Annotated in this window: 43 protein-coding genes (1 of these 43 running past the window's edge); 22 read left to right on the top strand and 21 right to left on the bottom strand. The window is 41.8% G+C overall.

Going from position 1 to position 57,671, the window contains the following annotated elements; genetic code table 11:
- The first annotated feature begins 246 nt into the window (after positions 1-246).
- Together BMW86_RS17845 and BMW86_RS17840 are read left to right on the top strand one after the other, a co-directional pair.
- The gene (locus BMW86_RS17845; protein WP_089783074.1) at positions 247-1,560 is read left to right on the top strand and encodes a glycosyltransferase; all 1,314 of its coding nucleotides are present in this window, start codon (positions 247-249) and stop codon (positions 1,558-1,560) included.
- 329 nt (positions 1,561-1,889) lie between these two features.
- Complete coding sequence (locus BMW86_RS17840) at positions 1,890-2,747, top strand: alpha/beta hydrolase (protein WP_089783073.1); 858 nt, start codon at positions 1,890-1,892, stop codon at positions 2,745-2,747.
- Positions 2,748-2,808: 61 nt separating this feature from the next.
- Here BMW86_RS17840 and BMW86_RS17835 read toward each other — a convergent pair whose 3' ends face one another.
- Positions 2,809-3,018 (bottom strand): hypothetical protein, encoded by a 210-nt coding sequence (locus tag BMW86_RS17835; RefSeq protein WP_089783072.1) that lies wholly within the window; start codon positions 3,016-3,018, stop codon positions 2,809-2,811.
- A gap of 149 nt (positions 3,019-3,167) precedes the next feature.
- On the opposite strand from BMW86_RS17835, the gene BMW86_RS33195 reads away from it, so the two are divergent.
- From BMW86_RS33195 to BMW86_RS17810, 6 genes are all read left to right on the top strand, one after another.
- Complete coding sequence (locus BMW86_RS33195; protein WP_255372942.1) at positions 3,168-3,299, top strand: hypothetical protein; 132 nt, start codon at positions 3,168-3,170, stop codon at positions 3,297-3,299.
- Positions 3,300-3,796: 497 nt separating this feature from the next.
- Entirely contained in the window at positions 3,797-6,913 is a 3,117-nt protein-coding gene (locus BMW86_RS17825) for a SusC/RagA family TonB-linked outer membrane protein (protein WP_089783070.1), read from the top strand.
- An 11-nt stretch (positions 6,914-6,924) separates the two neighbouring features.
- A complete protein-coding gene (locus tag BMW86_RS17820) occupies positions 6,925-8,373 on the top strand; it encodes a RagB/SusD family nutrient uptake outer membrane protein (protein WP_089783069.1) in 1,449 nt (482 codons plus the stop codon).
- 31 nt (positions 8,374-8,404) lie between these two features.
- On the top strand, positions 8,405-10,246 hold the full coding sequence (locus tag BMW86_RS17815; protein ID WP_089783068.1) for a sulfatase-like hydrolase/transferase: 1,842 nt from the start codon (positions 8,405-8,407) through the stop codon (positions 10,244-10,246).
- Between the two features lie 141 nt (positions 10,247-10,387).
- Complete coding sequence (locus BMW86_RS32860; RefSeq protein WP_177189294.1) at positions 10,388-10,549, top strand: hypothetical protein; 162 nt, start codon at positions 10,388-10,390, stop codon at positions 10,547-10,549.
- Between the two features lie 10 nt (positions 10,550-10,559).
- Positions 10,560-11,480, top strand: a complete 921-nt coding sequence (locus tag BMW86_RS17810; RefSeq protein WP_089783067.1) for a sterol desaturase family protein — start codon at positions 10,560-10,562, stop codon at positions 11,478-11,480.
- Between the two features lie 217 nt (positions 11,481-11,697).
- Here the strand turns inward: BMW86_RS17810 and recB are convergent, their stop codons facing one another.
- The 5 genes from recB to BMW86_RS17785 form a co-directional block, all read right to left on the bottom strand.
- Positions 11,698-15,099 (bottom strand): exodeoxyribonuclease V subunit beta, encoded by a 3,402-nt coding sequence (gene recB / locus BMW86_RS17805; RefSeq protein ID WP_089783066.1) that lies wholly within the window; start codon positions 15,097-15,099, stop codon positions 11,698-11,700.
- A gap of 9 nt (positions 15,100-15,108) precedes the next feature.
- Entirely contained in the window at positions 15,109-18,288 is a 3,180-nt protein-coding gene (gene recC, locus BMW86_RS17800; protein ID WP_089783065.1) for an exodeoxyribonuclease V subunit gamma, read from the bottom strand.
- A 10-nt stretch (positions 18,289-18,298) separates the two neighbouring features.
- Positions 18,299-20,077 (bottom strand): exodeoxyribonuclease V subunit alpha, encoded by a 1,779-nt coding sequence (recD, locus tag BMW86_RS17795; protein WP_089783064.1) that lies wholly within the window; start codon positions 20,075-20,077, stop codon positions 18,299-18,301.
- 479 nt (positions 20,078-20,556) lie between these two features.
- Positions 20,557-22,083 carry a glucose-6-phosphate dehydrogenase gene (gene zwf, locus BMW86_RS17790; RefSeq protein WP_089783063.1) on the bottom strand — a complete coding sequence of 509 codons (1,527 nt, stop codon included), beginning with the start codon at positions 22,081-22,083 and terminating at the stop codon, positions 20,557-20,559.
- A gap of 68 nt (positions 22,084-22,151) precedes the next feature.
- Positions 22,152-22,703, bottom strand: a complete 552-nt coding sequence (locus tag BMW86_RS17785; protein WP_089783062.1) for a Crp/Fnr family transcriptional regulator — start codon at positions 22,701-22,703, stop codon at positions 22,152-22,154.
- A gap of 51 nt (positions 22,704-22,754) precedes the next feature.
- Here BMW86_RS17785 and BMW86_RS17780 point away from each other — a divergent pair, with 51 nt between their 5' ends.
- Together BMW86_RS17780 and rpiA are read left to right on the top strand one after the other, a co-directional pair.
- Positions 22,755-23,714 carry an NAD-dependent epimerase/dehydratase family protein gene (locus BMW86_RS17780; protein WP_089783061.1) on the top strand — a complete coding sequence of 320 codons (960 nt, stop codon included), beginning with the start codon at positions 22,755-22,757 and terminating at the stop codon, positions 23,712-23,714.
- 26 nt (positions 23,715-23,740) lie between these two features.
- A complete protein-coding gene (gene rpiA, locus BMW86_RS17775) occupies positions 23,741-24,412 on the top strand; it encodes a ribose 5-phosphate isomerase A (RefSeq protein WP_089783060.1) in 672 nt (223 codons plus the stop codon).
- Here the strand turns inward: rpiA and BMW86_RS17770 are convergent.
- The 9 genes from BMW86_RS17770 to BMW86_RS17730 form a co-directional block, all read right to left on the bottom strand.
- Complete coding sequence (locus BMW86_RS17770; RefSeq protein WP_089783718.1) at positions 24,396-25,856, bottom strand: glycoside hydrolase family 28 protein; 1,461 nt, start codon at positions 25,854-25,856, stop codon at positions 24,396-24,398. The genes rpiA and BMW86_RS17770 overlap by 17 nt on opposite strands.
- A 7-nt stretch (positions 25,857-25,863) precedes the next feature.
- A complete protein-coding gene (locus BMW86_RS17765; RefSeq protein ID WP_255372941.1) occupies positions 25,864-28,134 on the bottom strand; it encodes a GH92 family glycosyl hydrolase in 2,271 nt (756 codons plus the stop codon).
- 18 nt (positions 28,135-28,152) lie between these two features.
- Positions 28,153-29,667 (bottom strand): glycoside hydrolase family 28 protein, encoded by a 1,515-nt coding sequence (locus BMW86_RS17760; RefSeq protein ID WP_089783058.1) that lies wholly within the window; start codon positions 29,665-29,667, stop codon positions 28,153-28,155.
- A 52-nt stretch (positions 29,668-29,719) separates the two neighbouring features.
- Positions 29,720-31,372, bottom strand: a complete 1,653-nt coding sequence (locus BMW86_RS17755; RefSeq protein WP_089783057.1) for a RagB/SusD family nutrient uptake outer membrane protein — start codon at positions 31,370-31,372, stop codon at positions 29,720-29,722.
- Between the two features lie 24 nt (positions 31,373-31,396).
- Entirely contained in the window at positions 31,397-34,789 is a 3,393-nt protein-coding gene (locus BMW86_RS17750) for a TonB-dependent receptor (RefSeq protein ID WP_089783056.1), read from the bottom strand.
- 145 nt (positions 34,790-34,934) lie between these two features.
- Complete coding sequence (locus BMW86_RS17745; protein WP_089783055.1) at positions 34,935-35,933, bottom strand: FecR family protein; 999 nt, start codon at positions 35,931-35,933, stop codon at positions 34,935-34,937.
- Positions 35,934-36,014: 81 nt separating this feature from the next.
- Positions 36,015-36,581: an RNA polymerase sigma-70 factor gene (locus BMW86_RS17740; protein ID WP_089783054.1), complete on the bottom strand. Its 567-nt coding sequence runs from the start codon at positions 36,579-36,581 to the stop codon at positions 36,015-36,017.
- Positions 36,582-36,812: 231 nt separating this feature from the next.
- Entirely contained in the window at positions 36,813-37,577 is a 765-nt protein-coding gene (locus tag BMW86_RS17735) for a M90 family metallopeptidase (protein ID WP_089783053.1), read from the bottom strand.
- A gap of 87 nt (positions 37,578-37,664) precedes the next feature.
- Complete coding sequence (locus tag BMW86_RS17730) at positions 37,665-38,072, bottom strand: fasciclin domain-containing protein (RefSeq protein ID WP_089783052.1); 408 nt, start codon at positions 38,070-38,072, stop codon at positions 37,665-37,667.
- 141 nt (positions 38,073-38,213) lie between these two features.
- Between BMW86_RS17730 and BMW86_RS17725 the strand changes: the two genes are divergently transcribed.
- The 8 genes from BMW86_RS17725 to BMW86_RS17690 all read left to right on the top strand — a co-directional run bounded on the left by BMW86_RS17725 (position 38,214) and on the right by BMW86_RS17690 (position 43,984).
- On the top strand, positions 38,214-38,687 hold the full coding sequence (locus tag BMW86_RS17725) for a hypothetical protein (RefSeq protein ID WP_089783051.1): 474 nt from the start codon (positions 38,214-38,216) through the stop codon (positions 38,685-38,687).
- A 24-nt stretch (positions 38,688-38,711) separates the two neighbouring features.
- Positions 38,712-39,041 carry a hypothetical protein gene (locus BMW86_RS17720; RefSeq protein WP_089783050.1) on the top strand — a complete coding sequence of 110 codons (330 nt, stop codon included), beginning with the start codon at positions 38,712-38,714 and terminating at the stop codon, positions 39,039-39,041.
- 22 nt (positions 39,042-39,063) lie between these two features.
- Positions 39,064-39,927, top strand: a complete 864-nt coding sequence (locus tag BMW86_RS17715; protein WP_089783049.1) for a hypothetical protein — start codon at positions 39,064-39,066, stop codon at positions 39,925-39,927.
- Between the two features lie 5 nt (positions 39,928-39,932).
- Positions 39,933-40,607, top strand: a complete 675-nt coding sequence (locus BMW86_RS17710; protein ID WP_089783048.1) for a response regulator transcription factor — start codon at positions 39,933-39,935, stop codon at positions 40,605-40,607.
- Between the two features lie 2 nt (positions 40,608-40,609).
- Positions 40,610-41,935, top strand: coding sequence for a sensor histidine kinase (locus BMW86_RS17705; protein ID WP_089783047.1), 1,326 nt, complete (start codon positions 40,610-40,612; stop codon positions 41,933-41,935).
- Between the two features lie 199 nt (positions 41,936-42,134).
- Entirely contained in the window at positions 42,135-42,791 is a 657-nt protein-coding gene (locus BMW86_RS17700) for a DUF1361 domain-containing protein (RefSeq protein ID WP_089783046.1), read from the top strand.
- Positions 42,778-43,245 carry a hypothetical protein gene (locus tag BMW86_RS17695; RefSeq protein ID WP_089783045.1) on the top strand — a complete coding sequence of 156 codons (468 nt, stop codon included), beginning with the start codon at positions 42,778-42,780 and terminating at the stop codon, positions 43,243-43,245. Before BMW86_RS17700 ends, BMW86_RS17695 begins: the two co-directional genes overlap by 14 nt.
- Positions 43,226-43,984: an oxygenase MpaB family protein gene (locus tag BMW86_RS17690; RefSeq protein WP_089783044.1), complete on the top strand. Its 759-nt coding sequence runs from the start codon at positions 43,226-43,228 to the stop codon at positions 43,982-43,984. Before BMW86_RS17695 ends, BMW86_RS17690 begins: the two co-directional genes overlap by 20 nt.
- 33 nt (positions 43,985-44,017) lie before the next feature.
- Here the strand turns inward: BMW86_RS17690 and BMW86_RS17685 are convergent, their stop codons facing one another.
- From BMW86_RS17685 to BMW86_RS32555, 6 genes are all read right to left on the bottom strand, one after another.
- Positions 44,018-45,328, bottom strand: a complete 1,311-nt coding sequence (locus tag BMW86_RS17685; RefSeq protein ID WP_255372940.1) for a vanadium-dependent haloperoxidase — start codon at positions 45,326-45,328, stop codon at positions 44,018-44,020.
- Positions 45,329-45,529: 201 nt separating this feature from the next.
- Positions 45,530-46,642 carry a TFIIB-type zinc ribbon-containing protein gene (locus BMW86_RS17680; protein WP_089783042.1) on the bottom strand — a complete coding sequence of 371 codons (1,113 nt, stop codon included), beginning with the start codon at positions 46,640-46,642 and terminating at the stop codon, positions 45,530-45,532.
- 3 nt (positions 46,643-46,645) lie between these two features.
- A complete protein-coding gene (locus BMW86_RS17675) occupies positions 46,646-47,761 on the bottom strand; it encodes an SPFH domain-containing protein (RefSeq protein WP_089783041.1) in 1,116 nt (371 codons plus the stop codon).
- 126 nt (positions 47,762-47,887) lie between these two features.
- Positions 47,888-51,490, bottom strand: a complete 3,603-nt coding sequence (locus tag BMW86_RS17670; protein WP_177189293.1) for a TraB/GumN family protein — start codon at positions 51,488-51,490, stop codon at positions 47,888-47,890.
- 107 nt (positions 51,491-51,597) lie between these two features.
- Positions 51,598-53,064, bottom strand: coding sequence for an RICIN domain-containing protein (locus BMW86_RS17665; RefSeq protein WP_089783039.1), 1,467 nt, complete (start codon positions 53,062-53,064; stop codon positions 51,598-51,600).
- Positions 53,065-53,095: 31 nt separating this feature from the next.
- Positions 53,096-53,275 carry a hypothetical protein gene (locus tag BMW86_RS32555; protein ID WP_143056607.1) on the bottom strand — a complete coding sequence of 60 codons (180 nt, stop codon included), beginning with the start codon at positions 53,273-53,275 and terminating at the stop codon, positions 53,096-53,098.
- 77 nt (positions 53,276-53,352) lie between these two features.
- Between BMW86_RS32555 and BMW86_RS17660 the strand changes: the two genes are divergently transcribed.
- The 4 genes in view from BMW86_RS17660 to BMW86_RS17645 are tightly spaced (at most 11 nt apart) and all read left to right on the top strand, a layout consistent with a single transcriptional unit that may run on beyond the window.
- Entirely contained in the window at positions 53,353-53,940 is a 588-nt protein-coding gene (locus tag BMW86_RS17660; protein WP_089783038.1) for a (2Fe-2S)-binding protein, read from the top strand.
- A complete protein-coding gene (locus BMW86_RS17655; protein WP_089783037.1) occupies positions 53,937-54,914 on the top strand; it encodes an FAD binding domain-containing protein in 978 nt (325 codons plus the stop codon). The genes BMW86_RS17660 and BMW86_RS17655 overlap by 4 nt, the downstream gene beginning before the upstream one ends.
- A 9-nt stretch (positions 54,915-54,923) precedes the next feature.
- Positions 54,924-57,131, top strand: coding sequence for a xanthine dehydrogenase family protein molybdopterin-binding subunit (locus tag BMW86_RS17650; protein WP_089783036.1), 2,208 nt, complete (start codon positions 54,924-54,926; stop codon positions 57,129-57,131).
- 11 nt (positions 57,132-57,142) lie between these two features.
- Positions 57,143-57,671 carry the 5' end (the start) of a cysteine desulfurase family protein gene (locus tag BMW86_RS17645; RefSeq protein ID WP_089783035.1) on the top strand. Its footprint extends 617 nt past the window's final position, so only the first 529 of its 1,146 coding nucleotides appear in the window; its start codon is at positions 57,143-57,145; its stop codon lies beyond the right edge, outside the window.

Below are 57,671 nucleotides of genomic sequence, written 5' to 3'. Positions count from 1 at the left end.
GCCACCACAACCTGTAACAAAATGGGAAGATGATCGTTGTCTATTTTTTATAATAGTGCTTGCTTTTTAAAAAGGAATTGCTTTAAATTTGTTGTAACGAACCGATCCATACAAAAGCCGAATATGAGATAAAAGTCAATTCCCCCCTTCCATTGACTTATTTCAACAAACACTTGTGGTACAAATTTGCCTAACCCGCATACGGGAATGTCATGCCCGGAAGTATGCATTTACATCAACATTATTATGATTACAAACAAACGCCTTGCAGGCAGGAAGATCCTGTTTGCCACTGTACCCGGAGAAGGACATGTTAACCCACTTACCGGCCTCGCCAAACACCTGCAACAACAAGGATGCGAAGTAAGATGGTATACTTCAGAAAGGTTTGCGGAGAAGATCCGCCAGCTGGATATCCGGCATTACCCCTTTGTAAAAGCACTGGATGCCAATGCTGAAACCATAGGCCAGCTGTACCCCCAGAGAGCAAAGATTACCCGCCTTATTGAAAAGATCAACTTCGATATGATCCATATCTTTTCCCTGCGGTCCAAAGAGTACTATGAAGATTTACAGGAGATCTACAAATCGTTCCCTTTTGATCTGCTGGTAGCAGACAGCATGTTTACTGGGATTCCTTTTGTGAAAGAGAAAATGAAGATCCCCGCAGTGGCTATAGGTATCATACCTTTATCCGAGAAATCGAAAGACCTGGCCCCATACGGCCTTGGACTTACCCCTGCCAACGGTATGATTGAAAAGTTCAAACATGCTTTTCTCCGGTTTATGTCGGATAAAATACTCATGAAAAAATCAATTAAAGTATACAGTACTATTCTGAAGCAACACGGTATCAATAAAGAAGACGCGCCCCTGTTTGATTTCCTGCTGAAAAACGCAACCCTGGTGCTGCAGAGTGGCACTCCGGGTTTTGAGTATTACAGGAGTGATATCGGGAAAAACATACGTTTTATAGGCCCACTGCTGCCATATGCAGCAGACGATGATAATCAACCTGTATGGTTCGATGAAAGATTGAAGAACTATAAGAAGATAGTGCTGGTAACGCAGGGTACTGTGGAGAAAGACATCAACAAACTGCTGGTACCCGCGCTGGAAGCCTTTAAGGATACAGATGTGCTGGTAATTGCCACTACAGCGGGAAACAGTACTGGTGCATTAAGAGAAAAGTATCCTTTTGATAATATCATCATAGAAGACTTTATACCTTTTCCTGATGTGATGCCTTTTGCCGGTGCTTTTATTACCAATGGCGGATATGGTGGTGTATTGCTCAGTATCCAGCACAGACTGCCTATCGTTGCAGCCGGTGTACACGAAGGTAAAAACGAAATCTGCTCAAGGGTTGGCTTCTTTAAATATGGAATTAATCTAAATACGGAAACGCCTACTCCGGAACAAATTCGTGATGCCGTAACAGAAATACTCACAAAAGATATTTATGCAAGGAATGTAAAAAAACTGTCGAGAGAGTTTGAATTGTACAATCCGAATGAATTGACTGCAGGATATCTTGGGGAATTACTCAGTAAAAACTAACATAAAAAATAAGACCTCGCCAATATAAGCAAGGTCTGTTAATGGTTAATTTGGGGGGGACAATTTAATAAAGCTCGAATGTATGATAAATGCGTAGAAAATCGATCTGATTTTTTATAAAATGACAATAAACATGTTAAGCGTTATAACACAATTATTGCCGCTCCAGGCACATCTTTAGACACATAATTTATTATTTATCAACGCATGGTACTAAAATTTTACAACTACAATTACTACTTTAGACAACGTTTTATATCTTTTCCCAATAGATATTCCTTATATCGTTTCAGTAATAATTTATTAAGCAAATCTTAAACTGATCCCACATGCAATTCAGATTTCTTCTTTTTGCTTTCCTGTCATTGCCACTCATACAAGCCATGGCACAGGATTCCCCGACAGTGTACCACTTGTGGCCGAATGGTGCGCCAGGGTATGAAAAACGTAAGGATGAGCCTGAGATAGCAAAAGATTATTATGTAAAAAATATACACAACCCTTCTGTTACGGTATATCTTCCGCCAAAAGAGAAAGCGACCGGGGCCGCAGTTGTTATCTGTCCTGGCGGTGGTTTCAGGCTACTCGTCTATAATTCGGAAGGTGTGGAACCGGCGCGTTTTTTAAATAGTATAGGCGTTGCTGCTATTATTCTCAAGTACAGATTGTTCCGGGAAGACTCTACCTACAGCCTGGAAAAAGAAGTAAGACAGGATGGGTACAGGGCCATTCGTTTTGTTCGCAGTCGCGCTGCAGAATGGGGTATAGACCCTAACCGGATAGGCATATGGGGCTTCTCTGCAGGTGGAGAAGTAGTATCGCAGGTAGCATATGCATCAGGTGCAGGAGACCCTGCAGCAAAAGATCCTGTAGACAGATTAAATGGCAAACCTAACTTCCAGATACTGGTGTATCCGGGTCCACTAGGTGTACCGGAAGTGGTCCCTTCAGATGCGCCAAAAGCATTTTTAATAGCTGCAAATGATGATGAATGTTGCTCTGTTCCTATCGTAAATTTGTTGCAAAGATACAGACAGGCAAAAGTACCTGTGGAAGCACACATTTTTGCGAACGGGAATCACGCATTTAATATGGGATATAGATCCAATTTACAATCGATAAAGGCGTGGCCTGCACTGTTGACAAACTGGATGACCGACAGTAATATCCTGGTACCTAAAAAATAAAAAAGGGGAAATCTTACGATTTCTCCTTGGGGTGAAGAGATGAAGGATATGCTTATCCGGCTCAGTGGTGCGTCTGGGGATGAAGCAATTTGTACAGCTCCTTTTGCAAATCTTCGTTTTTGAGATTATTGAGTTGTTCCGTCCCTACTTCATACCAGCGTTTTTTACCGCCTAATGCACCAACAACATAAGTGTGTCCGGCCTGAACCGGCTCACTGGTCTCAGGATGTTTTTTCGAAAGGGTAACAACTACATCTTTATATTTTGACATTCAGTGAATATAACTAAAAATCGGCAGATTCAGATAAATTGGCCAATATCAAATGAATACCACAAACGTGGGAAATTGATTTTGTTAACCAGTCATTAACCAATGAAAGAATTTGATTCTGTAAACTTGTTGTATCAAATATTAATAACATGACATGGCCCAAACCCACATCAACCGAAGCTGAAACCCCCGTTGTTCAAAAACGATTCAGGCTGACATACATCGCAGCTGTTGTCTCTTTCATGGCAGCTACCCTGGTAGCCTATACAATGTTCCTCTAAACGCAAATAAGCGGAAAACAGCAAAATCTACTTTTTTACTATTTATTAGTACATTAATTTGGTGGACTAATAAATAGTTTCTATTTTTGACCCAGATAGAGATAGTCAACTTATCATCATCCCCTGTAATAACAGATTCAATGACTAAAAAAGCATCAACCATTAATCAAGTACAATACGGCTGTAAAACTACAGCAGACAGTTGTTGTTGCTGTTAATACGGACGCTTTTTCCCGGGATCATTACATTCCCTCTTCCACATCAAAACTTAATCAGCAGATTGTTTTCAATATAATTATTGATAAACCAGACGTATGTTATCAGAAAAAAGAAATGTGAATAATCGCGGCGCTCCCTAAGCAATTAGAGAGTGCAAAAAAAAGATGGCCGGAGCTGCGGGAACAGTTCCGGCCGGACTAAAACAAGCTTGGAAATGCTAATCAGCGAAATAAATCGCCGAAGGGCATCTTATTGTCTAATCACTAACTACAAATTTAATGAAAAAAGTTCTCTTGCTAGTCGCCTGGTTATCAGGGATAGCACCTGCAACGCTTTTGGCACAATCCGTTTCAGAGCCTGTAATCAATTCAACACTTACCGGTACCGTCATTGACAGCAAAACAAAAACCTCGCTCATAGGGGCTTTGGTAAGAATTAAAGGGACAACCAACCAGGTACTTACAGATACAAAAGGCAAATTCTTTTTCAAAACCGGCCAGAAATTACCCTACATACTCGAAGCTGTTTATATAGGATATAAGAAACAGGAAATAGAAGCTTCCAGCTCTCCCCTCCAGATATCACTGGTGGAAAATGAAAGTCAGCTGAACGAAGTAGTCGTAGTAGGATACGGTACCCAGCGTAAAAGCGACATCACCGGCTCTGTGTCCAGCATCCCCAAAACCTTACTGGCACAGCCTGCTGCTTCTTTTGATAACCTGCTGCAGGGGACTGTCCCCGGTATAGCAGTGACGCAAAGCTCCGGACAACCCGGCAGCACTGCTACTATCAGGGTACGCGGCGGTAACTCCATCAGCTTCGGAAACGCTCCGCTGTATGTGATAGATGGCTTTATCATCTATAATAACAACGATTATGCAAATACAGGCGCTTCCAACGGCGGTGGTGTAAATGCGCTCTCTACCATCAACCCAAGCGATATAGAGTCTATAGAGGTATTAAAAGATGCTTCCGCAACAGCCATTTATGGCTCCAGGGGAGCAAACGGGGTGATCATCATCACCACCAAAAGAGGCCGGAGAGGACATGATGAGGTAAGCTACAGCATGTATGCAGGTAGCCAGCAGGTAAGCAAAACGCTTGAATTACTCAATGCTTCCCAGTGGGGTGCTCTCATCAATGATATCAATACCAGCACCGGTAGCGCCAAAACCTACAGCGATTCCGCACTGGCGGCACTGGGACAGGGGTCCGACTGGCAAAACGCTGCTATCCGTAAAGGAGCGATACAGAACCATGAATTATCTTTTTCAGGGGGAGATGAGAAATCAAGATACCTCGTTTCCGGTAACTACTTTAACCAGGACGGGATCATTTTAAACACCGGTTTTAAGAGATATTCAGCCAGGGTAAATTATGAGAGAAGTGTTTCTGAACGCTTAAAAATCTCCACCAACGTTTTTGGTAGTCAGTCTATAGAAGATAAGCTGTATGGTAATTCCTACAACAGTATCAACTTCCAGAATACAGCCTTCGCCAACCTCTTACAGGTATCCCCGGTAGCTAAAATATGGAATGCGGATGGCTCCTATAATACCACCAGCCCCTACTCTGCCAATCCTACCAATCCCATACAGGATATCGTTTCTACCATCAACCGTACTTATTTAAGAAGGATTCTGGGCAATGCTTCCCTGGAGTATAAAATACTCAAAGAGCTTACTTTAAAAGTAACCGGCGGGGCAGACTTAATCAATACAAAACAGAATTATTATTCGCCCAGTTATGCAGGTTCTCCCGGTGGCAGTGGTACCGGTTATTCTGCCGGTGGATATGCATCAGTGGGTAATTTAACAGCTACAACATGGATCAATGAGAATACCCTTACTTATGATCATACGTTTGAGAACAAACATTTTTTAAACCTGCTGGCAGGTTATACCATGCAGCATCAGAAAGATGAATCGGCGGTAGCCAGTGCGCAGAAATTCCCTAATGACCTTACCTCTTTCAATAACCTGAATTATGCGGGTACAGCGGTGTTATCTGTTTCAGACGCACATCAGTCTTCGTTAAATTCTTACCTGGCAAGAGCAAACTACTCCTATCTGCATAAGTACAATGTTACATTATCTGTACGTGCGGACGGTTCTTCCAAACTGGGTGCCAACAACCGCTGGGGCTATTTCCCTTCCCTGGGTGTGTCCTGGAATGCAGGTAAAGAAGACTTTGCCAGACAATGGGGAACTACCGTTACCGATCTTAAATTAAGATTATCTGCAGGCAGAACCGGTAATTCGGAAGTACCTCCTTATAGTTCATTAGCGGCTTTATCTCCTACCAACTATTATTTCAACAACACACTGGTAACGGGTATTGCGCCTACACAAATCGCCAATCCCGACCTGAAATGGGAAACTACTACGCAATACAATGCAGGGGTGGATTTCGGTGTACTGAACAGTCGTATCAATGTAGTGTTTGATGCTTATTATAAAAAGACAACAGACCTTCTGCTCAATGTACCTTTCCCTCTTTATACCGGTTATTCCAGCGTATTGCAGAATGTGGGTAGTGTAGAAAATAAAGGAATTGAACTGAGTATTACTTCGGATAATATCAAAAACGATCAACTTACCTGGAAAACTACACTCACTTTCGCAGCTAACAGGAATAAAATCCTGAGCCTTGGTGCAGGCACAGATTATTACTTCCCATTAGCGCCTACCGGTTATGTATCTCCCGTGATCGTAAAAGTAGGATTACCTGTAGGAAGTTTCTGGGGATATAATACCAACGGATTACTGACCAGCGCAGATGTTTCCAAAGGTGTACCTACTTTAACCGGTGTATCTCAACAGGTGGGAGATACAAAGTATGTAGATACTAATGGGGATGGCGTTATCTCCACTGCCGACAAACACAACCTCGGCACAGCACAACCTAAATTTACCTTCGGTTTGTCCAATACTATTAACTATAAAGGCTTTGACCTTACTTTCCTTTTCCAGGGTTCTTACGGGAATAAAATATTCAACTTCCTGCAACAGAAACTGGAAATCCCTACCCTTTCTCTGAATGCTTCTGCTACTTTGTTAGACAGGTACAGCGCTACCAATCCTAATGGTAAAGTAGCAAAGGCTACCAATGCGCCTGTGGCACAGGTAACAGACAGGTATATAGAAGATGGCTCTTATGTAAAGCTAAAAAACATTTCACTGGGTTATACATTTTCCAGAGGTGTGCTTGAAAAATTACATATCAAACAACTGCGCTTATATGCAACTGCGCAGAATATTCTTACCTGGACGAAATACACAGGCTTAGATCCTGAAGTGAATTTCTTTGACAGTGATAATACCAAACAGGGTATAGACTATGGCGCTTATCCAAGCACTAAAACCCTCCTGGCTGGCTTAAACATCACTTTCTAAAACTTAGTACGATGAAAAAATTATCGATATTATTATTACTGTTCGTATCCTGCAATAAACTGGATGAGAATCCTGATTCTATTATTACAGTCTCTCAGTTTTATAAAACACAAGCTGATGCTATCTCTGCGGTAGCAGCCGTTTATAGTACGCTGAATACAGATGCTGCCGCGGATTTCCCTCTGTACGGCAGGAACATGAACCTGCTTACCGGTAATGGCAGTGATGATCAGATCTTCAGTCCTTCGAATACCAACACAGACGTAAGAGCACTGGGTACAGCTACCTATGTACCGGCTAATGACAGGATCAAGAAGAACTGGCAACAGCTTTACTTTGGTATCAGCAGGGCCAATGTAGCCATAGACAATATACCGAATATCAATTTTGACACAACGCTTCGCAGTCGCCTGATACGTGAATCTAAATTTATAAGGGCCTTACTGTATTTTAATATTGTACGGTTCTGGGGAGATGCGCCTTTAATATTACATGATCCTACCAGCATTGATGTAAGTAAACAGAAAGTAACAAGGGCATCTAAAGACAGTGTCTATGCACAAATCATATCTGACCTGACAGATGCCACTTTATTACCTGCCACCTATTCCGGCGCTAATATAGGCAGGGCTACCAGTGGTGCTGCTCATGCACTTTTAGCAAAGGTATATGTAACGAGAAGGGAATGGTCCAAAGCATTGATAGAACTAAACACAGTGATCAATGGCGGATATGGTTATGACCTGTTCAGTAATTATTTAGATGCGTTTCAGCAGGCTACCAAAAACGGTAAAGAACATATTTTCTCCGTGCAGTTTGGTACTAACCTGGGTGCTAAGAACAGTACACAGTTTTTAAGCAGTGGTGATTTCTCCTCTTTTAATACTGCGGTATACCCGGGAGATCTGCCTGCTGATTCTACCCTGTATCAGCTGTTTGCAGCAAGTGATACCCGCAGGAGTGTCACCTTCTTTACAAGCCTTTACAATGCAGCTACAGGTAAATATGTAACGTTTACACCTGCACGGTTTGCCAAGTTCATTGATTACACCATGTCACCACTTACCAACCAGTCACAAAGCGGTATCAACTTCCCTGTAATAAGGTACGCTGATATTTTATTACTGGATGCAGAGGTGCTGAATGAAATCAATGGCGCTCCTACAGCAGATGCTTATGCCGCTATTAACAAGGTAAGAACCCGTGCCGGTATTGCTGACTTAACAACCGGTTTAAACCAGGCAGATTTCCGCGACTCCGTATTCCTGGAAAGAAGGAAAGAGTTTATACAGGAAGGAATGCGCTGGTTTGATTTATCCCGCAGAGGTGGTACTTACTTATATGATGCACTGAAAAAGTTCCCTGATAAAACAGGTGCTGCGGTGAAAGATACACTGTACCCTATTCCTCAATCTGAAAGGGACCTCAATAGTCTGCTCACACAAAATCCAGGCTGGTAATAATTCTCAATCATTTATATAAAACACTCTAATGAAACGTTCGATTTTTATATCCATTCTATTAGCAGGCAGCATCGCCACGTATGCACAAGAGCCTTACCAGGGCAAAGTAGGCAGGACCTTTGCCGAATCCAAAGAATGGTGGCCGGCGCCTCCTACCCCGCCTAAAAATGCACCTAACGTCATCTGGATTTTAATAGATGATGTAGGCTTTGGCGCTAGCAGTACCTTTGGTGGTATCATCCCCACGCCAACGTTCGACAGCCTGGCTAACAATGGTCTTCGCTTCACCAATTTCCACACAACAGCCATCTGCGCACCTACCCGTGCAGCGTTGTTAACCGGAAGAAATCAGCACTCCGTGCATATGGGTGGTTTTGCACACGACTTCTCATCTGCCGGTTTCCCCGGATATGATGGACGTATCCCTTCCAGTAAAGGCACCATCGCAGAGATCCTGCAGGCAGATGGCTACAACACCTTTGCGGTAGGTAAATATGGTATCACTCCGGATGAGGACAGCACAGATGCTGGTCCGTTCGACCGCTGGCCTTCCGGTAAGGGATTCGAACACTTCTTCGGGTTCCTGGGTTCTGAAACAGATCAGTACAGACCTGCTCTTGTTGAAGATAATGCACATGTTACACCGGATGGCAGACACCTGAGTGAACAAATCACAGATAAAGCCATCAGTTATATAGACAGACAAAAAAAGGCGGCTCCTGATAAACCTTTCTTCCTCTATTATGCACCCGGCGCTACACATGCTCCTCACCAGGTACCTGATCAATGGAGAGACCTTTACAAAGGACAATTCGATGATGGCTGGGATGCCTTCAGAGAAAAAGTATTTGCCAATCAGAAAAAGTTGGGGATCATTCCTACCTATGCAAAACTGCCGGAACGTAATCCTAAGATAGCTGCATGGAATACACTTACTCCCGGTCAGAAGAAATTATATGCCCGTTTCTTTGAGGTATATGCAGCTTACCTGACTTACACAGATTACCAGGTGAGCAGAGTGGTAAATCACCTGAAAGAAATCAATCAGCTGGACAATACCCTGATCTTTGTTGTGATTGGTGATAATGGCGCCAGCAAAGAAGGAACCCAGGAAGGGGTAATAGAATATAAATATTCTCCAAGAAGGAATAGAACGCTCACCCGTGCACAGGCAGAAAAATACAATGAAGAACATCTGGAAGAAATAGGTACGCCAGCTTCTGATGCTAACTATCCGATAGGTTGGGCTCAGGCAGCTAACACTCCTTTCAAATACTGGAAACAGGATGCTAACTCAGAAGGTGGTACACACAATCCTTTAATCGTTTTTTATCCTAAAGGCATTAAAGATAAAGGTGGTATCCGTAATCAATACGGCCATGTTATCGACCTCCTGCCTACTACTCTGGAATTCATTGGTATTCCTTTCCCTGAAACTATCAAAGGGATTAAACAGGATAGCTTACAGGGTACTTCACTGGTATATGCCTTTGATAATGCCAATGCACCTTCCCGTCATACACAACAGTACTACTATATCTTCGGTTCAAGAGCCATTTATAAAGATGGCTGGAAAGCAGGCGCTGCACATCACCCGGATTATTTTGATCTGAATGATTACGCAGACTCTACCAGACCAGCTATTACAAGAGATTTCGATAAAGACGAATGGGAATTATATAACCTGAATGAAGACTTTAACGAACGTGTAAACCTGGCGAAGAAATACCCGGAAAAACTGGCAGAATTAAAACAACTATTTGAGGAGGATGCGAAGAAATATAACATCTATCCTTTCATAGACTGGGAAGATTTATTTAAAGCACGGACCATCAATTCCAGGAAATCATTTCTCCTAAGATCTAAATAATCTGATCATGGTACTACAGGATATTCTATTGCTGATAAGAAAAATTATACTCGGCATTATCATTTTCCTTGTTCCGCTATTTATTATCGGCGGAGCATTATGGCTGGTTGAAAAATTCTTTTTACAATAAAAACCTTTTGTATGAAAACAGATAAAGTCACTCAACAAAAGATTATCAGGGATGTCCTGATCAGTTTAGTATTATATGCACTGCCTGTAATATTAATGCTGTTATCTTTTAAAATAACAGGACAGCGGCCCTGGAAAAAAACCGCTACTACAACCGTAAATAAAAACGCTTAAACCCGATTGTATGATACAGTATATTGAACAGATTTTCACGCATCTCAATACCTGGGGATTACCGGTAATCATGCTGTTGATAGGCATCGCAGAATTTGCATTCGGCCTGTATGAAAATCAATGGACCAAGAACGAACGCATACTGGATATCGTTTGTTTTGTTGTTCCTAAAGTTGTGGTAAGACCATTTATTGCTTACGTAGGGCTACTACTGTTCCCTGTCTTTTTACCCAATGCTAAAAATATTTTTGCATGGGTTCCTTTCTGGTGGGGTTTTGCTATCATTGCCGTAGGCGATGACCTTACGCAGTACTGGTATCACCGCTTACATCACCAGTTACCCTGGTTGTGGCGTTTCCACCGTACCCATCACTCTGCTCCTTATATGGGTATGGCGATGGCCAGCAGGCAGAATATCATCTATACCATTTTCTTTTCTCAGATTTATTTAACTACTACATTGGTATATCTTGGGTTAGGTTATCCGGTGTTATTTGTAACAGGTATAAAAGCCCTGATTACTACCGGTGCACATTCCAGTATTAAATGGGATAAGCCTTTTTATACAATTAAGTGGTTAAAGCCGATCGGATGGGTATTGGAAAGATTCATTTCTACACCGGCCACACACCATGCGCATCATGCAGATAGTGATGATGATGGTGTAGGACATTACAAAGGTAACTTTGGTAATATGTTTTTCTTATGGGATGTTATTTTCGGGACAGGCATCATTACCCGTCAATATCCCAGCGGATATGGTATCAAACATTACAAACAGGAAGAGTGGTATGCACAGTTCCTCTGGCCTATCTTTAAATCCAGGAAAGAAGGAAGTGAGCTGGCTCCGAATGGGCCTATGGTAGGTGATGCAGTACCTTTGGAAAAAGAAGTAATAAACAGGGGACTCCTAACGGAGTCTATTGTGTAGAGATTATAAACACGAGCTACAAACACGGGGCTCCTAGCGGAGCCTATTGTGTAGAAGATTTATGTCTTGTTAATACTACGGGGCTTCTAATGGAGATCTTATTGTGTAGAAGATTATATTTTCCACATAATAGGCTCCGCTAGGAGCCCCGTGTTTGTAGAAACATCATAATAAACAACAAAAACCGACTCCGCTAGGAGTCCCCTGTTTGTAACTCTTAATCCAGATCTGATAAAATATTTTCTAAGTGTCGTATTTTAGATAAGGGAGGTTTACAGGTAAAGATACCGGTATCACTATCGTTGCGCATTCCTCTTACAAAAAGATAGATAACCCCACCAAATTGTTTCTCGTAATTGAAGTTAGGCAAACGTGTTTGCAGGTATTTCTTCGCAGCTACCGTATAAATAAGATATTGCAGATGATAATTGCTTTCATTCATCGCTCCGGTTAATACTTCCGGTGCATATTCCGGTAATGTATTCCCCAGGTAGTTGGATTTCCAGTCAAGGATATAATACTTTCCCCTGTGTTCAAAGAATAAGTCCATTTTCCCGTTCATAATCCCTTCCAGTTCATGCTCACTAAATCTCCTGGCCGCAATATCCATATCTGCATCCGATAAACTATTCAATACATCAGGAGAGAATAATCCTATAGGGAAATCAAATTCAAACTCCGCAATACATTTATACCAGGCCACAGCAGATAAAGGAAATTCATCTCCGTTCACCTGTATAGTAGTGTTAAATACATGTTGTAATAACTGCCGCAACATAGGTAAATACTGATCCTGCTGCCCTGGCAGAAAACGCCTGATCGCCTCATTCAACACTTTATCCCAGCGGGTATCATCAGAGAAGCTGATGTTCTCGAAGATATAATGCAGCAGATTACCTGTTTTAGCCCCGCGTTTAAGCGTATAGAAGATAAAGGTATCATAGACATCCTCCTGCTGTGTAGCACGCCCTAAAGGCAGCTTATCGTGTTTTGCAGCCAGCATGGTATAACTCATCTTGCGCCAGTTAGCCTGTAACAAGGTGAAGTTTACAGGAGCAGGCGCGACCATCGCAGGGATCTTCTCCCTCTTATATCCTTCCGGTGCAATTACAGGTGGTTCCTCTTCTATCTTTATCAATCCTGGTTCTGTGGTGTTCATCGCTCCTAAGAAAGTAGAGAGCGTAGACGCTTTGTTATAACCGGACGTATTTTTGAAGATATAACATTTATATACTGCACGGGTGATAGCTACGTATAATAAACGGCGGTTCTCCTGTTCCGTTTGTTGCCGCTGCACCACCAGTTGTTCTTCAGATAGGCGTATTCTTTCAGCACCCAGGTAATCACCGGTATCGGGATCACGGAAGCTGATGAACTCTATTGCCGTATTCTCGACGAAGTCGAGATAAGGCGCCATCACGATATTATATTCCAGTCCTTTGCTTTTATGGATGGTCACAATCTTTACCGCCTCTTCATCACTCTCCACACGTTGCTCATATTCATCTCCTTCTGTAGCCATACCATCAATACCACGCTTTACCCAGGAAATAAGTTCTGCCATAGAGAAGTTCTTCCGGCTCTGTACCTGGTGTACCAGTTCTATCAGCTGAAAGAAGTTGGAGATGATACGCTCTCCGTTTTCTGTATGCGCCTGTGATAAAACATTCCTGATGCCAAAGTCAGCAACGAAGTCCATCAGTGCAGTATAGATCCCGTCTTTCTGCCAGCGGTTCTTATAATTGGTAAAGAGTTGTAAGGTTGCTTCATCATCCAGTATCAGGATGGATTCCATGTTCAATCCTGTTAAGGAAGAAAGCATGGCACGGTTGATAGAAGAACGATCAGGAGCGGCCATTGCTTCCATGAGGTACAACAATTGCCTGGCCTGTTCTGATTGTAATACTTTGGAATCATCAATCGTCACAGCAGGAATACCTAATAATGATAACTGGGCTTTTACTTCCCTACCCTGTTGCCCTGTACGCACCAGGATACCAATATCGGAAGGAGAAACCTTTCTTTGTCCGGCTTTCTCTCCAATACTGTAAGTTTTGTTTTGTAAGAGATCTGCTATCTGTAAAGCAATGCCTTTACTCAGGTTTTTGTTATTGGAAAACTGGAAGATAGAGATAGGTACATCTGCCTCATTATCCTTAAAAAGAAATCCTTTGTTATTACTCTCCGGACTTTCTACATGAATATAATCAATGGCATTCTGCTCTCCGCCAAAGTGAAAAGTATCGAAGCCCTCACTGGGCAGGAAGAACCTGTTCATAGCACCGATGAAGGAAGAAGAAGAACGGTAGTTCTTATTCATGCTATATACATGTTCTACTTTTTTTCTTGCCTTGAAGTAAGTGAAGATATCTGCTTTACGCCAGGCGTAAATACTCTGTTTAGGATCGCCGATGTAAAACAGGATAGTGCTTTCACCAAAGGCTTTCTCAAAGATCTCGTATTGTAAGCGGTCTGTATCCTGGAACTCATCCACGAAAACAGCTTTGTATTTATTCTGTAAAGCGGCAGACAGTGCCGGATTGTCTTTTTTTACCAATGCTGCATGCAGGTTCACGATCATATCGTCGTAACTCAGCAGGTTATTACGCTTTTTAAATTCTTTTACACCGGCAGAGACTTCTTTTATAGCAAGACAATGCAGCCGACGATTAACAACTTCTGTTACCTTCCTGCTTTCTTCTGCTACCTGTTCTATTTCATCTAATCTGCCTAAGAGATCTTTATACACATCAGCAACAAATTTCGTATCTCTTTTTTCGGATATAAAATTGATGAACTTCTGCGGTGTAGGCAATAATGGAACCGCCTTTGTAAGGGCGTGTTTATTCTTCTGGCTATACGCCGTAATTTCAGCGGTGTTGTCTGTTACATACTGTACAAGAGCAGCCTTCATCTCTGTTTCCTGCTGCTGCAAAACATCCAGCTCCTGTTCCCATTTCGCCTGCTCAGCGGCCGTCATGGTATAGGTGCTATTCTCATCGTAGCCCAGGTATTTCTTACCACTTAAATGAACGTCCAGCGCCTCACTCATTTTCTCCATGCGTAAACCTTGTTCCCAGAGTTTCTTCAGGAGCTTTGTATGAATGGTAGTAACATGTTTTCTCCAGAATTTCTGTACTTCTTCCAATACCAGGGGTTTTACATCCTGGATCATTTCCGCACCAAACAGCTGATTGGTTTCAAAAGCAAACTCGTTAAGGGTCTGCTGGCAAAAGCTATGAATCGTTAATACAGAAGCTTCATCCAACAATAATACCGCATCTTTCAGTTGCTGACGTACGGTTGCTTTATCACTATTATCAATAGCCTGCTGTACCAGTTTTTTAATATTATCATCTTTGATATCTTTCCCTATACTGGCTTTATACGCATTGCGGATAAAGAGACGGATACGTTCCTGTAATTCCGCTACGGCAGCTTTGGTAAAAGTCACCATCAGAATTTCCTTTACAGACAACTTCTTTTCCAGTATCAGCCGTAGTAAAAGAATGGCGATGGAATAAGTTTTACCTGTACCGGCGCTGGCTTCGATGAGGTTACTGCTTTGCAGTTCCACCGTAGCAGCATTAAACTCGCGGTATTGATTCTTTTCCGTCATTGATTCTTTTTAGTCGTAATAACCTGGCAGTAATTCTTCCAGTGGCACTATCACCAATTCACAAATAGCTTTGTATGATTCCAGCACAGATTCATGGGCAAAGAACCCATTTTTATATTCCAGTGTGATGTATGGGTCTGGTTTTGCTGTGAGCTTACCTTCAACTGTTTTGGTAAACTTCTCAAAATCCAGCTCCGCCACTTTAGCCGGAGTGATATCAAAGTCGGGGTAAAAAGGTGCGATCCTTTCCATCCCGGCTTTATATGTTTTAACGATCTGTGTGAGCCGTTCTGTAGCAGTAGCCTGTGTCAGTGGCTTCGCTTCAAAAACAGCTTCCTTTTTGCTTGCGGAGATAAAGAACATTCCTTTCACAACCCCGGCGGCTACGCCTGCCAGATAACGAATATACGCCTCTATCAGGTATTTTGTTTCTGATTTTGACCAGGAGATCTGTACGAGCTTATCATTAAACACGGAACCGATCACTCCCTTTATCACACTACCATCTATTGTCAATTCTATGGGAACGATCTGTTCTTCAGCACCTTGTACCACACTTTCGTAAAGGTCCCGCACGGGTTCTATCATTTCTTCTACCAGGGTCAGCGATACGTCTGCCATGTTTTTCAGGGGCAGACTACCCGTTTTAAGCAGCTTTGTTTTTAGATCCCTGATATCTTCGGGGTTCATGGGCAGCAGACGGTTTTTCAATGCCCATTGCTGCAGGCTGTTAAGATCGAAGATCTCAGTGTCTCTTAAGAGTACCTGGGCATCATTGTAATAAATCCCCAATACCTTGTTGTAATATGTTTTAAAAGGGTTTCTGAAAAAACGGGGCAGATCATCCAGTACTATTTCTTCAAATCCAAAAGGTTCTACCACTTTTTCTTTTTGCGTTACCTTCTTTCTTTCGGCGATAGAAGTATTCAGATAGTTATACAGGTGCGCATTGCCCTTGCTGTATTTCATACTGAATCCCTGCAAAGGATGTAACGTCACTAACTTCTGCCGCACACTTTCAGGATCATCTGTACCGGATTCTATATAATCTATCAGTTCATCTACCAGTGCTGATGGTGGTATACCGGTATTATCCTTGGCGCTCTGACCCACATAACTGATGTACAGGTATTCCCTGGCAGACAGGATCGTTTCCAGGAAAAGGTGTTTATCATTCTCCTTTACATTTCTATCTCCTCTTTGTTTATCCCTTTCCATCAGGTTGAACCCTGTGGTATGTTCCCTACGCGGGAATTTATCGTAATTCAGTCCCAGCATAGCTACTACCTTAAACGGAATACTACGCATGGGGATGAGAGAACAAAAAGTAATGCCCCCGTTTACGAACAGGCCGGAACGTGTATTCCCTGTAAGTGTTTCCAGGAAGCTATGTCCGAATACATCAAAGCCCACGGTATCACTCATATATTCATTGAGCAGGTTGTAATCAGACAACTGCTGCATCAGCGTATTATAATCTTCGTCTGTATCTTCTTCCGGCTCGTATACCATGTTATGCAGTACACTTTCTATATAGGTCACCCATTCTGTGATGGAGCGTTCACGCTTTTGCTCTTCCACTACCTGCATCAGCATCTGCACAAAATGACAGAAACGGATTACTTCCTGGCCGGTACTACCTTCCAGGATATCCAGCGGGAAGAAGCTGTTCTCTCCTTCTCCATACTCTTCTCCCCCACTCATACAGATACCATACATAATACGTTTGATCCCATATTTCCAGCTTACCAGGAAGGTTTCATCTTCTTTATCGCCTTCCATACCAAAGCGGATATTGGCAGCATCTACAACTCTGCGTATCAGCGGAACATCATTGATGTTAAAACGTTCCCGGATATATGAAAAATCCAGTAATTGTAATACCTCTTCTGCTTTGAAATTATCTTCATTCATGTGCAGTACAGCATGCAGTGCATTGAAGAGGTTATCACTGTCTGCATAACTTTCATCTGCTATGGTATAACGGAATTTATAAGGAGCATTATTAAATACTGCTTTGATATAAGGAGCATAGGCATCTATATCACTTACCATCACTACAATGTCACGCGGAGAAAGATGTTCTTTCTTTTTATCGATCAGGTATACGAGGTAGTTGTATAATACTTCTACTTCTCTTGCTACGGTATAACAGGCATTGATAGTAACAGAACCATCGCTCAGATCTGCGGCGCTGATTTTATTACGGTTACTGGTAGCGCTGTTAAACACATCATCCTGAATCTTGTGCAGCAGCGTATCGGCTTCAGGTGGTATCAGTTCACTATCATCGTAGGCATTGATAAATTCATCGTGTTTGAAGAATAATCCGAAAGTATCCTGTACTACTCTTCCCCAACCTGCTACCAGTGGATTACCCGTTACCTGTGCATCAATGTCTTTTCCTTTTTGTCTCCAGCGAGCCAGCTGTTTCTCACTCCTGTCTTCGAACCAGAACGTAGCAGGGGAAGGATTGATGATGTGAAAATAAACGTCTACATATTCTGAAAGATCGTAGAGGATCTTTACGTGATAAGCGGTGATGATGGATATACCAAAGAGATGAATCGCTTTGATCCTGTTGGATAAAGCATCCCGCTGATCAGGATTCTTTAATGCTTCCAGGATATGCTGACCGATTATTGTTTTATCAGGCAGACTATTATCAGAAACAATTTTAGCTTTTATCCACAGGTATTCCTGCCAGTCGTCTTTCCCTACTTCTTTTAATGTTTTCGTATTCCATTCGCGGATCATTTCCGGGCGGTACACCTGGTACTGGTCAAACAAATCCGCCGCCTTTTTTGCAAGGCCCATTCTCTTCAGGTCTTTATCAGATTGATTATTCAGATAGTAATCTGCGGTGTCCGGAAATTTCTCAGTAAAATCACTTTCTCCCAGCAGTTTAAACAACAGCCAGGTAAGGTTCTGTGCGGAGAGTATTTCTGTATAACGTCCTCCCAGCAGGTAATACAGCTGATGAATGAGATCATTTGGTTTAAGGAAACGGCAATTGGCGGCAATACCCAGGTGTGAAGCTATCTGTAGCTTCAGCCAGTTGTTCATCCCTTCTGTTTGTGTCACTATCAGGTGCGGTTCGAATACGCTGTTCTGCGATTCGTGCAGACTTAGTGATAAGCCCTGCGACAAACTCTCCAGTGAATTCGAAACCTTTAAAAATAATGCCATAATGGATATATCAATCTTCTACAAAACGATTAGCGATACCGGAAGCTCTTTCTACAGAATGCTCCACGGCCTGTAATAATACTTCTTCGGATGATTGTACGTATACCATCGTCCTCGCCCTGGTAACGGCTGTATACAACAGTTCGCGGGTGAGTAGTGCTACATTGGTGACCGCAGGCAGCACAACCAGTACTTTATTAAATTCAGAACCCTGACTTTTATGAATAGTCATGGCAAATACTGTTTCTGCTTCCGTTAAATAACCAGGCAGTACTGCTCTTAAATCGCCGGTACCATCTTCGAACCAGGCCATCAGTACCCCGTTTTCATCGGGGCGGATAATACCTGTATCTCCATTGAACAAGTTATGTTCATAGTAGTTACGGGTGAGTATGATGGGCCTGTTCTCGTAAAACTCAGCATTGATCTTAATCAGTTTTTTATCATGCAGATATTTTTCAATCATTTTATTGATGGCGTATAATCCCTGTTCACCTTCTCTCACCGCACACAGTACCCGTAAACCATTCATTTTATGTAAGGCTTCCTGTTTATCGTTCTCTTTGATAAACGCTTCATAACCTGATACAAACTGTTCAAACAGCTCCCTGGAGTAAGAAGGGTCAATGATTACCTGTTCATCATTATTTGCATGTAGGAATTCTTTTAATGCAACCTGATCATTCCTGATAATCGCCTTACTGAATTTACCTATTCCTTTATGCCCTGTGAAACGATGACTGCGACGCAATTCTACCAGGTGCTGGAATAAAGGGTGGCGATCCTCACTGATATGGCTATCCGGAATATTCTTCCTTTTATCCGTGATGAATGAATTGATCAGTGTTAATCTGTCCGCAGAAAACAGGTTGAGTATTTCCTGAGCCTGGCAGAGGTCCCCGAACAAACTACCAGCTTCCACAGATGCCAGCTGGTCTTTATCTCCCAATAAAATCAATCTTGTATCAGGGCCAATAGCATCTAATAGTTTTGCAAACAGCGCAATGTCTATCATCGAAGATTCATCTACTATTACTACATCATAGTTGAGCGGGTTCTCCGCGTTATGATGGAAATAGGGACTGTCCTTTTTAGATTTCAGCAGGCGGTGGATAGTACTCGGACTAAGGCTTTGCAGCTTCTCTGTTAAAGAAGGTGCTACCGGTAATTTAGTGTTGCGCAAACTTTCCGCCATACGTGCAGCGGCTTTCCCTGTGGGAGCAGCCAATGCTACTCTCAGCGAAGGCGCTATGTTATACAGGATGGCCAGTATTTTGGCAACGGTGGTTGTTTTACCCGTACCGGGGCCTCCTGTGATAATGGTGAAGTTATTTAACACACCGGTGATGGCAGCAGCCAGTTGCCAGTCGGTAGGTGTATTCTCATCTATAGGATCATCTGAAACAAACAGGCTGGTAACAAGTTCCCTATGTGTTTCGAGTACTTTTAACCGTTGTAGTAGCTGTTCCTTCTCTGTTTCCAGGAACTGGTGGATACGTTTCAGGAATGTTGTTTCGTAGCGGAAATAACGTTGCAGATACAGGCGGTCCTGGTAAAGTACAAAAGGCTGCTGATCATTGCCATTACGGGCAACAAGTGTAACAGCCTGTAAAGGCCCGCTGCCTGGTACCATATCACCGCAATAGGGCGGTAATTCGGTTAGTTTATCCAGGTGCAGACAGATATGCCCTTCGCTGATCTTTTTAGACAGCAGATATGCGTAAGGCTTTAACACTGGTATATCGAAATATTCAGCAAACTGCTGATGAACATCATTTATAGTATGCATGTGATGCAATAATTGCTGTTATAACAGGAATTTTCCTGAAGGGATAAACGGTACATGATCAATAATTTCCACTTAGCGGAAATTGTAGCGCTGGCGAGTTCTTCGGGACTTCTCTTTTCCCGGTTTTTCAGGTAGCATCCTCTGAAATTTCTTCCCGCATAAAAGTAAGTATAATCTAAGATTTGGCTACTCTAAAGAAATTAACATGAAGTGGAAAAAGGTACCAATCAGATAACTGAAGTTTAAATAATATATTTATAAAGCAAAATCAACCTATATATAAAGCATATCTCTGGAAGTATGGATTATATATGGTTCATATATGCTTTATATATGGATCATATATGGATTATATCTCTGATCACAAGCCTGTTAAGGCTTTACAGAGATTCTTCTGAAATCCGCTAAACTCGTTGTTATTTTAGCAATTCAAATGATAAGCCATAAAAAAAGCCGGTCTTTAAACCGGCTTCTGATTATTATAAGCTCTTAAGATTGGGAATCGCTTTCTCCGTTTTAGTAAAAGGTAATTCGTACCACTCTTTTGCAAAGGGTTTCAGCAAAGCACCGGAAGCCGTAGGCCCGCAACTACCTGCTTTATACATATGCAGCTCTTTTTCAGGGTATTTCTCCCATGCCTCTATAATAGGCATTACCACCTTCCAGGCAGCCTCTATCTGGTCTGCACGCATGAACAGGGTAGCATCACCATGCAGCACATCCAGCAAGAGGGCTTCATATGCTTCAGGGATCGTTTCTGTATAAGATTCCTTGTAGGTAAAGTCCATCTCTACCGGTTTCAGTTTCATCTGTAACCCAGGTACTTTACTTTCAAACAGCAAACTGATTTCCAGTTCCGGTTGTATACTGATGATCAAACGGTTAGGTACGATATCATCTTTAAAGATCTTATGAGGAGTATCCTTAAATTGTACCACGATTACAGAAGACTGTGCTGGCAGGGATTTACCGGTACGCATGAAGAAAGGTACCCCTTTCCAGCGTTCATTATCTATAAATAACTTAGCCGCCACAAAGGTTTCCGTATTGGAACCGGACTGCACCTGCTCTTCTTTGCGGTATGCGGGTCTTGGCATATTGTTAATGCTACCGGCAGTATATTGCCCGCGCACTACGTTCTTAAATACCTGCGGGGTGGTGTAAGCCTTTACGCTCTTCATCACCTTCGTTTTGGCATCCCTTATCACCTCAGATTTATATGCTTTCGGGCATTCCATCCCTACTATACATAATAACTGTAAGAGGTGATTCTGGATCATATCACGTAAAGCGCCACTGCTATCATAGTAACCACCACGTTTACCTACTCCCACCTGTTCTGTTACACTGATCTGGATATGATCTATGTATTTTCTGTTCCATAAAGGCTCAAATACATAGTTGGCAAAACGGAAGGCCATAATATTCTGTACGGCTTCTTTGCCCAGGTAATGATCTATCCTGTAAATCTGTTTTTCTGAGAATCGTTTACCTAAGAAACGATTGAGTTTTTTGGCTGACTCCAGATCGGTACCGAATGGTTTTTCTATTACGATACGATCCAGTCCGTCGCGGTTGCAAAGATTATTCTTGTATAATGCCTCTGAGATAATTTCGATAAAGCGGGGAGCAGTAGCGAAGTAAAAGATACGGGTGCTGTTCTGTTCGTTTTGCTTTTCGAAGGCTTTTAGTCTTTCATCCAGGGCGGTATAAGTTTCCTTTTTGAGGAAATCCCCCTGTACATAAAATAGTCTTGCGGCAAATTCATTCCACTTCACTTCTTCTGCTGTTCCGCTACGGCTGAATTCATTGATACCAGCCAACATGTCTTTTCTGAACTCATTCTCATCAACTTCCAGAAAATCAACACAATAGATATTGAATGCTGCTGGGAGATGATGATCTGTAAAGAGATTGTACAATGCAGGAATGAGCTTACGTTTCGTCAGATCCCCTTTGGCCCCGAAGATAGTGATAGCTGCGGGGTAGGCTTTTACTTGTTTCATAATTTAATGGTAATTAGTCCGTTCTGCCTTTAATTTAGACAAATTTAACCATTAATAGCGTTCACTTCTTAAGTAGTTTTCAATAAACGGTTGAGACTTCTGACTGATATCCCCAGATACTCCGACAGGTCCTGTTTGGTAAAGGTGATCTGCTGGGCGTTTAGTGCGGATAATAACTGCGGTAATATCTGGGATAAGGTATACAGCTGCTGCCTCGCACTTTTTACGGATGAATTGGATATCCGCGTAGCCATAAGCGCTATGACTATCGCATTGAAATCCGGCTTTGTTTTTAACAGCTGCATGAACTCTATGTTACTCATTATATAGATACTGACAGGTGTAACAGGTTCTATACTACAGATAGCAGGCTCTTTCCTGATAGCCTCTATCTCCCCCAATAACTCTCCTTCTCCTAAAAATTCAAGGATATAATCTTTATCATTATCTTCTGTAATAAAGCATTTTGCAATGCCTGACCTGATGATGTAAACATTTTTCCCTTCCTGCCCCTGTTGTATAATACGTTGCCCTACACTATAATTGCGTAGTGTAATAGCTTCCGTCTTTTCTGACAGGCTTTCTATGATATGCAGCAGTTGTAAATTTGTTCTGATCATGTTCCGGACAAATGTCCCGGGAAATTAATAAACCCCGGCTACATTTGCAGTATGAAAGTTTTAGTTACAGGAAGCGCCGGCCATCTTGGAGAGGCGCTGGTCCGCACGTTAAAAGGAGATGTAATTGGCGTGGATATTACGGCCTCACCCTTTACTACTCATCAGGGATCTATTACCGACAGGGCTTTTGTTAAGCGTTGCCTTGCAGGGGTGAAAACAGTGTATCATACCGCTACCCTGCACAAGCCTCATGTAGGTACGCATAGCCGTCAGCAGTTCATAGATACGAACATTACCGGTACGCTTAATCTACTGGAAGAAGCTGTGGCTGCCGGTGTGGAGTCTTTCATCTTCACCAGTACCACCAGTGTATTTGGCGATGCCCTCATTCCGCCTGCGGGCTCCCCTGCTGCCTGGATTACTGAGGACGTGACTCCTGTTCCCAAGAACATCTATGGTGTCACCAAGGCCGCTGCTGAGGACCTTTGCCAGTTGTTCCACCGCAACCAGGGACTGGCATGTATTGTATTACGCACATCAAGGTTTTTCCCTGAGGAAGATGATCATAAAGGAGCCCGGGATAGTTATACAGATGAGAACTTAAAAACGAATGAATACCTTTCCAGGCGGGTGGAGATACAGGATGTAGTGAATGCACATATACTCGCGGCGGAACGTGCTGCGGCCATTGGTTTTGGTAAGTATATTATCAGCGCTACCACCCCGTTTACCTTAAATGATATGGCAGCTTTACGGGTTGATACGCCTGCTGTTTTATGCAGACTTTTCCCTGACTATGAGGCTATCTATGCCAGTAAAGGCTGGCTGATGTTCCCCGTTATGGACAGGGTATATGTGAATGAACGTGCCCGCACAGATCTTGGCTGGAAACCTCTTTATGATTTCAGATATGTACTTGATAATGGACTGCGCAGCCCGCTTTCATTATTGATAGGCTCCAAGGGATATCATCCTGAGATATTTGCAGAGGGACCTTATCCGGTGGAATAGCGTACCTTTTTATTAAAATATAAAATATGGCCGATTATAAAATGGAAGCTGCTATTGCAGCATCAAAGATAGTTTCCAATGGCCAGATTATTGGTTTAGGAGCCGGTACTACTATTGCACATCTGGTGAAGATGATTGATAAGGATTGTAAGTTTACCTCTTCATCCTTTAATACTATTAATTTACTGAGAGAGCACAACTTAACAGTGTTATCACCCTCTTCTTTGAAGAAAGTAGATATTTATTTTGATGGCTGTGATCAGTTCGATAGTGAATTAAACGCACTGAAGAGCGGTGGTGGCATTCATACTACAGAGAAGATACTGGCTTCCATGGCTGATGAATTTATTTTACTGGGTGATGCAGGGAAATTTGTTCCTCAATTAAATTATCCATTAGTGATAGAGATCTTACCACAGGCGCTGCAGGTTGTACTGAAGCGCCTGTCTGTAGATTTCCCGGATGCATTACTGGTATTGCGAATGAGTAATCAGAAAGATGGTGCTGTGATTTCTGATAATGGTAACTTTTTGTTAGATGTTACATTTACAAAGCTACCTGCTCTTGCCAGTTTGAATACACATATTAAAATGATTCCGGGAGTAGTTGATCATTCTTTGTTTTACAGAATGGCAACGAAGGCGATCATTGCCGGAGAAGATGGGATACAGGTTATCATGCCTATTTATCCTTCCTGACATCCCCTATTAACTGATCCTTTACCTTTCCAGGGAAAGCTGAATGTCCATCCAGCTGGTTGATTTTCAACCCTTCTATCTTGTAGGCTTCCAGCACATGTGTATAGTAAACAGGTGAGTTGCTACCCCACTTTACCGAACAATTGTGAATGCTGATATCCGTTGCCTGATCCAGGTAAAAAGCAGCAGTACTGCCTTCTACAAAAGGAGAAGCGTTACTTGGACGTCTGTCGTAACTGCCACCTGGTATGGTAGTAGTTTTAGTAATATTAACATCTATACTGTTAAAATGGATGTCACTTATTTTATCAGCTGATTCAGCACTTACATAAATGCCATTCTCGCTGCGACATTGTATATTGTTAAAGTAAATATTGCTTACCCTGCCTACTTTACCTTCTTTAACTCCTTTAGGTAAACGCCAGCCAGCATCTTTATTATTAGCTGTAGCACGGCGATATGCCGTTATATAAATAGGTTCTGCCTTGCCCCACCATACATCAGAGAATAAGTGTGAATCAACAATGATGTTTGAGAAAATCACATCCGTTACTGTACCCTCATCCCTGTTCTGAATACCAATACCACGATTTGCTTTGGTGATAATACAGTTATTAAATACTACACGGTGTATGCTGTCCATATTCTCCGATCCTATCTTAATAGCACATGAACGGGATGTCATCGTACAGTTACTTACTGCTATGTTTTCACAGGTACCATATTCTGCAAACTCCCGGCGGTTCTTCAGACAAATACAATCATCTCCTGATTCTATATAACTGTTACTGATGCGTACATTCTTACTGTGATCAACATCAATACCATCACTGTTCCGTACTTTCAGACTGTTTAATAAAGTAAGGTTATCAATAACCACATCATTGCATCCTATTAAATGGACCGTCCAGTAAGCAGAGTTACAGATATTGAGATCACGGATACGAATGTTTTTACCCCCGATGATAGTTAGTAAATGTGGACGTGGATCAATGATATTGAATGGTTTCAATTCATAGGAATCATCCAGTTCCTTACCCATAAATGAGATACCATTACCATCGATAGTACCCGCACCACAGATAGTTACGTTCTCCAGGTTTTGCCCGCTGATCCATAAAGTACCTTCTCCTTTGTTTTCTTTGAAAGCACTTTTGGTATATACCTGTTCATCCGGACTGGCTAATAGCTTAGCCCCGTTTTCCACTTCTAATGTGATGTATGATTTTAATTCAAATGGTCCGGTTAGAAATATTCCTGATGGAACTACTACTTTTCCACCACCAGCAGCGTTACATGCATCAATGGCTTTTTGAATAGCAATTGCATTATCTGTATGACCATCATTGACAGCGCCATAATCTGCAATATTAAAAACAGATGGCTTCTTTACCTGCGATACAGCAGTATTACACAAAAAAATCAGCAGCAGATACTTAAACATTCCCATATTATTTGGTCATTCCTTTTGGTTGATTGATAGGGTTGCTTCCCCATTTTTTATCAGGAGTATCCTGTAAATATAATTCCAGTTTACCACCACGCATGATGTTGCTGTAAGTAATAAAATTATCCGCCTGTAATACGCCGTTCCATTTAGCCCGATGAATATATTTAGCTGTTTTACTCGTCTTATGGCAAATAATCTCAAAAGTTTTGTCTTTCGGTAAACTAACCGTTACATGTGTGAATATAGGAGAACTCAGCAGATATTCACCTGCTATAGGATTCACCGGATAAAAGCCCATTGCAGCAAACATATACCAGGCAGACATCTGCCCTGCATCATCATTACCACCTAATCCTCCCGGCCCATTGCTATATTCTTCTGATAAGATTTTACGCACCTGCGCCTGTGTTTTCCAGGGAGCTGCGGTATAGTTGTACATAAAAGGTATCTGGTGTCCCGGCTCATTGCCATGCCAGTATTCCTTTTTAATAAACAAACTATCCAGTGAAGATTCCAGTTTTCGGGGTCCACCCATTAAGCTGCTCAATCCACTTACATCATGTGGTACGTAAAAGGTGTATTGCCTTGCTGTTCCCTCTGTGATATAACTTTCCCTTTCATCAGGATGGTAGGGGGTTATCCAGCTACCATCTGCATGACGGCCTCTCACCATACCTGTTTTCTTATCAAATACATTCGCGTAATAACCCGCCCTTGTGATGAGCAGCTGATAGTCGGTTGTTTTCTCCATCCCTTTGGCAAACTGTGCCAGCGCATAATCATCATAAGCATATTCCAGTGTACGACTTACCTGTTCCTGTTTATGAAAGGCATCCTTCACGCTATCTTCCAACGGAATGTAATGATACTTAAGGTAACTCTCCAGCGCCCTCCTGCCCTTTCCTTCTACATAATCCGTTTTACTGGCCGGAGTATTAAAAGCGTTATGTCTTAATATCTCATATGCTTCCTTCACATTATAATTACGTATCCCTTTCAGGTAAGCAGAGCTGATCACTGAAGTTGGGTGATCTCCTATCATCTCTGAAGTATAACTATTCCAGCAGGGGAATATGGGCATCCAGCCACCTTGTTTACCTTTAAGAATAAGTGATTGTACAAGGTTATTAATAAGCGGCGGGTTCAGTATTTCGAATAACGGTATCTGTGCCCGGTATATATCCCACATGGAGAAATCATCGTAATAATTCCCTTTTGTCAGCGTAGAATTCTGATAATCCGAAGAGAACATCGGATACAGGCCATCCACATCATTGAATAAACGTGGCTGCTGCATAGCATGGTAATAAGAAGTATAGAAGATTTGCTTATCCCGCTCATTATCTGTCTCTACCTTTATCTGGCTCAATGTCTTTTGCCAAACGCTTTTACAGTTAGCAAACGCCGTAACAAAGTCTATCGTTTCTGCTTCTTCACTAAGGTTTTTCCTGGCGCCTTCTATCCCTGTGAATGAGGTACCTATGCGGATGGTGAAATGTTCTCCTTTATCCATTTTAAATCCTACATAAGCGCCTATACCAGGTTGATTACCGATACTATCTGTGCTGAATATCTGACTCATGGCAAAGGTACCTTTGCTATCGATCCCTTTTTCAAAGCGGATCACAAAGTAACCGCTGAAGCCTGCCTGTTTGCCCCATCCCTGGTAAATACGGTGAACAGGGTTATAACCATATATCTCCCCTTTCTCCGCATCTATTTTAATAAAGCCTTCATGATAATCACTGTTGGGTGTTATCAGCAGGTACAAGCTATCTGCTTTATTCATTTTGAACTGCATAAGGCCACAGCGTGGAGTTGAGGTGACAGCAACCTCTACCTGTTCTTCCCTCAGATTGATGCGATATCCGTATGGGGTTGACTTTTCATCCGTATGTTTAAAGCGGACGCTATAATCAGTAGTTTTAAGGGTACCTGTTACCGGCATTATGGTAACACTGCCATAGTCCTGTGTACAGGAACCGCTCAGCCAGTGGGAGCCTCTTATGCCATTGAATAGCGTATCTCTGTAATAGTAAGGTGGGAGACATTTCTTTTCACTCATCTGGGTTTGCGGAGTCCATTGCGTCATACCGAAAGGCATTGTAACTGCCGGGATCGTATTGGCAAACAACTCACCGCCTGTCCCATGCTTTAATGCCGATTTAGTAGTAGCAGCGGCCGTTCCGGCCATTGGTTGAACGTAATGAGTGAGATCCTGGGCATTCGCCACCGTTCCTGCAAAAAATAGTAGAATAAATAGTTTGTACACCTGATGCTTAAGATTTGGTTACTGTTGCACTAATATACCCTTCTCAGCGCTTACAGGTAGCAGTATTTTTTCGAAAGCAGTATCATTGGTATTACGCAATACGATCAATGGCGGTTCCATCATAGATGGTATGGAGAGTGCGTTAATCTTTAAACCATTCACATCATCTGATACGATAGCCGGCCTGAAATCGTCCTGCAAATAAGATACTCTTACATTTTTCAGACTGATACCTTCCGCATGCCTGATGTATAACCCCCAGGCGGGTAATTCCCCAAACATAGTAAATTCCGGGTAACCTGCGGCATTTTCTGTTACACTACCCAGATTATTCAAGGGAACTTCCACTATTTGTTTCTGTGCACCTCCTCCATAACTTATTTCAATATTCTCTAATACTACATCCTTCACCGGATGCCCAGGCAAACCAGTAATAGAGGATGGTACAAGATTATGTGCGGCCACCTTTGGCGCCGGCCCTTCTACCGGGTAACCCATATCCGGCTTACCGGAGGGTATTTCAGCCTTTACATTCCCAATATAAACCCGTTGAATAGTGCTGTATTTATCTGTGGTATTGCGATGTCCTAAACGGATAAAAATAGCATTTCCGGTATTCCTGGCTGTCACGTTACGGATATCTATATCTTCGATCACTCCGCCGTCCACACTTTCCAAAGCAATCGCAGAGCGGTAGGTGTTGTAGACAGTCAGGTTATTTACCCTGATCTTTTTAAACCCGCCCACAGAACCGGTGCCCAGTTTAAACCCGCTGGCACTTGAGCGGACAATGCAGTTTTCTATTATAATATTCTCACAGCTTTTATTTGCATCTTCTGATTTTAAACAAATGCCATCATCTGCTGCATTGAAAAAGCTGTTAGTGATTTTTACATCTTTACAATCAACAATATCAATACCATCATTATTCCAATAAGCCATACTGATTACTGTCATATGGTCTATAACAACACCGGTACAACTATTATAACTTTGTACCCAGCCGGAGGCATCCTTAATGGTAACGTCCGTCACTTTTACATTTTTACAATCGGAGATGGATAGTATTAGCGGGCGGTTCTTTTCCCCCGGGCGTTTTAGTTTCCATTGGCTATCCTGTACTTTGCCATCTGTTAACAGCTGCAGCAGGTTGAGCACCAATTCCCTGCCCTGCCCGTTAATTGTTCCTTTTCCCGTGATGGTAATATCATGTTCATTACTGGCTAAAATTACAGCCATTTTATCATCTGTATAATCCAGTCGATCGGGACTTCCTAATAACACCGCATCATCTGCAAGATGTAATTCTACACCGCTTTTCAATATGACAGGCCCGGTAAGAAAGTTACCTGAAGGTATGATGACCCTTCCTTTTCCAGCTTTAGTGGCAGCATCAATAGCCTTTTGTATAGCTGCTGCATTATTAAATCCAGCTTTAGCTTTTGCTCCGTAATTTAAAATGTTATAATCTTTCTGTGCGAAGGCTGCCAGACTGTTATATAGTAAAAAGAAGCAGAATAGTGATCTCTTCATGATATTGAATTACGTTTAATTATCTTTCCGTGCCAGTTCCAATCAATATTAATTAATACCCTGTATTCTGTGGAAATGTTCCCTGATTCAGATCTATCAACGCCTGTGGTATCGGTCTTAATGTATGGAACGATTTCATTGTATTCACCGCTTTGGCTTCATCATTATCTGCCAGTGTACGGGTTAATAATGTACCTGTACGTTTCAGCTCAAACCACCTGAACTCTTCCCCTGTTAATTCTCTCAGTCTTTCATCCAGAATATCATCTATCGTTAAAGTTGATACCTGCATTTCTGTAGAGTAAGCAATGCCAGTAGCCGGATTATTCCCTTTTTTAGCAGCTCTTGTCCTGATAGCATTAAAATATTCCAGCGCCTTCGCCGTATTACCCAGTTTGAGATACGCTTCAGCTGCCATAAGATATGTTTCGGCTAAACGGAAAACGTAAGTATCTCTTGCACCACCACCATCGGTATAGGAAGTAACAAATGGATCGCGGAATTTCTTAAACTGAGGATAACTGCGTACTCCTGCTAAAAAAGGAGAAGTTCTATATTCATCAGGATTAATAACATAATACTTCTTAGCCGCTTTCTCTGCCGCCGTAAAAGGTATTGCCGGGTAATAAATCAATGTATCCCCAACAGCAAAACCAGATCCTGCTACCTGTGTATAAATCACATCATACATTGATGCCAGGTACCGGCTATCACGCGTTCTGTCGAACACATTAATATAATAAGGATCAAGCGCTACCAGGTTGTTAGCTCTTCCGTAAAAAATACTGCGGCCTAACTGTCCGGTTGCCTGTGTATCCCATAAAAAATACTGGTATAATGTACTACCTGTAATTGCACCGGTTGTATTGGTAGTTGTATTAGTACTGTACTGAACAGAAAATATCACCTCACTATTCACCTGGAAGTTTGTAACGGTAGGATCGAAAAGATCTGAATACGTAGCTTTAAGCGCATAAGGGCCAGCAATTACAGAATCCGCGTTGGAAGCGGCTAACTGAAAATCAGCATTCCCATCACCATAACTCTTATATCCTCTCGTTAAATATACTTTTGAAAGCAGATGCTGTGCACAGCCTTTTGTAACACGACCAAAATCAGCGGTTGTTACAGGCAATACTGCGATGGCATCATTCAGATCCTGGATGATCTGTGTGTAGATATCCTTTTCAGGTGTCCGTGTATAAGTTAATGTTACTGATGTACTGGCTGTTAATACCAATGGCATATCTCCAAAGGTTTCTACTAGCAGGTAATAGTAATAAGCACGTAAAGCCTTCGCCTCAGCAACACGGATATTAATGGTAGCGGCAGTACCACCTTCTACCTTTGTAGCCCAGTATATCGTATTATTAGCAACATTGATAGCTGCGTATAATGCTTTACTGTATGTATCAATATCCGTATTTAAAGAGTTAAGATTATTGTTGTACAGATTAAGTCCACTCTGATCCGTAATATTTGGCGTAGAAAAAGCATCCGTACCTAAGTAATAAAGGTTAGGTGTATTAACAATCACCCTTAGGTTAGGATAATTGGATTTGGCAAGATCTTCAAAACCTGCAGGTGTGTTATAATATGTTTCTGCTGTTCTTCCACCCGGATTATACTCTTCGAGAGATTTCTTACATCCTGTTGCTGTACCCAGTACAACTATGGTGAGAAATTTTATAAATGACTTTTTCATAACAGTATGATGTTAATAATGAAATTATAGGGTTACCTGTAAACCAAACATAAAAGTACGGGTACGGAAGTCCTGTGCTCCACCGGAGGTTAAGTCGGCCGTTTCAGGGTCCCATCCGATGAATTTGGTCCAGATGAAAGGATTATAAGCATCTGCATACACCCTTATATTTTTGAATGCGGTCTTACCTATAACTCTTTTAGGGAGTGTATATCCTAAAGTGATGTTGCTGATCTTTATATAAGAAGAGTTTGAATATTCAGCAGCCAGTCTTCTTGTACCATCTGTTTCAATGGCATTATTCGCCCACTTATTACTTGGGTTGGTGTAAGTCCAGTAACTGCGGTTATAAGCGTTAAACCTTGCACGGTTCTGATCTCCATCTAAAAACTGGTTTAAAAAGGTACTTTGCTGTAATGTTCCCTGGCGGGTGTATACGGTAGCGCTCAAATCAAAATTAGCATACTTGAATGTGTTCGTTATACCCCCGAACCAGTTAGGGATATCACTGCCAATTACCTGTCTGTCACTTGCATTAATCTTACCATCATTATTATGATCATCAATCTTATACTGACCCGGATACTGACCGAATGTTTTTGCGGCATCGGCTTCGTTAGTCTGCCATACACCTGTTATTTTGTAAGCATACACTACTCTGGATTTCTGACCAATAAACCGGCTATTAGCAATGTCATCTTTCCCTGTACCATATAACTCCAGGATCTTATTTTTATTAATCGCAAAGTTTATATTCGTACTCCATGTGAATTTTTCAGAATGGATATTAATCGTATTTAGTCCTACTTCAATACCACTATTCCTGATTGAACCTAAATTTGTAACGACTGTAGAAAAACCATTTTCATAAGGAATGGTTTCCTGTAAAATGGTCCCTTTGGCAGTTTTATTATAGTAATCAAGCGTTACAGCAATTCTTCCTTTAAACAGTTCCAGATCTATCCCTGCATTATATTCTGTTGTTTTTTCCCATGACAGGTTTTTATCTGCAAGAACGGAAGGTGCAAATCCATTGGCATTAGCGCCATTGAAATCATAGTACGTACCTGTAATGGAAGATTGTGTAATATACGGCCCCAGGTATGGCGTTGTTGATGAAGCGCCTGATATATTACCTGCCGGCACTGTAGCCACAGCAGCATTACCGGATTTACCCGCACTTAGGCGAAGTTTCAGTAAACTGATGGCGCTTATTTTCTTCATGAAATTTTCTTCGCTGACAATCCAGGCGAATGCACCCGAAGGGAAGAAACCCCATTGATGACCAGCTGCAAAAATGGAGTTACCATCACCACGACCGGTCACTGTAAACAGGTAGCGGTTTTTATAAGTGTAATTAGCTCTGAAAAAGTATGACTGTATATTTTGTCTGGTGTATCCGCTGGAAGCTGTTGTAGAAGGCTGCGTAACCACTCCTGTTGCAGGATTGGTATAAGCTGCCAGGTTACCCACATTATACCATAAAGAACGGTAAGGTAACCCAACTACAGAGATCTGGTTGTAATCGTATTGATGGTATTCTGATGAGCTACCTAATAAAGCATCAAAGCGATGTACGCCAATCTGTTTATTGTAACTCAGCACATTGTTCCAGGTATAATTAGTCCAGTGGTTTGATCCGTTAGTAGCAGAAGCTGGTTTAGTGCCTGCATTTGCTTTGGAGTAGGTATCATTATACGTACCGGTACGTTGGAAAGTAAGGTCCGGTGTAAAGGATGTTCTGAATTTAAAATCTTTCAGAAAACTCAGCTCTGCAAATATGTTAGGTAATAAGCGGATGTACTGCGCCCGGCGAATCTCATTATCAAACTCAAACAAAGGATTGGTAATCTGTGATTCGTTTTCTGATGGGAAGAAACGTAAGGAACCATCTGCATTATATGGGCTTCCGGTTGGGCGTAAGCGACCTGCACTTCTGAATACTTCCGCGCTGCCCGGATTAATATCAGCAAAAGTAGTGTAGATAGAAGCACCTACTTTAAATACATTATTGAAGGTACGGTCGAACCCTGTTTTCAGGTTATATTTCTTCGTGTTTTCAACCTGAACTGCACCATTATATAACTGGTAACCCGCAGATAAAAAATAGGTTGTTTTATCGTCTCCTCCTGTGATGGATAGATTGTGGTTGGTCTGCAATGCATTGTCCCTTCTGATTAACTTGTACCAGTCGGTATAAGTCCCGCTGGCAATGTTCGCCAGTTCTGTAGCGGAGAAGATCTTATCATCAGTAACCGGTGTATAAGTAGTACCGCCTACTAAAGCAGCCTGTTGTGCCTGGGTATTTATAAATTCCCGGTCGTAGGCAACAAATTCCGGTCCGTTCATCATGTCTGGTAAATTATACGCGTTCACTACGCCTACATATGCATCATAGTTTATTCTTAACGCACCTTTTATCCCTCTCTTAGTGGTAACAATCACCACACCATTAGCACCTCTTGATCCGAATATAGCAGTGGAAGATGCATCCTTTAAAACATCCATCCGTTCTATATCTGCCGGATTGATATCGTTTATATTACTAACCTGTATACCATCTACTACGTACAAAGGCTGTGTACCACCACTGATGGAATTTACACCACGTATTTCAATGGTGAAATCTGCACCCGGTCTTCCTGAGCTTCTCTTTACATCTACTCCTGGCATACGGCCCTGTAAAGCCTCCTGTGCATTTGGCGCTTTTGAATTGGCAATATCTTCACTGCTTAATGAGTTCACGGCTCCTGTGAGGTCTATTTTCTTTTTGCTGCCATATCCTATATTAACAATGTTTACTTCATTCAACGAGGTAGCCTCTTCTGTTAAGATGGCATTCACTACTGATTTCCCATCAACCGGAATCTCTTTTGTTGCGTATCCTATATATTTAAATACCAGTATGGCATCAGGATTATCAATTGTCAGTTTATAAGTCCCATTACTTGTTGTTGTAGTCCCTTTGTTTGTTCCTTTTTCGAATACACTTACCCCTATCAGTATTCCACCTTTGCCATCGGTTACTTTACCACTTACAACCAAACCAGCTGCTACTTTTTTCTGTAAAACAATGGCATCATGTATTACCTCATAACTGATATTGTTTTGCGTAAGTAGTTTATTTAAAACAGATCTTAGTTCTTCGTTAGTACTGGTTATAGAAACATTCAGTTCGGTGTTAACAGCATCTTTGCTGAATATAAATTTCACACCATTGGTTTTCTCTATCGTCTTTAATCCTTCAGCCAGACTTACATTACTGAACGACACATTAATTTTCTTTTCTAAAATGTCCTGCGCCCTCAATGATTCAGAGTATGAGAACCCTGTGATAGCAATTGTGATGAATATTTGAATAAAGGTAATTCTCAAAATCCGTGTCCAGGGGATGGAAATTTGTGGATAAAACTTCATAACGTTTAATTGAATTTCTTTTGTAAAATTTGAAGCATAAAAATCCCTTCACCAACGACGGTGTTCAAAAAATGGGATGTAATAATTGATTATTTTAGTTCAGACAGGGATGATCTAAGTAATGAATGTCATCATAGTATTAAGATTAATTTCCAATAACCTGATCGGTTAGATATATTGTATTGCCACTGATTACGTAATTTACCCCGAGTGATTTTTTAAAGACTTCTAATATCTCTGGCAGGTTGAAATCAGCCAGATCGGCACTAAGCACGTTATCATTCAGTTTTTCATTGTCCACTTTAATATCTACTGAAAACTTTTTATTAAGTATGCTGATAATATTCCTCAGTGATGTATTTTCAAAAGATAATTTAGTTTTATACCACATCCTCACACTAGCCTCATCTGTTTCCTTACCGGCTACCAGTTGATGTTTAGTATAAATAAAGCTGGCTTTTTGTGCAGGATATAACATCACTTCCTGTGTACCTGATTCAGCTGCTGCCGACTGACGGTTATTGATGCTTACTGAAACCTTACCGGTTATTACAGAGACTTCAGCTTTATGTGTATTATCAAAATCCCGAACGCGGAAGCTTGTCCCCAAGACTTTGGTAATGATGCTTCCGCTATTAATAATAAACGGATGTGCTATATCTTTAGTGACTTCAAAAAAGCATTCCCCTTTCATGTGGACCAGCCTTGATGGTCCGCTGAAGTTATTGGGGTACAGCAGTGTTGCACCCGGGCTTAACCAGACGATACTACCATCAGGCAGGATCTGTTTATAAATAGATCTTGTCCTATTAATTAATGAGATCTGTGCTTCGCTATGCGGTACTCTTTTATTTACCACGAACAGGCCTGCGGCAATTAATATGGCCGCTGCGATAGCTGTTTTAAAATACACTGTTTTAATCCAGGCCAATTTAGTACTGTGTTTCTCCGGCTGAATATTGTTTAAAATATTACTCAGCATGAGAGATTCCAGTTTGGCCCGATCTTCTTCGTTTAATGCAGAGATATGATCATCGTCATTTTCAAAAGACGCATACCACTCTTTTACAAGCAACGCTTCTTCATCAGTACATTCGCCATCGATGTATTTTTTTAACAATTCAGTAGAAATGTCGTTACTCATGTAAAGAAGGTTTTAATGCTGGCTTATATAGATATGTCGTGTGGGAGGATAGGTATCCCCTAGTCTATCCAAAAAAAATTATTACAGGAAATATAACATAAAATGGCTGAGGCTTAAGCGTAGTTGTTTAAGCGCCTTGGTGAGATGGTTTTCTACTGTTTTTTCAGATATGGCGAGGTAAGAGGCTATTTCTTTATTGGTTTTATACTGATTACGGCTCAGTTCATATACCGACCGGCATTTTACGGGTAGCTGGCTAACTTCGTAATCGATGACCTTTTTAAGATCATTTGTGGAGAGAGTATTTTCTGTGGAGTGATCTATTTCCGTTGCGTTGAGTTTGAACAGGGCTTTGTGCCTGTTCCTTACCTCTTCCTTGCGGTATTGATCTATAATCTGGTAACTTATTGCTTTATACAAATAGTTGGCCAGCAGCGTATCTATTTTAAGCTGACCGCGCTTTATCCAGAAAGCAGTAAAAAAGTCCTGCACAACTTCCTGCGCTGTTTCATTATCTTTTAAGCGCTGATAGGCGGCAGCGTATAGCTTTTTCCAGTAACGTTTGTATATTTCTTTAAACGCGTTAAGTTCGTCCTTTTGTAATAAGGCTACAAGTTCTTCATCAGTTAGCTCAACATAACTATTCATAACTAAGCAGATAACGCCCGGAATCTAATAAGTGCTATTCAATCACATGATATCAACATGAAGATCTAAAAAAATATTGTTATAAACAATAGCACGGCAGTTAGTTATTTTGAGGTCGAAAATCAACTAATATATTGATTTACAGCATTTTAAATTCATCATCAGATAAACAACAAAAAGCTTCTAAAAGAATTACAGATACTTTTATTGTTTAGCAGACACTTTACGGGCTTATTTTTCAGGTGTTTGCCCGAATATCCGGCTGAGTTGTTCGTAGATTTCGGGGTGATGCTGTTTTAATTCTCCCGGTTTCTGAAAGAAGTACTCTGAGGCTACTGCCAGAAATTCGGCTTCATTGGTTACAGCATATGGATTGATATCTGAATGCCCGGCTTCTATGCGTTGCATTTCATGGTGGATCATTTTAAGCCAGGGAATGGTGTATTCATGTTTCATCAGGTTTTGGGGTATACCATCTGTTGCCCCGTCCGACATATCCAGTAAATGAACGAATTCATGGATGGCGGTATTCTCCGCACCTGATGATTTGGAAAAGCCTTTTACCAGTGCTGCTCTTGACAAAAGCATTTGTCCGTTCATATAACCGGAACCCACCATACCCAGGATATTCCTGTCTCCACCTTCAAACTGGTATTCATGGTTGAATGTATCAGGGTATAGTATCACATTCGTCAGGTTCCTGTATTTCCAGCTGGGGAAACCAAAAATGGGGATTACTGCTCCGGAAGCAACCATCACCCTGTCCACATCAGTTATTTCCGTCCCTACCCCTTCAATATGAGTAACATTTAGAAACTCCTTTACCAATTTCTCAAATCTTGCTTTACCTCCATCATCCAGTTTCTGGTAATATTCAATATGCTCATTTAGAATTACTTTATAAGCATCTTCCGATGGTTTATTCCTATTTCTTTTGCGAAGTGGAAAATATCCTCCCAATATTATCATCAGGGCTATTATAATTATTGCGGTCATAGTTAAATGTAAAATAATATGCTTATTGGGCAAAATAAAGCCCGTAAACTTTTCGTTTACAGGCTTATAATTTTAAAAGCGGAGTTATTATTTTACAAACACAATATCTGTAGCATACATGATCCCATTGGATATTTTAGCATCACGTAAAAGGACACCAGCTCCACCCACATTTACTTTACCATTCTTTATTTCTACTATTAACTGATTACCGTTTATTGTCGTCAGACTGTCCCCGTCTTTCAGATTTTTGAAAGGTACTATTCCGTTCACTATATGATTATTCATCAAATCAGTCAGTTTCAGCTTGTTCTGAGGCTCCAGGAGATCATCCATAAGTCCCTTTTCCAGTTTCTCAAAAGCGATGTCAGAAGGGGCAAACAACGTAAACGGACCGGTACTGCTCAGTAACTGGTCAAGATCCGAAGAATGTACACCTTTCTTTAACGTTTTCAGGTTTTTATCAGTGTTAACAACCTGTGTTATATTTGACATAATAATAATTTACCTGCCGGTAGTATAACCGGCAACATGGAAAGGTACACTTAATAAGCCGGTTTTCATTTTTTCTTCATGTTGGGGTTCTAAGTTTGTATCGACAAGCAAATTATTATTAACTTATCAATTGAAAAATTTATGAAAACGACACTTTTTATTATCGCCGCTTCTTTATTCACAGGTATTGCATCAGCTCAGGAGATTAAAGCAAAACAATCCACCAATACATCTGCCTCTGTACAGACTGCTGCAAAAACCAGCGGATCAGCGAAAGTAAATAGTAAAACTGCTATCGATGCTAAGAGCGATGCTGCTGCGTCTGCAAAAAGCCAGGCAAACAGTTCTGCCAAAGCTACACAAACTACTGCAGTAGCTACCGGCAACGAAGTAAAGCAGACAACAGCAACCGTTGCCGACAAGTCTGTTAAGACTACACAAAGTGCGAAAGTAGCTACCACCAATGAAGTAAAGGCTGTAAAACCAGACGCAAGTGTAAAAACAACAACTAAAGTGGCTGCTTCACCTTCAGTAAAAGCAAACACCAGCATTAAAACTCCACATGTAAAAACTGCTGCAAATGTGAAAACAAATGTAAAAGTGGGGATCAGGTAATAAAATTTAAATACTGTTTTTAATATGAACAAAGGGGCTTTTTACCGGTATGCAGGAATAATTATTATCCTCTTAATCGTTTCCCTGAAGAGTTGGGGTAGTGTAACACTACCCCAACTTAATCACAAGGCTGCGTCCACATGTCTGGCGCTGCAGGATTCTATACCACCCAGGAAACCTGTAGAAGCAGAGCAAAAACAGGAACAGCCTGTGACAGATGCCGTTATCAAAGAAGTTCCCAAAGCAAAAAAACAGATAAAACCTATAGCAGTACCTACAACAGTGCTTCCTGTAAAAGCACCTATCGTAAAACCAAAAATAGTGATCAGGAAAATAGGTGTCCGTATTCCTTAACACAGCACTTAAATCAACGACCATGAAACAGATATTCTATCTACTGCCAATATTATTTTTCAGTGTTGTATGTCAGGCTCAGACGGATAGTACATTACAGAAAGACACTGTGCCAGCCGAAAAATCTACGCTTACGCTTGGAGTTAGTTATGCGAATAATGCCAATTACTATGGGATGAAATCTCAGGAAAAAATGGCCTATGTAGCAACGGTAGGTTCTTACCATCACCGCTCCGGCTTTTCCCTGAACGGTTTAGCTTACAAGTTACTGAATGACAGCGCTCATTTTGTTTCCGCGTATACATTGGGTGCCGGTTATGGTTTTAAACTCAGCAAACGCCTGTCCGTTGACCTGAGTTACACTTATACTTTTTATCCTAAGCTCTCCCCTTTCCTGCAAGCTGCTAATCCACATACAGCCGGCTTAACTATCACCCATACCAGTTGGGTTACAACCAGTCTTGGAGTGGACTATGCTTTCGGGAAAACAAACGACGTCTTTACTACCCTTGGTATAAGTAAACAAATCAATCTGTTTAGTCTGGGTGCAAAAGATATCGTCACACTTACTCCGTTAATAGATGTGACAGGTGGTACACAAAGATTTTATAAATACTATATCACAGAGAAAAGTCTCAGGGATAGTTTGCTTGGCGTGCTTACCCCTATTCTGGGAGGAGGTAATAGTTCAGGTTCAACTACCAGCAGTCAGCCTTATACCAGTTTCGATCTCTTATCTTACAATCTAAAATTACCTTTAGCATATAACAGGGCCAGCTATCTTGTAGAAGTTGCCTGTCAGCTTTCACTCCTAGGACAAAAAGCACAGGCAGACCCGGGAAAACTCAATTCATTTTTTACTGCAAGCTTTTACTACCAGTTTTAAAAGATATGAAAGTATTAATTATTGAAGATGAAAGGGGAATGGCCCTGGAAATGGAAGACTTTCTTATAAAGGCAGGATATCTTTGTGATCTTGCCTTTACGGCAAAACAGGCAAGACAGTACATGGAAGAAGGCCCTTATGATTTTATCTTACTCGATCTGGGGTTACCTGATAAAGATGGATTACAGGTACTGGAAGAAGCTAAGCAAATATGCCAGGAAGCATCTTATATCATTCTAACGGCCCGGGGTAAATTAGAAGATAGAATAAAAGGGTTGGATCTGGGAGCAGATGATTATCTTCCTAAACCTTTTTCATTGCTGGAATTACAATCGCGTATGCAGGCGATCAGCAGAAGAAAATCAGGATTAAAAGATAACCTGGTATCATTAGGGGATTTCACTATCAACTTCAGTAACAGAATAGCTTTGTTTGAAGATACAGATGTAGGATTGTCAAAAAAAGAATTCGATCTGTTGAGTTATATGGTATTGAATAAGAACCGTCCTCTTACACGTATGCAGCTGAGTGAACATATATGGGGCAGTTTTTCAGATGATGATTATGATTCTAATTACATTGATGTACACATAAAAAATATCCGTAAAAAAATGACAGAATACGGACCGGTAGACTGGTTACAAACCATCAGGGGGATTGGATATAAAATTAAACTGTAATCGTGAAGCTGCTTACTAAACTTACACTTACATCTACCCTTTCCAAGATTGCAACGGTGATCCTATTCATCGTATTGCTGCCTTTTCTTATTAACAGGGTGGCTTTCCAAAGCACGAACGGCCTGTTAAAACAACAGGCTAAAAAAGTAATGGACAATATCCGTAATAACGGGATCGATTACTATTTACAGGGAGATTCTACTTATGGAAGTTATACCCTGCTTAAAGAAGAATATATTTCCCTGGAGAAAGCCAGAAACATTTATAATGAAGATACTATCCAGACAGCACAACGAATTATAGAGGGAGATACTGTGATGTACCGTGTGCTGAACCAGGCATTCGAATACAATAATCAATTGTATGAACTGGAAATAGGGAAAACGATTGCCTCTATCAGTCAGTATAATAGTCCGTTGCAGAAAATAGCTTTATATGTACTGGGGATATTGATCATATTAACCCTTCTGATAGAACTTTCCTTTACACGGATTCTGCTTAGACCATTGCAAACCATCATCCAAACTAAATTAATAAATCCTGTTTTTCCATTTAAAGAAGCCCCTCTTCCCATTCCTACAACAACGGTTGATTTTAAGTATCTCGATGCCTCTCTTATTTCGTTGATGAATCGGATAAAAGAAGATTTTGACAGGGAAAGAGAGTTTACTTCCAATGCTTCTCATGAGCTGATGACACCGATTGGTATCCTGCAAACCAAGATGGAAAACCTGATGTTGTTAAATGATCTTGAAGAGCCCGCACTGGAAAAGATCATGGAGATGATGAAAACACTTAACCGCTTAAAGAAAATCGTTCATTCCCTCTTATTAATATCGAGAATAGAAAATGATCAATACGCCAGGCAGGATAGTATTCAGCCTGAAAAAATGATAAACGAGATCATAGAAGAATTACAACACAGGCTTGAAGACAGGAATATCAGGATGTTTGTTTCTTTACAACCCAATATTATACTACATCGGTTAAATCATGATCTGTTATTTCAGTTATTCTATAACCTCATTAACAATGCTATCCGGTATAATAAAGAGAACGGAAGTATCGACATTAGCGATGACATTGCACCAGACGGTTCTTATACGGTTTTTATAAAAGACAGAGGAATAGGTATTGAAGCCGCAGATATTGAAACGATATTTAATCGTTTCAGGAAGAAAAATGCGATAGAAGGCGAAGGTTATGGACTGGGCCTCGCTATTGTAAAAAGTATTGCGGATTATCATGGTATTAAATTAAAAGTAGATTCTCAGGTAGGCATGACTACCACCGTTAGTGTGAATTTTGGAAAATCATCATCGCTGTAAACCTTCTCTTTTATTTCTGACCAAATAGTAGGTTTTATTTTTTTGTAATGATGCTTCGCATCCTTACAAAAAAATCGAAGGGGTTTTGCAGGGCGAAGCCCTGCACCCAAAAATCAAAGTAAATTAGTTAGTGTTAAACTTTTTCTATTACTTTGTATCTCAAAGTACTTTTATCTAATTAAATTAACTCTTTATTTGTATGATAAAGAATATCTCTCCTTTGGAAAGGATGTTGCTGGTATCCATTCTTTTTAATATGTTATTGCTATTAGTACGGGTCTATTTTACAAAAGAATTAACATATGGATTTTATATCTGGAATACATTTTTAGCTGTGCTCCCTTTATTATTCAGCCGTGCCCTTTTTAAACTGGACAAATGCAACTTCAAAGCAATTGTATTAATGGCCTGCTGGCTGCTATTTTTCCCGAATGCACCTTATATGATCACGGATCTTTTTCATTATGTTAAAGAACCGCCTGTGCCTCAATGGTATGATCTGTTACTGGTAATTACAGGGGCCTGGAATGGTTTGTTATTAGGTATTGTATCCCTTATGCAGATAGAACAGTTTTTATCCCGGCATCTGAAGATGATATGGGTAAAAACGATCGTTATTATAAGTTTTGGTTTGTGTGGCTATGGCGTTTACATCGGCAGGTTTTTACGGTTTAACAGCTGGGATATAGTAATAAATCCGGTAATGGTCCTTTCCGCTTCTGCTCATCATATTTTTCAACCATTTGAAAATATCAGATTGTGGGCATTCACTCTTTTATTTGGTACCATGTTCGGCATTATTTATTTCACGCTACAACAACTGGGCATCAAAAAACAAGCTGATGTTACGTATTAAAATATGTATATGGATGATGATAACCGGACTTGCGATAAGTGGGCTCACAGCTTTTCCGCTAGAGACTGAACTTGAATGGCTGGTTAATCATAGTACCTGTTTTCCGGAAGGAATGAGTAAATGGTTTGATACTATATACCTCGCTATACTGACAACTAATCAGCATTATCCTTACTTAAGCTATGGTACAGACTGGCTTGCTTTTGCACACCTGATGCTGGCATTGCTTTTTATCGGTCCGCTTAAAGATCCTGTTAAGAATGTGTGGGTGATAGAGTTTGGTATGATGGCTTGTGTGTTCATTATTCCGCTGGCTTTTATTGCAGGTTATATTCGTCATATCCCTGTTTTCTGGCGGATTATTGATTGCTCCTTTGGTGTGGTGGGTATTATACCGTTAATTATTTGCTATAGGGATATTAACCGCTTACAACATGAAACACTTCGTAAATGAAGATTCTATCGTACGGGAAATCTGGGGAAAGTCAGATACTGTGCTGTTTATTTTTGCAGGCGCTGCCGCTGAATTTGCATTGAATAAAGCTGTAGACTGGCTTTACTTCACCGGCAGATTACCGGCAGATCCTTTAGGCAGATTATTTTCTACCGTTGCCTATTCCCAGCGGATCATCTTCTCAACAAATGAGGCCGCCTATGCTGCCATCGATCAGATTACATCTATTCATAAGCAGGTAGAAATTTCCCGTGCTGCGCAAATACCCGACTGGGCATACAGGGATGTATTATTCATGTTGATTGATTATTCCATCCGCGCATATGAACTGCTGGAACGCAAACTTACATCAGCAGAAAAAGAAGATATTTTTAATGTCTTTCATACAGTGGGTATGCGTATGCAGTTGAAAGACCTGCCTGCTAATTATCACAACTGGACAATTGCACGCGACATCCATTTAAAGGAAGATTTGCGGTATAGTGATTTCACGGATGATCTGTTTAAAAAATACCGTGAACATCTTGGAGTAATGCGGTATTGGTTATTAAAAAAAATACAGGCATTAATAACACCGAAGCTGGTGAAAGAATTATTATCCCTGCGTAATGCAAATGTATGGTTGCCGGTACTCTATCTGTATAAACTAAGCAGTATAATAAAATTACAAAGTTGGTTGAGAGATCTGCTTTTGCCTGTGAAATATAAAACTCAAATAAAACAGCTGAATGCTTATTAATGAAGGTCTGCTTTTAAGCAGACCTTCACAGTATTAATACCTCAATCCCAATACTCTTTCTGCAATATTTTCACCTACCTGTTTTCCTACTTCACTATCGAACTGGTAATGGATACCTCCATATACTCTTGAAGCTGCTGCTTCGTCTGTCATATCGATAAATGTGCTAAAAAAACGTGGTGTAAATCCTTCAGGGACTTTCTGCTTATCGGTAAATGAAAAGCCATCACCAAAATAAGCTGCCAGTATATGACCAGCCGCGCTGGTAAATGTAGCATGGCCGGAGATGTAAGAAGGAAAAGGAGGTGTGCCTATCAATGGCAGCCAGCTGCTATCTATGTTTGACCGGATATACGTAACAGGACGCAGCAGGTTGTACCTGTATTTGTATTTCCAGCAAAGGATACCTGCATCATTTAAACCTATTCCTACCTGTGCAAAAAGCTTTGCAGCAGATGAAAGACTCAAATGCTGCTCACTTATTAATTGAGCTGTAATAGCTATCAGATGGCCGGGAGGAGTAAAAGTTCCTCCTCCGTCGGCCCAGTATCTGGCAATAAGGTTCTTCTCAGGTGAGAGTGTTATACCTGTATGATATACAAGGAATGCCTCATTGTAAAATACTGATGTTGTATCTGTTGAATATAATGGTGGAAGTATGCCCGCCTGATCGGGTGTATTAGGTCTGATAATCGGACGGTTATTCCCCCAGTAAGGCAGCATAGCCGGTTGAAAAAGCGGCGGTGTTGGCACCCATAATCCTGCGCCTGCCGGTGGTACATAATCTGAGGGAAATGTGTTTAAATAACCATCTTTCCCACCATCAGATGTTGACCACTGGTAGATACTTCCTGCTACCTGCCTGCCGTAGTTAACAGAACGGATTATTTCGTCCTGCGCACAGCTATCTGAAAACGCTTCCAGGTTATCGATCTCAAGCTGAGTTATCAGTGCAAGATTGGCAGCACTGGCATTAGGAAACAGGTTCTTTGTAATAACAGCCAGCGCACTGTTGGCGGCAATTGTCCAGTTATACTTCTTCCCTCTTTCAGGAACCGGAACATAATGGAGCCCGTTCAACTGCCCTTTTAATGAGGAAGCACCACCTGCTCCCCATACTACTGATTCATACAAGGTTATACCAGTATAAGCAATAGCTCTTGCAGCCACCGGCGGTGTAAATCCTCCGGTTTCCTTTATCAGTTTCAATTGCAGCTGGTACCATGAAACGGCAACAGCAGCATCATTTCCGGAAGTAGCATGCAGGACGGCAGTTTCATTGATTAGAGGTAAATGATCTGGAGCATTTTCCCTTTTACAGGCGAATAGACCCAAAACGAACATGAGATAAACCAAGCATGATCGTAAACAAACAAATTTCATTTTTTTTCAAATTAAAAGGTTAACAATGACAGGGTTAATAAGTAGCCAGGGATTTAAATCATGGCAAAGGTATGAAGTGGGTACGTAGTGTATTTGCGTAGTAATTGCTATAAATAAAAAAGCTCCAACATGGCTGTTGGAGCTGAAAATATTTTTATATCTCTATTGTTTAAAGCAATAGATAAGAATGATGATAAGTAGCAGCGCTGCGATGACAGTTAGTGTAATTTTAACCGCACTATAAGGACGTTCACCCACTACTTCACCTGTACAGGCATTGATAGTGAAATGATACAGCTTATTGTTGTATTTATAGGCGCTGATCCAGGCCGGTAATAACAGGTACTTGAGTGCAAGGTCATGATAAGTTACATCGTAATTACTGATGGTTTGCTCATCACCTCCTATATCACCACAGATAGTATCACGAATGGTAGGGTCCATACGGGTTTTAGCCTCTTCCAGTCCTTCTTCCGGCTTTATCTGGTAAAGTTCAGAGCGAAAACCGCTTACATACTGTTCGTTATAATGTACCAGCGCTTCCATACGCCATGGTTCCAGGCGATTCGCTACTTTCTGAGGCAGTGAATTACTGGCGGAAACAAGTACATCATTAAAACTATTCATCACTGTTCCACTGGCATAACTCCAGGAGGTATGACGTACCTCCCTTGTGCGGGTGACCTCTTTGCCGTCAACAGTTTCTGTATAGGTTTCTGTTGTGTAATAATAGTCGCCACGACGCCCTTCATAATCGGTAGTTGTGTTAGCATCATAACTCCAGTGCGGAATATATACTCCTTTAAACTGGCGTGCGTCGCTGGTAACCATTTTAGAAAGGTCCGAAGGGGCAAACCATAATTTGCTTAACCATTTACGGAAGCTCTCTGAAGCCTGTTGCTGTGGAACTAAAAACGGTAATACGTAATGTGGTTTTACCAGTTGTTTATTCTCTATGTCACTGAGTACGAGCGGACTGGTACAAAAGACACAATTATCTGAGTTGACCTCTGGCGGCAAAGTGGTTGCAGCCCCGCAGTTCTTGCAGGAAACCACTTTCTCCGTTTGCTGGTTTACATGGCCATTATTGTTGTCAATAAAGGTCTGATAATCGAAAGAAACGATGGGACTGTTGTCCGTGCTGGCAATTTCATTTGCAGCCCCGCAATACGTGCATTGCAACTGATGGGTACCAGGTGCAAAATGCAGGGTGGCTCCGCAGTTACTGCATTGAAGGGTGGTATTAAGGATGGCGGTTTGTTCGGCCTGAGGCATAGTTTATACGCTGGGTAAAGGTGGTGGTACGTTGTTAAATAAATCTGCCAGTTCAGGGACAGTGCTGGCAACAGCCCAGGCGGCCATTCCCTTTTTCCATACCTGACTTTGCTGATTGATAGTGCCGGCAGCTACCAGTTGTGATAACTGTTCCATTGTATAAGGACCAGCCTGCTGACCATTCACAGCAGCGAAATACTGGACTGCTCCGGGTAATGGTGGCGGGCCATCGTTACCTTGTTGTGGTTGTACTGTATTAGGCTGGAAGATATTGCCTAACTGGCCACCTATAGCCATACCCACACCGGCACCCAGACCAGCGCCTGCAAGGCCTCCCCCATTCGGGTTGGTGGCTGCCTGTTCCATTGCATTGGCTGCCTGAAACTGTGCATAAGCTCCCAGGTTACCAACAATGCCCATGCTGCTGCGTTTGTCCATTACGGCCTCTACTTCAGGTGGCAGGGATATATTCTCAATCAGGAACTTGGTAAGTTCCAGCCCCAGTTCATTAAACTCGGGTTGTATCTTAGTGGTAATAAGTGCGGATACTTCGTCGTAATTGGCCGCCAGATCAAGTACAGGAATTTTAGCCTGTGCAATGGCATCCATACCACGGGTAATAGCAACGTTACGTAACTGCTCGTTCACCCCTTCTACTGTAAATTCAGGGTTAGTGGCAGCTACTTCTTTTATAAATTTACCGGCATCCTGTACGCGGAAGGCAAAACTGCCGAAAGCACGAAGACGTACCGGGCCGAATTCTGCATCACGCAGCATTACCGGATTACGGGTACCCCATTTCTGGTTCACAAACTGACGGGTACTTACAAAAAATACATCTGCCTTATAAGGACTGTTAAATCCATATTTCCAGCCTTTCAGCGTGGTGAGAATAGGCATGTTTTCTGTAGTCAGCGTATACATTCCTGGTTTGAAAACATCTGCTATCACCCCTTCATTCATGAATACAGCTAACTGCGATTCACGCACAGTAAGCTTGGCATTCATCTTAATTTCATTCTGGTAGCGGGGAAACTTCCAGACAATGGTGTCGTTGGATGTATCCACCCACTCTATAATATCAATGAATTCGTTCCGGAGTTTATCAAAAAGTCCCATATATGAGGTTTTTATAGAGGATGAAATTAAGTTAAAGTGAGTATATATTGTATACCTGAGGTAAATTTAAAGTAAAGCTTTGTAATCAATGATTGCAAGGCTTTACTTTTTAAGTGAAAACGGGCATCAATTTGTTTCTGCACTTTCTTCTTCCAGGTAATTTTTATAGGCTTTCATAGCCTCAGCAGAGAGCTTTTTCTTATCTGTCACCGTGCTTTTTTCACTGATTGTGTGAATTAACCCAGGTTCAGTATTGAGCTTAGTGGGATCCAGTGGATGAGGACCGTTCAATACATATTCCCAGTCTTCACTCTCATCGGTTTTATAGCGGTATAATACGAGCCATTCAGCAGGTTGTTTTCCCTGCTGCACCTTTACGCGGGTCACCTGTTCGATGTCTGTTATAGTATAATCTTCGCCCATATAATAAGCTACATAGCTGCGTCCCAGCAGCTCCTGGGTGAGCAGGTGACGGATCTGAGACAGTTGTTTGTCATTTTGTACCGCCTGAATAAATGTGTATGCTTCGCTATTATCTGCTAAAACGCTGTTGAGTGTTTTGTCGTCAACATGGATGCCTTTATTCATTAAACCACGTGCGCCGAGGCTACGTAACGTCATCACGGTATCCGCCAACAGTTGTCTGAAACCTGTTGCCACGGAAGCCGGCATTCCTGGTAACGCGAGTATACGACCAGTACTCAGCAGGCTCCTCTCCAGCTTCCAGTCGTTATCTTCATCCGGTTCCCTGTTTTTCCATTCTTTTAACAGACGTTCAAACTGTTGCATTATACCCGGCAACAGGCGCTCAAGACCATACCTGTCAAACTGAGGGGAAAGCCATAATGAATCACCGTAAGTATATGCGGTAAAAGCCTGCAGAAAACTTACGGACCGTTCTGCAGTGGCGATCATGGCAGGCATGTATTTTTGGTACAGACTGTCATTTTCGAAAGAGTAAGAGAAAATGTTACTGCCGGCAATAGCACTTTCCGGCATTTCGGGTGCAAGGCGCAGGAATGTGCGAATAGCAGAATCCGAAGGTATTCCGTTCAGGAAGCGCAGGACCCTTTCTCTTTCCCAGGCATCAGTTGTATTGGGAAAAAGCCGTTCGGCTGCATGCACAACATTATCATCAGCCAGGTCTTTTAGCGATAACAGCAACTGCACTTTTGCATTATTCTCACCGGTATCCGCAGGAAAAGGCTTTGCCAGTGCATCTATAATAAACCCTTTATCAGCGCTGTCAGGCTCCAGATTATCCAGGTAATTATGGGCGATATTAAATATTGTTGTATCGGTACTTTGCAGGTCCTTCAAAAGCATAGACAGTCTATTTTCCTGTAACCGGAAAGTATCGGCCTTCTCCCGGCTTCCGGGGTGAAAGGAAGCAAGAAACTGCTGTGCATAACCCGTCTGAATTACTTCTGCCGGCATAATAACAGACAGGCGATAAATGGTATGACCAGCCACTACAGCTCTCCGATACCAACGCAGACCGGTATGACGCCCCTTCATCTCTGTTTCATATACGGGCAGTCCTTCCCAGACAGATTGTTTGTGGCTGGTAATAATAAAAGTAGTGTCTTCAGAATGTACAAACTCTTTCAGGAGACTGTCTGGTTTGTTATTGTAGTAACGGGCATATTTGTCTACTTCTGCTACGTACATGGAGTGAGAAGTGCTGTCCATCGCTCTGTACAAATAAACATGTACACGTGATGATTCATCGTAATGGCCAATAGCCCCACCGGTAAAAAGTTCGGGACCGGCTATAGTAAAACTGCTATCTGTTGGTACAAAGGAAATCGCAGGTGCCTGTGCTTTCAAAGGAGATATGTGAAAGCCATTGAGGAAACGTTGCCAGTAGCTGCTGTCTGTACGTACGCCATCATAAACACAAAGCAGGAAGTATGCAAGATTACCCCTTGGTATGAAGTGCAGACGGGATATAAAACCATTACTATGATTATAGATCAGCTGGTATAATGGCAGGCCCTCCCGTTCGGTTACAGTCGAATCAATCAGCTGTAAAGTACTGTCTTCCTGAAGCAGCATTGCACGGACGCCTTCCAGTACCTGGTTATCATTGATGTTATAATAACCCCTTTGCATCTTTTCGATCCGCAGTATATATGAGATGTTATTGGCATCATCCAGACCAGAATATGCTTCCACAGGGCGTACACCTTCCTTGTTACCGGATTGTATATGGTTTACATCCAAAGGCAGCATGGCAGAGAAACCTAATTGCGGGCTATTCAACGTATCATATATTGTTACAGGCCGCGCAATATCATAAAAACGTACAGATTTGAAAAAGTCCTTTCTGGAACTGCTGTCTTTTTCTCCGGAGTTGTACATAAATACAAAAGCCCTGTTATTGCGGATGAACAGACGTATATACAATGGAACATTCTCTTGCAGCAGCACGGCCTCTGTACCGGGAATATTACGGTAGGTTATGGGATAGGATTTTTGCAGCTTCGCATTACCCTGCCTTGCCATGTTAGCGATCATCGTATTTACCAACTCCCGCTTATCCATTCCCAACTGAGGAATATCTATAGAAAAAGCAAAACCGACATCACTGCCGTTGTTGCCTATGTACATTTTCCGGTTCATGTTGGGTATAGGATAACTAATTGGAATGCCGGGAAGCATCACGCTGTATCCGTCTGCTATTTTATTCAGTGAATATCCTTTCATGCTGTCCAGCCGCTGGCGATCACGTTTTGCAGCACCGGTAAAAGTTGCTTTTACAGAAGTAACCGTATATCCTTTTGCACGAAGCAATGATATGATGCCTTTCTCTCCTGGCAAATGAGCTACTCCAACAGCAGCGAAAACACTGCCTTTGTTGATCAATAAAGCCAGGTTATCTGCCATCTCAAGATTACGCACTACCAGCCCAGGCCCTTCATCACTATCTTCAGATTGAGCGCTGTTCACAAACTTTGATATCTTTTCCAGATCTGCCTTGTAATACATGTTAACGAGTGAATCCAGGAAGTTTACCCGTGTATTGAAACGATCTGTTTTCTCTTTCGCGTCTCCACTTCCGGCATCATGGTAACCAAGGGTCCACAGGAATACTTCTTTCTGCATCTCCGAGAAATCAGCACTCATAATATGCAACTGATTCTGTAACCGTTCCAGGCTATACACAGATTTATGAAGACCTGTAGCTTTCTGATGCAGCCAGCCATCCAGGAATATATTTTCCCCTTTCTGATCAGTGTTCTTGCTAAGCGCCTCTTCTTCATCAAGGAGCAGCTTTTCCACAAACCACATACGTTTCAGCTTCAGTTGTGCCAGAGGAGCCCCGGTTTTTTCGATTATCAGACTGTCTATGTAGTGGTATTCATCTGCTGTCAGCAGGCGACGCATATGATTAACAGTGTCCAGTAATGGTCCTTCCGGCGACAGCATATACGCCATCATCGAATCAAGATCTACCTCCATGGCAAAAGAGTTAGCGTTCCGTAGTGCAGTGAGCACAGAGTCGCTGAACTCGAACACTCTGTTGTCTGTGAGGTGCATGGTACCAAATAAGAAGGAAGGCGAAGCCATCCCCGGACCATTAATACGCCAGAGCAACTGGTAATGAGACCTGTTATCATTCTGGGCGCGTAAAACGGTTGCTGGTACCAGCAGGGCTAACAGTATGAAAATGCGGATAAAATGTGCGGCACAGCAATGCCGACGACCGATATAGGAATAGAACATATAACAAAAGTAATAAAGTCGGGGCATGTACGGAATTCCAGATGGGTTTCTACTAAAATAAAAGCAGTGCAAATGATAGATTTGCACTGCTTTTATTTTAGTAATGATTACAATGAAGTTATCTGCCACTGCTGGTTAGCACCGCTATTCCAGTTCCACTGAATAACACTGCCACCATTAGCTGTTGACTGTCCGTTTACATCCAGTGAGAAACCACTGTTCCTATTCAATATCTTGTAATATCCAAATCCTATGTCTATTATCTGCCATTGCTGATTGGTACCTCCGGAATAATCCCATTGTATTACTGCGGCTCCTGCAGTAGTAGACTGTCCGTTAACATCCAGTCCCTTACTACTATTCCTGTTGATAACAGAAGTATAGTTACTTCCCAATGCATTAAACAGCCATTGCTGATTAGCTCCTGCCCAATAGTCCCACTGATCAATGCTGGCACCATTTGCAGTTGACTGTCCATTTACCTCTAATGATTTACCACTATTTCTATTTAAAACTTTGTAATAAGTTCCTGCAGTAAAGGATGCATAAGGAATGGTTACGGAGCCTGTACCCCATGCATATTTTAACCTGGTTAATCCAGAGCTGTTACTTGTTGAAAGCGTTGTGCCACTTAGTGTAAACATACTATAAGTATCTCCTGTCCTTAACCCTGGCCAATAAATACTGCCTACGCCCAGATCATGTAAAGAATTGGTCATGCCCTGCAGGTAAGTATTATTTACATTGGAGCCTGGTGCGCCGGAATAGTTAGTACCATCCGTCATGACAGTACCAAATTCTGTTACAATTGTTCTTGCAGGATATGTAAGCGATTTTACCGGCCGTTCCCAATCTGCTGTTGTTGTTTTACTTGTTTCAAACCAGGTATAATCATGAAAAGAAAGCATACAGCTGTCAAAGCGGCTATCTGCTCCTATTGTATTTACATCCGAAGAATATCCAACACCATCCAGTACAAATCTGTTTTTGGGCACGCCAGGATATCTGGTCACAAACTGATTATACAAATTTTTTAAATCTGTTGAATTATAACCATGAGGTTCATTAAATACTTCGAAATAGATTAACGCATTTGATCTGTAATTAGCGACTATTGTATCCCACATCTGCCAGAAAGTAGTACTGTTATCAACCAATCCGTCTTTGGAAGAGGCACCTTCCCAGTAACCCAGCAATACTTTCATATTTTTAGAAGATGCTTTGTTGATACTCCCTTTGTAGGATTGCCACCAGGTATCTAATACTGTTGCAGGATTGACAGGCAGACGTACTGTATTTACACCGGCGGTCTGAAACCCGGTTAATATGTTGTCTGCTTTAGTTTGAATAGTGGCGTAACTGTCGGAGGAGGTAGTACCTGACAACACAAGCTTATCATCAGCAAAATTGTCCCGGCTATCGGCCCAGTTAACACCTTTGAAATCTGCAGAAGTAAGCGCTGCAGCCAATGCTATTGTATTTGAAGGGGGGTCTTTTGCAAGACTATCATGCATGTCTTTTTTACAGGCAAAACAAATCATTACAATGCTAAGAAGGGGAATCGTTGTTTTCATGTGGAATTTTTAAATTATGAATATCAGGATATTACGTGGATGGCATCTTTCCCGATTGCGGGTTATCAATATTAATTGTAAAATCTACACTTAAATTTAATAACTCCTCTTCAGCCTGCAAAATATTTATTTCATTATATACTGTTAAGCCTGGTAAATTTGGAATTATTTGATTTTTGCAGGTTATCGTTTGATTTTCATTATTTCTCATCCGGAGATTTTAATAGTTTTATATGAGGCATTAACATGCTTATTTCTTATATTTAGTTATAACCATTGCATATCATAATGGAAAAACAAACCTATAGCAGACGTTTTTTCTTAACCACCTCTTCATTACTTGCAACATTTGCTTTTATACCTGAGAGTGTAAAAGCATTCTACAGCAATGTCAAAAAACTGGTGATCAGACCTAAAGAAGAGTTACGGTTTCTTGTTACCATTAACAAGAAAAAATACAGGATAAATGCAGATTCCCGCACTACTTTACTAGACCTTGTAAGAGAACAACTGCAACTGACCGGTACCAAGAAAGGTTGTGACCATGGCCAGTGTGGCGCATGTACGGTTCATGTGGACGGGCAAAGAGTATTGAGTTGTCTTACATTAGCCGCTATGGTGCAGGATAAAAACGTAACCACTATTGAAGGTCTGGCAGATGGCGACAAATTGCATCCCATGCAACAGGCGTTTATTGAATGTGATGGTTTCCAGTGTGGTTATTGCACGCCAGGACAGATCATGTCAGCTGTTGCCTGTGTCAATGAGGGACATACTGGTTCTGTAGAGGAAATAAAAGAGTTTATGAGTGGTAATCTTTGCCGCTGCGGCGCTTATAACGGAATTGTTGAATCTATTCAAAAAGTTGCCAGATGAGACCATTTACACTTAGCAAGCCTTCCACTATCAGCCAGGCGGTATCTGGCAAAAATGAGGCGGTACGATATATTGCAGGTGGCACTAATCTGCTGGACCTGATGAAAAAACATATTTCTGAACCCGATGCTCTTCTTGACGTTACTACCTTGTTATCGGATACGGTGCAGTCTGCTCCCAAAGGGATACGTATCGGCGCTATGGTACGAAACAGTGTGGCAGCTTCAAATTCCGACATCCGTTCAGGATTTCCACTGGTGGCCAAAGCCATTTTAGCGGGCGCCTCCCCGCAAATAAGGAACATGGCGTCCATGGGAGGTAATCTGTTACAACGCACCCGTTGTCCATACTTTTACGACATTACAATGCCCTGCAATAAACGGAAACCAGGTAGTGGTTGCGGAGCCAAAGATGGTGAAAACAGGATGAGTGCTGTTGTCGGGTATAGTGAACATTGTGTGGCGGTACATCCTTCTGATTTATGTATTGCTTTAGCTGCCCTGGATGCGTCTGTTATAGTTACCGGGAAAGATCAGAAGGCTATAGCTATACCTTTTAAAGATTTTCACAGACTACCTGGCAGCACGCCGGAAAAGGATAATAACTTACCAGAAAATGCCATCATCACGTCTATAGACATCCCCGCTAATGCTTTCAACAAAAACTATGCGTATCTGAAGGTGAGAGACCGGGATTCATATGCTTTTGCACTGGTATCAGTAGCCGCCGCCTTACAACTGGACGGGCTGAGGATCAGAGAAGCCAGACTGGCATCGGGAGGCGTTGCACACAAGCCCTGGCGCTGGTATGAAGCAGAGCAGTTTTTAAAGGGGAAAGAGGCTACACAGGCAACTTTTAGCCAGGCAGCAGACATTGTGATCAAAGAAATAAAACCGCTCTCGAATAATGGCTTCAAATTACCTATGTTAAAGGGTGCTATTGAAGTAGCGCTTCAAAATTGTTTAACTGCTTAATATAATACCATGGGATTCTTCGATAACCAGCCGGATATTCAGCATATACCAGAGGGCCGTATAGAGGGCATAGCCAAAGTAACCGGCAGTGGAAAATATGCAGCTGAATACAAGGTAAATAATCAGTGTTACGGTGTTTTAGTAGGCAGTTCGGTAGCCGCCGGCACTATTAAAAGTATCAGTCTTGATGACGCGAAACAGGTGGCAGGGGTAATTGATATCCTTACACATCAACACAAACCATTCGTACCCGGTTTTGCTGATGAGGCAAAAATAAAAGAGGCACATTTTGGCTTACCCATCTTTTATACTGATAAAATTTACTTCAAAGGCCAGCCAATAGCAATGGTAATTGCAGAAACACTGGAAGAGGCTACTTATGCCGCATCACTGGTCTCTGCAGATTATACTATTGACAAGGCTAATGTTGATTTCGATAAATCCCATCCTGGAATTGCTGCCAGTAACACCGGAAAAGAGAGAGGTTCTCTGGACTCCTGGAGCAATGTACCATATGTGACAGAAGCTGAGTACACTATTCAGAACGAGGTGCATAATCCCATGGAAATGCATGCTACAATTGCCCAGTGGACCAGTGATGACAAACTGAAACTTTACGATAAAAACCAGGGAGTAAACAATGTACAACGAACTTTTGCAAAGCTGTGGAATATTCCCACTGGTAACATTGAAGTAATCAGTGAATTTGTAGGTGGCGGATTCGGTTCCGGCCTGCGTGTATGGCCTCATACATTTGCTACCATTATGGCGGCACGGCAGGTAAAGCGTCCGGTAAAACTGATGCTTACCAGACCACAAATGTTTTTACTGGTGGGTTACAGACCGGCATCATGGCAAAAAATAAAAATAGGTGCAGACAGCAATGGACAATTTGCTGGTATATGGCATATCGCCAAACACAGCACTTCTGTTTACGAGAATTTCGAAGATGGCATTACCCGTATAACACGCATGGTATATAAATTCAGCAATTTAAAAACAGAGTCTGCAATTGTACCGCTGAATTTGAGTGCTCCTACCTGGATGCGCGGTCCGGGTGATTGCACTGGTGCCTTTGCGGTGGAATGTGCTATTGATGAATTAAGTTATCAGTTGAAACAGGACCCGGTTGAACTTCGTTTAAAAAACCTGGCCATTGAGAAAGATCCTGAAAACGGTAAAACCTGGTCTACTAATTTTTTGAATGAAGGCATTCAAAAAGGAGCGACAATGATCAATTGGAAAAACCGGCAACCAGTGCCTGGTCAGGAAACCGATGGAGACTGGAAAATTGGTTATGGTATGGCTGTGGGCATGTGGGGCGCCGGGCGTGGTAAGGCCGGAGCCTCTATTAAAATGCAGCGGGATGGTACGATTACTGTGCGCACTGCGATGACTGATATTGGTACAGGGACCGGTACTGCTATGCAGAACATCGCACATGATTTTACCGGTATATCCAAAAACAATATAAAAGTTGAACTGGGTAATTCCAATCTGCCACCTGCACCGAGTCAGGGAGGCAGTACCGGATTGTCTTCTATAAGCGGTGCTGTAGTGGCCACCTGTGAGGCATTAAAGCAAAAGCTGGCCGGGTATGCTTCCTTGCAAAACGACGTGTATAAAGATGCGTTGGCAAAAGATATATTACTGTCAGATACCGGCATCTCTTATAAAGCTAATTTTATTTCATATGCTTCACTCTGGGAAAAAAACAACCTGGACCTGGTTGAAGCAGAGGCCAGTTCCGGCCCTGGGGAAGAGCGGCAGAAATTCTCTTTTTGCTCATCTGCCGCACATTTTTGCAGGGTAAGGGTGCATAGCAAAACAGGTAAAGTGAAAATTGATAAAATGGTATGCGTAGTAGATGGTGGTAAAATTGTAAATGAAAAAGCTGCGGCCAACCAGGTATCAGGTGCAGCAGCCGGTGGCATCGGGATGGCCCTGATGGAAGAGCAGCCTGTGGATACCCGTTATGGCAGTCTTGTGGGCAATGATCTGGCCGGGTATCACTTTGCAGTGAATGCTGATTCTCCGATCGTTGAAGTAGCATTTATCAATAAGCCTGATGTTAACATCAACCCTACAGGTTCAAAAGGCCTCGGGGAAGTTGGTATTATTGGTTCTGCCGCTGCGATTGCCAATGCCATCTATAATGCTACAGGCAAGCGTTTGCGCAATCTGCCCATTACGCCTGATAAGATTTTACAAGCTTAGTTTGTATTAATATGAAAGAGCGTCCTGTCTATATGGATTATAATGCTACTACTCCCTGTGATCCAAGGGTAGTGGAAAATATGATGCCTTTCTTCACTCTTGAGTTTGGAAATGCTGCAAGTACTGATCACAGATATGGATGGATGGCAAGGGAAAGTGTTGAGGATGCACGTGAGCAGGTAGCCAGTCTTATCGGAGCTACTTCTAAAAAAGTGATCTTTACCTCTGGCGCTACAGAGTCCATCAACCTGGCTATTAAAGGGATTGCTGAATCCTCGTTTACTAAAGGCAATCATATTATTACCTGTAAAACAGAACACAAAGCAGTATTGGACACCTGTGCTTACCTGGAGACAAAAGGATATCAGGTCACCTATCTGGAGGTGGATGCTCTGGGCCAGCTTTCATTAGAAAGCCTGGAGGCTGCTATCAGAGACAAAACAATCTGTATTGCGCTGATGTATGCCAACAATGAAACCGGTGTTATACATCCTGTGCGGGAGATTGGCGCTATTGCACGTAAACACGCTGTTCCCTTTG

It is taken from the genome of Chitinophaga sp. YR573, from assembly GCF_900110995.1.
GTDB lineage: Bacteria > Bacteroidota > Bacteroidia > Chitinophagales > Chitinophagaceae > Chitinophaga.
The sequence above is the reverse complement of the archived record's forward strand: the minus strand, read 5'-3'. Positions and strand labels throughout refer to the sequence as shown.

What these genes read in the sequence shown, in the direction of transcription:
- BMW86_RS17845 (WP_089783074.1), top strand. Translation starts at nt 247, where the DNA reads ATGATTACAAACAAACGCCTTGCAGGCAGGAAGATCCTGTTTGCCACT.
- BMW86_RS17840 (WP_089783073.1), top strand. Translation starts at nt 1,890, where the DNA reads ATGCAATTCAGATTTCTTCTTTTTGCTTTCCTGTCATTGCCACTCATA.
- BMW86_RS17835 (WP_089783072.1), bottom strand. Translation starts at nt 3,018, where the DNA reads ATGTCAAAATATAAAGATGTAGTTGTTACCCTTTCGAAAAAACATCCT.
- BMW86_RS33195 (WP_255372942.1), top strand. Translation starts at nt 3,168, where the DNA reads ATGACATGGCCCAAACCCACATCAACCGAAGCTGAAACCCCCGTTGTT.
- BMW86_RS17825 (WP_089783070.1), top strand. Translation starts at nt 3,797, where the DNA reads ATGAAAAAAGTTCTCTTGCTAGTCGCCTGGTTATCAGGGATAGCACCT.
- BMW86_RS17820 (WP_089783069.1), top strand. Translation starts at nt 6,925, where the DNA reads ATGAAAAAATTATCGATATTATTATTACTGTTCGTATCCTGCAATAAA.
- BMW86_RS17815 (WP_089783068.1), top strand. Translation starts at nt 8,405, where the DNA reads ATGAAACGTTCGATTTTTATATCCATTCTATTAGCAGGCAGCATCGCC.
- BMW86_RS32860 (WP_177189294.1), top strand. Translation starts at nt 10,388, where the DNA reads ATGAAAACAGATAAAGTCACTCAACAAAAGATTATCAGGGATGTCCTG.
- BMW86_RS17810 (WP_089783067.1), top strand. Translation starts at nt 10,560, where the DNA reads ATGATACAGTATATTGAACAGATTTTCACGCATCTCAATACCTGGGGA.
- recB (WP_089783066.1), bottom strand. Translation starts at nt 15,099, where the DNA reads ATGACGGAAAAGAATCAATACCGCGAGTTTAATGCTGCTACGGTGGAA.
- recC (WP_089783065.1), bottom strand. Translation starts at nt 18,288, where the DNA reads ATGGCATTATTTTTAAAGGTTTCGAATTCACTGGAGAGTTTGTCGCAG.
- recD (WP_089783064.1), bottom strand. Translation starts at nt 20,077, where the DNA reads ATGCATACTATAAATGATGTTCATCAGCAGTTTGCTGAATATTTCGAT.
- zwf (WP_089783063.1), bottom strand. Translation starts at nt 22,083, where the DNA reads ATGAAACAAGTAAAAGCCTACCCCGCAGCTATCACTATCTTCGGGGCC.
- BMW86_RS17785 (WP_089783062.1), bottom strand. Translation starts at nt 22,703, where the DNA reads ATGATCAGAACAAATTTACAACTGCTGCATATCATAGAAAGCCTGTCA.
- BMW86_RS17780 (WP_089783061.1), top strand. Translation starts at nt 22,755, where the DNA reads ATGAAAGTTTTAGTTACAGGAAGCGCCGGCCATCTTGGAGAGGCGCTG.
- rpiA (WP_089783060.1), top strand. Translation starts at nt 23,741, where the DNA reads ATGGCCGATTATAAAATGGAAGCTGCTATTGCAGCATCAAAGATAGTT.
- BMW86_RS17770 (WP_089783718.1), bottom strand. Translation starts at nt 25,856, where the DNA reads ATGTTTAAGTATCTGCTGCTGATTTTTTTGTGTAATACTGCTGTATCG.
- BMW86_RS17760 (WP_089783058.1), bottom strand. Translation starts at nt 29,667, where the DNA reads ATGAAGAGATCACTATTCTGCTTCTTTTTACTATATAACAGTCTGGCA.
- BMW86_RS17755 (WP_089783057.1), bottom strand. Translation starts at nt 31,372, where the DNA reads ATGAAAAAGTCATTTATAAAATTTCTCACCATAGTTGTACTGGGTACA.
- BMW86_RS17750 (WP_089783056.1), bottom strand. Translation starts at nt 34,789, where the DNA reads ATGAAGTTTTATCCACAAATTTCCATCCCCTGGACACGGATTTTGAGA.
- BMW86_RS17745 (WP_089783055.1), bottom strand. Translation starts at nt 35,933, where the DNA reads ATGAGTAACGACATTTCTACTGAATTGTTAAAAAAATACATCGATGGC.
- BMW86_RS17740 (WP_089783054.1), bottom strand. Translation starts at nt 36,581, where the DNA reads ATGAATAGTTATGTTGAGCTAACTGATGAAGAACTTGTAGCCTTATTA.
- BMW86_RS17735 (WP_089783053.1), bottom strand. Translation starts at nt 37,577, where the DNA reads ATGACCGCAATAATTATAATAGCCCTGATGATAATATTGGGAGGATAT.
- BMW86_RS17730 (WP_089783052.1), bottom strand. Translation starts at nt 38,072, where the DNA reads ATGTCAAATATAACACAGGTTGTTAACACTGATAAAAACCTGAAAACG.
- BMW86_RS17725 (WP_089783051.1), top strand. Translation starts at nt 38,214, where the DNA reads ATGAAAACGACACTTTTTATTATCGCCGCTTCTTTATTCACAGGTATT.
- BMW86_RS17720 (WP_089783050.1), top strand. Translation starts at nt 38,712, where the DNA reads ATGAACAAAGGGGCTTTTTACCGGTATGCAGGAATAATTATTATCCTC.
- BMW86_RS17715 (WP_089783049.1), top strand. Translation starts at nt 39,064, where the DNA reads ATGAAACAGATATTCTATCTACTGCCAATATTATTTTTCAGTGTTGTA.
- BMW86_RS17710 (WP_089783048.1), top strand. Translation starts at nt 39,933, where the DNA reads ATGAAAGTATTAATTATTGAAGATGAAAGGGGAATGGCCCTGGAAATG.
- BMW86_RS17700 (WP_089783046.1), top strand. Translation starts at nt 42,135, where the DNA reads ATGATAAAGAATATCTCTCCTTTGGAAAGGATGTTGCTGGTATCCATT.
- BMW86_RS17695 (WP_089783045.1), top strand. Translation starts at nt 42,778, where the DNA reads ATGTTACGTATTAAAATATGTATATGGATGATGATAACCGGACTTGCG.
- BMW86_RS17690 (WP_089783044.1), top strand. Translation starts at nt 43,226, where the DNA reads ATGAAACACTTCGTAAATGAAGATTCTATCGTACGGGAAATCTGGGGA.
- BMW86_RS17685 (WP_255372940.1), bottom strand. Translation starts at nt 45,328, where the DNA reads ATGTTCGTTTTGGGTCTATTCGCCTGTAAAAGGGAAAATGCTCCAGAT.
- BMW86_RS17680 (WP_089783042.1), bottom strand. Translation starts at nt 46,642, where the DNA reads ATGCCTCAGGCCGAACAAACCGCCATCCTTAATACCACCCTTCAATGC.
- BMW86_RS17675 (WP_089783041.1), bottom strand. Translation starts at nt 47,761, where the DNA reads ATGGGACTTTTTGATAAACTCCGGAACGAATTCATTGATATTATAGAG.
- BMW86_RS17670 (WP_177189293.1), bottom strand. Translation starts at nt 51,490, where the DNA reads ATGTTCTATTCCTATATCGGTCGTCGGCATTGCTGTGCCGCACATTTT.
- BMW86_RS17665 (WP_089783039.1), bottom strand. Translation starts at nt 53,064, where the DNA reads ATGAAAACAACGATTCCCCTTCTTAGCATTGTAATGATTTGTTTTGCC.
- BMW86_RS32555 (WP_143056607.1), bottom strand. Translation starts at nt 53,275, where the DNA reads ATGAGAAATAATGAAAATCAAACGATAACCTGCAAAAATCAAATAATT.
- BMW86_RS17660 (WP_089783038.1), top strand. Translation starts at nt 53,353, where the DNA reads ATGGAAAAACAAACCTATAGCAGACGTTTTTTCTTAACCACCTCTTCA.
- BMW86_RS17655 (WP_089783037.1), top strand. Translation starts at nt 53,937, where the DNA reads ATGAGACCATTTACACTTAGCAAGCCTTCCACTATCAGCCAGGCGGTA.
- BMW86_RS17650 (WP_089783036.1), top strand. Translation starts at nt 54,924, where the DNA reads ATGGGATTCTTCGATAACCAGCCGGATATTCAGCATATACCAGAGGGC.